The sequence below is a fragment of the Anabaena sp. CCY 9613 genome (assembly GCF_963920895.1).
GTDB lineage: Bacteria > Cyanobacteriota > Cyanobacteriia > Cyanobacteriales > Nostocaceae > Cyanocohniella.
On the sequence record NZ_CAWUDE010000006.1, the window covers coordinates 115,343 to 173,013 of the forward strand.

Here is a 57,671-nt window from a genome sequence, read left to right on the forward strand (position 1 = left end):
ATGAAATTGTTGACTTGGTTGTTCCTTATGCGATTGGGCAGATTTTAAATGTTCTGTCTAATCAACCATTGGATAGACCACTGCAAAGTGCGATCGCTAGCATAGGAGAATTGATCAATTACCCAGTAAATCAAACTTTATCTTTAGGTGTCTTACTGGGGTTAATTTTTTTGGTGACAGTAGTCAAAGCACCTACACAACCCTGGTTAACCAGTTGGTTCCATTGGGATATTTCCTTACGGGCGCGTCGGGAGAAGACTCAAACAACCATAGCCAAGGTTCTCACACTACCACTAGAATTTTATGATGAAAATAACCCCGGACGCATTTCTGGGCGAGTAGCCAGAGGTCTTGCTAACCATACTTGGACATATCCCGAAATTGCCGGACAGTTGATTCCTAAATTGGTGCGTGTGCTAGGAATTTTCGTGTTTATCCTGTTAATTGAGTGGCGGATTGCGATTTTATATTTGATTTCCTTTGTAGTTATCCTCAGCTTTACATTGAAGACTTTGCGACGGATCATTTGGCACGAAAGTCGCTTAGATAAATACATGGAAAACACCGAAAGTCGGACTTCGGAATTGATTACAAATATCAAAACAGTCAAAGCATTTGCCACTGAAGCCAATGAACTAAAACGCCAACAGCAAAGATTGGATCGTGAGTTCACAGTGGTAGATTATCGTATCCACAAAGGTTATGTAAAACTCCTGACATGGCAAAAGGCTGTAATTCAGTTTTGTGTATTCACAATTTTGGGTTTAACTTTAGCAGCAACAGTAGACGGGAGGATTACTCTAGGTCACTTTGTCATGACCTTAACACTTTCTAGCATGGCTTATGCCGAACTAGAACCTATTAGTAACCTGGCAGAAGTTTTTGCCCGACGCTATTCTTCGATGTTGCGGTTTCACGAATTTTTGCAAGAACCAATTGGCACTGATTCAGTTGGTCTATTAGCAGCAGAAAATCAAACTGCATCACCTTATAAATTCACTGGCAAAATTGAGTTATCCCACGTCAGTTTTGGATATGATGACAGTCGTCAAGTTTTGCAAGATATCAACTTGTTGATTGAACCATATCAAACAGTGGCATTAGTTGGGCGTTCTGGTTCTGGTAAGTCTACCTTGGTGAAACTGCTGCTGCGGTATTTTGCACCTCAAGAGGGCGAGATTTTGATTGATGGTCAAAATATTCGCACTTTGGATGTAGGTAAGTATAGACGGAGACTAGCGATCGTTCACCAAGAAGTAGATGTGTTTAACGGTACTGTATTGGATAACCTCACCTACGGTAGACCAAACGCCACTCTAGAACAAGTCAAGGAAGCCTGTAGAATTGCCCGAGTTGATGAAGTCATGGAACACCTCCCCCAAGGTTATTACACCGTTGTCGGGGAACGTGGCGTCAGGTTATCTGGCGGACAAAGACAGCGTTTGGGAATTGCTAGGGCGTTGTTAGTTGAACCAGACGTACTAATTTTTGACGAAGCTACCTCCAGCTTAGATTACGAATCTGAACGGGCAATTCAATTGGCCATGCGATCAATTCAGGGAACTTGCACCACTATCGTCATTGCCCACCGTTTAAGTACAATCCGGGAAGCTGATAAAATTGTGGTTCTCGATCAAGGAAGAATTGCCGAAGTGGGTAGTCATGATGAACTGTTGCGTCATCAAGGGATTTACCGTCGCTTGCACTCCCTGCAAGAAACCGGGGAATTACTGAATTAGTCCGTAAAAACCGGGTTTTTCCATAAACCTGGTTTCCTGAAATTAAATATTTGTTAAACGCTTGCCAATTCTAAAACCTGGTGCTACTATTGATAATCGTGAGACAAATGGGTCGGTGTCCGAGTGGTTAATGGAGACGGACTGTAAATCCGTTGGCTAGCGCCTACGCTGGTTCAAATCCAGCCCGGCCCACCACTTCTAAGGTAGTGAGCTATAATTGCTAAGTGACTGGTGAGTTCACAGCTTTATAGCTCATCACTTCAAAATCAGGTTTCTTTTTTGCCCGTGTGGCTCAGTGGTAGAGCACACCCTTGGTAAGGGTGAGGTCACGAGTTCAATCCTCGTCACGGGCTTGTTTATACTTTAATAATTCTGCATAGTATCCGAATTTTGTGGTTCTAGCTTTTTTTAGGTGATAAACCTTGTTTACTTTGATATCTGTAGTTTGCGGTCAAGATTGTGAAATTGCTTCCTGACGTTGCAATAACAAAAACTCCACCTTTCAGGATGGACAAGGTTTAATTAGATCATTTATTCTGAATTATTGAAAGACAATTTATATATTATTTTAAACCCAAAGGTACGCGGAGTTTTTTGAGGGATGGATTTTTAGTTTTAGGTTTGATTGTATTGATATTCAAACGAGCGCGGCAGGGTTCGAACCTGCGACCAACGGATTAGAAATCCGTGGCTCTATCCACTGAGCTACGCGCCCAAACCAATATTCTGGCTCCCGAAGAAGTCATCGAATTGATTATATCGTTATATCTTACCAAGAAGCAAACAAAAAATTGCAGATTGACCACTACCAAGGCTATGATTCAAGTCGCTGGTTACGTAGATTTACACTAAAAATGCAGCAAATGGGCTATTGATTAGCTATATTGTGTGGTCGATAGGTTATTTGCGTGTTGATGTCAGGGTAGCTTCAGGCGATCGCGAGGCTCAACCCAATGGCACGCTAGGTAATCGCACTCTTGGCGATGTTACCAAAACACGACTATAGATCGCATATCCATAAAGCCCCTGTGAGGAGTTATTTGCGAGTGCCATGTTTATTCTCAAACGGCAGGATGTTGAAATATCGAGTATTCAGCACCCAAAACGGGATCAGCAAGTGCCGATTCTTACTTATCAGGGGCAAACCTTTCGCTTGATTAGCATCTTCAAAGCTAGCCAAGAAGAAGAAGCTAGAGCCTTGTGGCGAGAATTGACTGATAATCGAGGCAAAGCCTGTGTCTTGTTGGAAGAACCGGATCGCTTTAGTGTCTGGGGAAAAGTCCGCTTAGATCAAATAGGTAGTGACACGGGTGGTCATAGCAAGCAAGGAATTTACATTCAAGCCAGTATTTTTTTGCTGCAAGCAGTTTATCTGGACATTGAAGAGTTTTTAGGTGGTCGCCAAGCGACACTATTTGAGAAAGATCTGGCAGAATTTTTGCGCCAGCAACAATTTCCTCAAACATCGTCCCTAGAAGCCGTCAAGCACTTGGTATCAATAAATCCCCTAGAAATAGCTAATCTTCCTCCTTGGCAAGAAAACCACGTAATTAGTTTCTTGCAAACACTGCATCAACTCGGAAAAAGTTATTTTGGTAATGCGAACTTTGCTAATCAAGTAAATGATCGGTTACAAGATATGCCAGAAGCCGAGCGATCGCTCTTTATCAGTTGGCTAAATCAAACTTCACTGAGTAAACTGTGGCAATAGCATGGAAAGTGTGGGAAAAACTGCGGCTACAGGCAGTTGCTTTTGGCCTCCATTGGTGCATCGCTGGATAGATAAACCGCTTCCTACACAGTCCTGCACACCAAAATCAGGCCGAGTGCATTTACACAGTCAATTCCTATGAGCAGTTCATACAAAAATTCCTACCGTTCTCAATCCATCTTCACCAATCGCAACATAATTTTAGCTAGCATCGCCTGGGCTGTGCTGGCACTGTTATACTTTTTGTTGTTTAGTGCCAAAATCCCCGGAGCAGATGGTGTAGAAAGCCGTGCTGACTGGTACGTGATTGGTACAAATATTTTTGAAGCCTTGGCTTACTTGGGTGCAGGTATCTTATGCTTAAGGAACTGGCGTAGCCCGCAAATTGTCAGTAGCAGAAATGTTTGGCTGGCGATCGCTATCGGTATGCTTTCTTATTTCCTGGGAGGGATCATCTTCGGTTACACAGAAATAATTTTAGACGAAGAACCAGATGTGTCTATTGGCGATATATTTTTTGTACTGAGTTATCTTTCCCTGGGCGTAGGCATGATTTTAGCTGTGGCTTCTAGACGAATCAATTTAGAAAAATGGCAATGGCTAATTGTGGTGGCAATAGGAGTCTTTGGCAGTTTGTTAGCATGGTGGATTTCTATGCAACAAGCAGTACCCTCAGAGCCGCTAGTCGCTATTTTGAATTGGTTTTACGTAGTTAGCGACGTGGTTTTGCTAATTATTGCTACCACTTTATTACTGGCATTTTGGGGAGGCAGAGTTGCCCAGTCTTGGAGAATGATTGCGGCGGCCGCGTTTTCGCTCTACATTGCAGATATGTGGTTTAAATATGCTCAAGGGGCAAACTATCAAAGTGGGGAGATTCTAGAAGTGTTTTGGGTATTTAGTGGAGTTTTATTTGGTATGGGCGCTGTCTTAGAACATGACGCATCGTTGAGCAGAACTCGACGAGAGCGTGGGCGCAAACGAGCTTAGAAAATTTGGTGTCTACCGTGAGAAAACTAACAGATCCTGACAAGAAAGAAATTCTGAAGTTATATCGAGAAACTGCCGAAACAACCTCAACTTTGGCAGAACATTATGGCGTGAGTAACTCGACAATTAGTCGGCTACTTAAAAGCACCTTGCCAGAAGACGAGTACGAATATCTCGTTTCTCTCAAACGTGCTGCTAGGACTCCTGAAGGCAGGGCACAGGTAAATTATGAACAATTACCTTTGTTAAGTCAGGCAGAGCCAGAGTTAAAGCCAGAGCCAGAGCCAGAGCCAGAGTTAAAGCCAGCGCAGCCACCAAGCCAGGAAACAAAAACTCCTCGCCTGAAGTTGCCAGATATTGAGCCAAAAGAAGCAGTTATCGAAGGCGAACAATTAGAGGAGGAAGACGAATTCACCACCTCCATGAGGCGAGTCCGTCGGCGTCCCTCAGCAGAGGAAAAACCAAAGCTACGCTCAACAAAACGATTAGAAGTTGTTGAACCCAAGCCGCCGGAAATCACCAGCATCCCCACCCCCATCTTAAAAGACGAAAATCCTGAAGCAACCGTCATTGCCCACATGTTGGGAGAAGACTTGCTAGATGAGTCGGAGGATTTGGATGATTTAGAGGACGATTTAGAGGATGATTTAGACGACGAAGATTACGACGAAGATTACGACGAAGAGGAAGAAGACTTAGACGAACCAAGACCATTAGTTACTAGACGTAGAGCCAATGAAGCACCAGTGCAAGTGTTGCCATTATCAGCAGCACAATTGCCCAAAACTTGTTATTTGGTAATTGACCGTTCCTCGGAGTTAATTACCCGACCACTCAAGGACTTTGGTGACTTAGGACAAATTCCTAACTTGGAAACCCTGCAAAAAACATTGCCAGTGTTTGATAACCATCGAGTAGCAAAGCGCTTCTCTACCAAGCGCGATCGCGTGATCAAAGTTCCCGATAGTAAAATGCTCCATAAGGCTAGTACTCATCTACAAGCCAAGGGAATCACGCGACTGTTGATTGATGGCCAGGTATACTCTTTGTCGATGGTCTAAAAGTTATGGAGATACCTGCTGATTATGGTGTAGTCTTTGTCACAACTGCCAGCAAGCAGGAGGCGGAAACAATTGCACATGCCCTTGTAGAAGCTAAACTTGCTGCTTGTGTAAGTATGTTGCCCATCCATTCAATTTACACATGGCAGGGAGAAATATACAAAGAGTCCGAGTGGCAGTTGTTAATTAAAACCGACTTGGCACAATTTTCCATTTTGGAAGCCAAAATTCGGGAACTGCACTCTTACGAAGTATCAGAAATCATTGCCCTACCGATAATTGCAGGTTCGCAAGCCTACTTGCAATGGATTTCTGAACAGGTTAAACGTTAAAAGTGAGGAGTTAGAATTAGGAGTCATGAAACTCCCCATTTCTAACTCCTAATTTTCAGGGTAAACGGCCGCTGCAAAACGCTCTGCCAAATTTATAATGTCTTGTTTACGGGCCAGTTTATTCATCCATTCTGGGGGAATGTTTTCCACACCGTAGTAAATGCCTGCTAACCCTCCAGTGACTGCGGCGGTGGTATCTGTATCTCCACCTAAGTTGACAGCTTTGAGTACGGCTTCCGAGTAAGACGAAGTATTTAACAAACACCACAGGGATGATTCTAGAGTATCAATGACATAACCCCCAGAATTAATTTCCTCCACGGGCAGTTTGGCTATTTCGCCACTAAATATCCTGCCAAAATGCCTCCTCTCCAAAAGATATTCTCGTTCAGCATAAATAGACTGGATTTTTTCTAACCCTTGTAAATAAGCTGTTTGGAGACTAGCCCCTGCCAATAAGGCTACTGCAATACTAATATAAATGCCACAGGCCATTTGCGATCGCACATGAGCATGAGTAATAGCTGATACATCATGCACCCGCGCCATCAATTCTGGAAAAGTTACGGTTTTATGACAATAAGCCATCGGCAAAATTCGCATTAAAGAACCATTGCCATTACTATCTTCCACCTTACCTCCTGCCTGATGTGGTACAACTCCTTGTTTCAGGCGCATAATTGCTGCATGGGTAGTGGGGCCAATATCAAACAAATCGCCACGGGGAGTCCAATAAGCTTGCTTGTACCAGCGCCAAAAGGAATTGGCTATGGTGTCTAAGGAATATCCTCTACAAAGGCTTTCTGCCAAGCAAAAAGTCAGAGAACTATCATCAGACCAAGTTCCCGGCGGTTGATTCCATGTGCCATAACCTAGCATTGTTGTCACCGGAGACTTAACTCTTTCAGCGCGGCTAGTAAACTCAACTGGCACACCCAACGCATCACCGACACATAAACCCATCAAACCAGATAACGTTTTTGCAGCGGTTAGCATTATTCAATCTCCACAAAGATGATCAAAAATTCACTTTATCGATTCCCTTTGTAGCTTGTTGCTATAGCTGATACAGCCCATTGTTTCATCCTCTGTGAATCGAGGATATAATTCCCAATATACTCTAGAAGTCATAGGCATTATTAGTAATATCTGAGGGAGGCTTATTGTGAAGTCAGCTACAACAACCCCTTTAGACGAGTTTCTCTCTCAACCCAACATTGAGGCTTCCCCAGCATGGGAGTTAATTCAAGGGAAAGTGCGACAAAAACCAATGCCAACCCTTTTTCATTCGCGACTACAGCGTAATTTAGTAAATTACGTGAATCTTCATACAGAGCAGTTTGAAGCTATACAAGAATTACGTTGTATTGTACCTCCCTATTCTCCAGTTCCCGATATTTCTATTGTTGCAGGCGATCGCCTGCAAGATGAAGATGGGCCCTTAGAAGGAGCGCCGGATTGGTTAATTGAAATTCGCTCTCCTGACCAAAGTACCCTAGATTTGCAGAATAAAATTCTCCACTGTTTAAGTAACGGAACCCAACTAGCTTGGTTAATAGATATAACTCGTCAACAAATTTGGGTATGGCTGGGAGATGATTTACCGGTTGTTTTGTCCGCAGAAGATATTTTACCGACTTTGGGTAATTTACCAGAACTGACGGTTAACGCAGTCATGACTATGACTCGGAGGTAATTCCAGTATATTTTAACTCCTGATTCATTTTGGGCATACTAAGCACAAATTCCTGACCAATACGTTATCAAGGCAGGAATGATGTTTCAACTAAACATTTGCCCGAATTAGGAAAATAAAATGATTATTCGAGTTTATTGGCCACAATGCAATTATCGTAACTTGCAATTTGGGAATGAATCAATGGATTCATTTTGGGTAGAAGCAACTTATGAAGAAGCGAAAACAGCAATTTTCCCTTTCCTCACAACTGAAGCGATCGCCAAATCTAAAACTTATGCACAAGATGGGGAAATTCTAGCATGGCAGATAGGCAACCAATCACGCCCTTACTGTTTTTTAGTAGCTCAAGATTTAAGTATGATTGAGCCACTTGATATGCATTATCCATTTCATCAGATGTGGAATGGTTATTCCCCATTTAAGAATATTACAGAGTTTCATATCAATACACTCCAAGAATTAAAAATCAAAACCTTGAGTGAACCTATAAAGTTTTATCACCTGAATCAACCTTATGGCTTTTTTTCCAACTTTGCGATTTATGCAATTTATCTAAAGGGTAAAATCTGGCCAACCTCAGAACACTATGGAAACTAGCGAACGTATCTGTGGAGATCTGAGATAATTGATTGTGACAGTTGATAAACTGACTATTTTGAGAAAATTTCCGGATATGAAAATTCTTGTATGAAGTCATAGAATTTGCCAAAACTTCCACAAGAAAAGATACCTTGATATTTAGATGCTTTACGCATATACGAATACAGCGCAATCAATAGACAGAGCAGCAGCCAGAAAGTCTCATTTCTCTACTCATTCAAGAAGTCAGGGAGATTATGTTAATTGATTTATGGCAAATTATACCTTACTAGCCTTAAAGTCTTATGCATCAATAACAACAGTCATTAAACAAATTAGAAAAATTATCTGGAACCTTTTTATACTATTTTCGACTTTTAATATATAAAGCAAAACACACAAAGTTTTTTCCAGATTATGAAAAATATACTCAAGTCTTTGATGACAATCTCTGCATTGTCTTCCTTAGTAGTAGCTCCTATTCTTCTTAGTGCCGGTCAAGCTTCAGCCCAACCAACTAGAGGTACCGATGCTAGTTATATTGGTGCTGGTGTCGCAGCTGGCGTGACTAATGGTGGACAAGACGGTGATGCGGCTACCTTGGGTGGTAACCTTACAGGCCGGGTGAAATTAGGCAATACACCATTTTCTGCACGTGGTAATGTCCTTTGGGGTAATGAGACTACAGCTATCATCCCAGAAGTTTCCGTAGACGTACCCATTGCTAATCGCACCAACGCTTATATTACTGGTGGTTATTCTTTCGTAGAGAAAAATGGTGCGCCCACTCCTTTGGGTAACAGAGAGTCTGTAGTAGTCGGTGCTGGCGTGGAATCAGAAGTTGCTAATAACTTCCTCGTTTACACCAATGCTAAAGTCGGACTTCGTGCCTACGAAAATAGCCCGGCTTCTGCTATCAGCATTAATGGTGGTTTAGGTTATCGGTTTAGATAGAGGCTAGAGGTTAGAGGCTAGGAGCTAAATAAAAATCTCCCCCACTCCCTACACAAGTCGGTTTTGTTAAGTGTTTAAACACGTACGAAGCCGGCTTTTTGCCGTGTTAAAATTAAAGTATTCCTCATATTTCCGACCGAATTACCGGGGATCACTCAGCCGAAAATAAACTTCGGCGTTGACCGATGCCTTATTGAGAATACTATACAACTGTGATGGTTAAATCTGCTCCTGCCCCAATTGCTAATCGTAATAAGCCTTCCAAAGTGGAAGGTATCAAGGAAAAAAGTAATTTTTTACGTGAACCTGTAGCTACGCAAATCCTTGAGGATACTACCCATTTTACCGAAGAAGCGGTACAACTTCTCAAGTTTCATGGTTCTTACCAGCAAGATAACCGTGATAATCGTGTAAAGGGACAGGAAAAAGATTACCAGTTTATGCTGCGGACGAGAAATCCTGGTGGGTTTGTACCGCCGCAGTTATATCTGGCTTTAGATAATTTGTCCGATGAATTTGGCAACCACACGTTGCGCGTCACTACCCGACAAGGGTTTCAATTGCACGGGATTTTAAAAAAGAATCTGAAAGCTGCGATCGCTACTATAGTGCAAAATATGGGTTCAACTTTGGGTGCTTGCGGTGACCTCAACCGTAACGTCATGGCACCACCCGCGCCCTTTAAGAATCGCCCAGAGTACCAGTATGCTTGGGAATATGCTAATAATGTCGCTGACTTACTGACACCGCAAACAGGGGCATATTACGAAATTTGGTTAGATGGCGAAAAGGTAATTAGTGCAGAAGAAAGCCCAGAGGTGAAAGCCGCGCGTCAGCGCAATGGCACTGGCACAATTATCCATGATGGTGAGGAACCGATTTATGGTACTCACTATATGCCCCGCAAGTTCAAAGTTTGCGTGACTGTACCTGGTGATAATTCCGTTGATTTATATACCCAAGACCTGACTTTGGTAGTAATTACCAATCAACAGGGAGAACTATCAGGATTTAATGTTTTTGCTGGTGGCGGTTTAGGTAGAACCCACAATAAAGATGAAACCTTTGCCAGATTAGCCGATGAAATTTGCTATGTGGACAAAGATGATGTCTACAACTTAGTCAAAGCCATTGTTGCTACTCAGAGAGATTATGGCGATCGCACTGACCGTCGTCATGCCAGATTAAAATATTTAATCAACGATTGGGGTGTAGATAAATTCCGCTCCCAGGTTGAGGAATATTTCGGCAAATCAGTGGCACCGTTTCAACCACTACCAGAGTTTAAATATCAAGACTTCCTCGGTTGGCAAGAACAAGGCGACGGCCAGCTATTTTTAGGCATTTCCGTTGATAATGGTCGAGTCAAGGATGAAGGTGCATTTCAACTGAAAACCGCCTTACGGGAAATTGTCGAGCAATTTAACTTACCAATGCGCTTGACACCCCACCACAACATCATTTTTTACGACATTGCGCCAGATATTCAGCCAGCCATTCAACAAATTCTCAACCGTTGTGGTGTCGTTTCTGACCCCAACACCATCGAACCTTTAGTACGTTATGCAATGGCTTGTCCGGCTTTGCCTACCTGCGGTTTGGCTATCACCGAATCAGAACGGGCAATACCGGGGATTTTACAAAGAATCCGCACCCTGTTAGATAAACTGGGTTTACAAGATGAACATTTTGTGGTAAGGATGACAGGCTGTCCTAATGGTTGCGCTCGTCCCTACATGGCAGAATTGGGTTTTGTGGGTAGTGGCCCCGAATCTTACCAAGTGTGGCTGGGAGGTTCGCCAGATCAGACACGCTTGGCGCAACCTTATACTGAGCGGTTACACGATAATGACATAGAGAGCTTCCTAGAGCCGATTTTTGTTTATTTTGATAAATCGCGGAATTCTGAGGAAAGCTTTGGTGATTTTTGCGATCGCCTGGGTTTTGATGCTCTGCGTGAATTTGCTAACAATTACGAGCCAGGAAGCTTTTCTAATCAAGCTACTCAGCCTAAGCGTTCTCCTAGTAGATCCCGCCATCGCATCAGCCTTCACGATGACATTTACGAGAAGTTAAAGGCTGCTGCTACTAGTCAAGGCCAGCCCATGACTAATCTAGTGAATCAGGCTCTAGAAGAATATTTGCAAAAGCTGTCATAAAAGTTATCTCCATATACCCCTCATCAATACTGGTGAGGGGTTATGGAAATTTTCAGGTAGCTGAGAATTTATATTCCGTATACATCTCACTAAAAAACCTGCCCATCTTTGATACAAGACTAGCAGGTAGGGTCTTTTGTTAATCGGAGCGGCGGGATTCGAACCCACGACCTCCACTACCCCAAAGTGGCGCGCTACCAAGCTGCGCTACGCCCCGGTCAGAATTACTATCATACTGCAAAGCCACAAGATAATCAAGGGGAAAATTTAAAAAACTTTTAGCATCCCAGCTGCTTGCAGTAAACCCTCTACAGCGCTGGCATTCCATGCACCTTCTACACACCGTCCGGTATTGAGGATCAAGCGCAGACTATAGGCTTGAGGATAGCCTTCTACTTCCATCCACAATAAATCACTTTCAGCTTCACAGGCGATTTTCTCGTCGTCCATTAATTCGGTGGCGACTTGTTTAATGGTGTCAGCTAGCTGTGTAAGTAGTCGGCAAAAATCATTCAACTCGGATTCTGTTAACTCTATTGCCCAATCATCTGTACCTACTAAACCTTTAAATTCTGGTGCGTTGGGGTTCCAGCCAATCCGCCAGCCAGTACCACTTTTAAGTACACGTTCCATAAATTGATTTTTTAAACACAAAGGGAGCGCGGTGAACCCGAAGGAAGGTTTTTTACCTGAGAAGTTCAGCACCACCTTGTTGGGGTGGCTGTGGGGTGGATGTGTTGGGGCTGGGTGTTTTATCGGGGTTGGGTGTTTGGGTATTTTGAGGATTGGGGATAAAGAGATTGGCTAAAACTTGTACTAGAGCATTCCTTTGTTGACGATTAAGTTTAGCTATGGCCGCGCGATCGCCTTCTAAGGGATTTTGCCGCAATATATCATTACCAGGATAGGAATGATCGTACATAATTTCGTTAGCGTCTAGGTAGTCGGCTAATGTTAGCTTCCAATCTAGGCGGTAACTGGGGGCGCGCCCTTTTGTATATAAATGATAGCGAATCAGGCGACTGGCTAAGGTGCTGTTTTCGGCAACCTGTCCAGTTTCTTTACTGATATACTGATTTTCTTTGGGGAAGTCTGGTAGTTGCTTATATACTTGCTGCCAAATATCTCCAGGACTGATTCTCTGGGCCATGGCAGGTTGAATACCCAGTAAGTTTATAGGTATGAATTTATTTGCCCCTGAACTCGCAACAAGTACACCCACCACCATAAAAGCAGTGAGTGTCTGCCAGAACTTGAGTCGGGGTTGAATGAACGATAATTTTTTGCTCATCCTCACCTTTGCCAAAGTCTTATTTTATAATTCGCCAATGATTTCTGGCTGAGTCAGTTCGTCGGACATTTCGATAATGGCTCTGAGTACTGGCTTCATCATCACATCTTCCGATGGGCTGTCAAAGTCTTCGTAACGACGACGCTTGGCACGGTTTGCCACCTGAACTGTAATGCGGTAGCGATTTGAGGCTGCACTAATCAGATCTTCCGCACGGTGCATGATTTGAGACTGGGTGGTCTCGAACTTAGAACGCTTTAGCATAGTCAGTGGTTTTTGGGGTCACTCTCCAGTTTAGCAGTACTCATCAGTCTACTGTTGGGTATTGGGAGTGTATTCAATTACCTGCAACCTTTCTGTCGATAGAGGTTATCAGTTTTCTTGGGCTGTAAGATTTATCAGTTTATGATCCAGCAATACTACTAAAGATTATGGCTGATATTGTCGAAACTGCCGCTAATGCCGGAAATTTCAATACTCTAATTCAAGCAGTTAAAACTGCAAAACTTGTAGAAACTCTCAAAAGTCCTGGTTCTTTTACTATCTTTGCACCCACTGACGAGGCTTTTGCTAAATTACCAGCAGGTACGTTAGATGCACTACTGCAAGATATCCCCAAGCTGCAAAAAATATTGATGTATCATGTGGCTTCTGGGGATGTCAGATCTGATGATTTGGTACAAATTGACGAAGCTACAACTTTAGAAGGCTCAGTGGTGGCCATTGAGGCAGATAATGGGGTTTTGAAGGTCAATGATGCAAGTATCCTAAAAACCGATATTCTTGCCGATAATGGCGTTATTCACGTGATTGATGCGGTGTTAATGCCAGCAATGGTTGCGGGAAGGTAGGGGCACATATGTCGTGCCCTTACGGTGGATATGATCTAAGCTATGCCTAAAATACAGCCACTACGGGGTGGGAGGGTTACAGAAAGTTGCTGATCGCGCCACTCAGATTCTGCATTGCCATATAACAGCTTGTGGGGTTGAGTATGCAAACTAGCCGCATCTAACTTTGCTGTTGTTTGTGCTGTCCCAGCGTTAACAGCAATAATTAATGCTTCTGTTTCTAAAGTGCGGGCAAAGATGTACAACGCCCCCTGAGCAAAAAGAACTTGGTAATCGCCTATACGCAAAGCTGGGTATTGATGGCGCAAGTGAATTAATTGGCGATGCTGCTTGAGGATTTCTTGATTCCAGTTAGCTTCTAAAGGAAAGCCACGGCGTGAGTCTGGATCTATGGCACCAGGTAGCCCAACTTCATCACCATAGTAGATACTGGGGGCACCAGGAAAGGTAAGTAACAGTAAAGTTGCTAATTCCGCACTGGCTTGATCATTGTTAGCAATGGTAACTAATCTCGCTGTGTCGTGACTTGCTAGTAAATTCAGTTGAGTTAGTTGAATTTCCCAAGGGTAAAATTGCAACAGTTCTTGGATTTTAGCGGCGTATTCAGTAGCAAATAAAGGTGGATAAGGTTGATAATCCCGGCTTTGTACCTGTTCTAAGACTACGCGATCGCCTGCGGCAAAGGCGATAGTTGGCCCGGCAAATAAATAATTCATTACCCCATCAAATTGCTTACCATCCAGCCATTCCCGGGAATCTCCCCACACTTCGCCCACAATATACGCTTCGGGATTAATGGCTTTGACGCGATCGCGAAATTCCTGCCAAAATCCCGGAGTCTTAATTTCAAATGGTACATCCAATCGCCAACCGTCAATGCCGAATTTAATCCAATATTCGGCAATTTCCATAATGTATTCCCGCACTTCGGGATTGTCATGATTAAACACTGGTAAAGCCCGATTTCCTCCCCAGCCTTCGTAATTGGCGGGTAATTCCCCTGTGTAGGGTGCCAGAGGCCAATCTGTAATTTTGAACCAATTCACCCAAGGGGAATGAGGGCCATTTTCTAAAATATCGTGAAAAAAGAAAAATCCCCGACTGGCGTGATTAAATACTCCATCCAGCACCACTTTGATATTCCGTTCATGGGCGGCATCTAGTAGTTCCCGAAATGCCTCGTTGCCCCCCAGTAAGGGATCAACCTGATAATAATCATGGGTGTGATAGCGGTGATTACTAGCCGATTGAAAGATGGGTGTGAAGTAAATCGCGTTAATTCCTAAATTTTGGATATAGTCTAAGCCCTCAATAATGCCCCATAAATCGCCGCCTTTGTAACCTTGGAGTGTAGGCATAGCTTCCCAATCTTCCCAACGGGCTTCGTGTAACAGCCGCTTGTGGGGCTGCTTACTTCTAGCAAAACGATCTGGAAAAATTTGATAAAAAACAGCGTGCTTAACCCAGTCTGGTGTTTGAATTTGCATACATGACTTTTTTGACCTTCAGAAGTGATTGTGGCAAATACTCGCTGATTTGCCTCTCTCACCGATGATAGAAAATATCTCATGAGGGGGCTGGGATCAGGAAATTTACGTAACAGAAATACTGTGTATAAATATTATTGTTTTATTACGGTAAGGCATGGAATTTATAAGTATGATTTAATGCTTATCTATTTTACGCACTTATAGCTTAATATTTCTTTATTTTTCTAGATTTAAATTTTTCCGTAATCACTCAGATAGATACTGTATTACTCAAAAGTATTGGTTAACAAATCATTGAATATAAGTGAAATTGATTAACAAATCCAGACTTGATAAGTCTCTACCGTATTTACTCGTAGAGATTTAGCCAGTTAAAGAAACTTATCTTTAGGTAGAGATCAATTGAGAAAAATGAGTTATGAATTAGCAAGCCCAAATTAAAATTTATGGGTTATTTTCAGGCTCCTAACTTGGTTCGATGCTATCTATGGAAAAAATAGATAACTATAGTCGCACTCAGAAATGAAGGCTAAAAAAGTTACTTAGCCTGCATTAGTGATAGAGCGACAAATCCTGCAAAATCCAGTACCTGCTTGTATAAATTAACTAAACCGAGGTTACCATGAGACACGAAAAGCTTTCTCCTGGACTGCTATTGGCATATGAAGACTATCAACATGAAGGCGTAACAGCTTTAACCACCCACAAGCGATCGCTTGGTATAGTAGCTCCCACAAATCCTGTTAAACAAACCAAGACTATTGTTTTTATATATTGTGATTCTGATGCAGACTTGAGTCATTTGTCACAATACGGTATTGAAATCAACCAAAACTCAGGTAGTGTCCGCACAGCTTTCGTACCCCTAGACAGTTTAGATATCTTATCTGAAGAACCCAATATCCAGCTCATCAAGCCATCACGGAAAATGAAACTGCGGATGGACGCTGCGCCGGGAGGCGTACAATTACCAGCGTTTCAAAAGAAAACCGGACTCACTGGTAAAGGAGTAATTATAGGCGTTCTTGACACAGGTATTGATGCCAAACACCCTGCCTTTGCTGGCAGAATCTTAAGCGTTTGGGATCAAACACTGCCAGGCCCAGGAGTCACAGAAGGTGCCTATGGAGCTGAATTTACCGGGGCGCAAATGACTATCTCTCAAGATACTAACGGTCATGGCACTCACGTAGCTGGCATTGCGGCTGGTGTTGATAGCATCTATAACGGTGTAGCACCAGAAGCAGATTTGGTAATTATCAAATCCGACTTACAGGATGCCCACATTGCCGATGGTGTGCGCTATGTTTTCCGCGTTGCTAGAGAATTAGGTCGCCCAGTTGTATTAAATCTCAGCTTGGGTGGACACGCTGATGCTCACGACGGTAGCGATTCCCTCTCGAAAATCATTGATGCCGAATCTGGCCCAGGCAGAATTGTCTGCTGTGCTGCGGGTAATGAAGGCAACGATAATATTCATGGTCAAGCAACTATTAGCTGCCAAAGTACTCACGGTATGCGCTTTAATGTACCTCACCATCAAGTAGGTATAGCCTGGTTAAACGCTTGGTATTCTGGTAATAGTCAATTAGAAGTGTCGGTACGCAGTCCTAACGGTTTTGTCACTCCTTTCCAAAAAGTGATTACCAACGGTAATCCTGCCCAAAATTATCAATTGCCAGATGGACATATAGAAATTGTCACACCAGGCCCCGACTCCAGCAACGGCGACTACAATTTCTTTGTGCAAATTCGTGGTCAAGGTAACGCCAGAGTCGCAGGAGGTATTTGGCAGTTACAGGTACGCAACACTTCTGCTGCGGAAACCAGATTAGATGTCTGGACACTAGATGATGCCTCATCAGTATTTTTCACAGGTGACAGCACAGAAGACTCGGTGAAAATTGGATCTCCAGGCTCTGCCAGCAGTGCAATTACAGTTGCTTCCTATACAACTAAAAACAAGTTTACAGATATTGATGGCCAGGCGCGAGAGATGGGCTTAGGATTGAATACCATTTCGGAATTTAGTAGTGAAGGGCCACTACGAAATAATGCCGCCAAACCAGATGTAGCCGCACCGGGAGCGATGATTGTCGCTGCACTCTCCGCTCATGCCAATATGGATCGCTCAATGATGATTAATTCTAAATTTGTGGCGATGGCTGGTACAAGTATGGCGACACCGTTTGTCACTGGGTTAGTAGCACTGCTATTACAGCGCGACCCCAAGCTTGATCCTGAGACAGTAAAAGACTTGCTCCGCGCCAATAGTTCCATCCCCGGCAAACCCTCTGGAACCTTTGATAACAAGTGGGGGTTTGGATTGATTGATGTAGCTAGTTTGTAATTGGCTGCTGGGGAACTCGAGGCCATCTCTGAGGATCTGACTTTTCAGCACTTATATGTACACAGTAGGGGGGGAATACGTTGGGTAGCACAATCATTCTCCCCATCCTCCTACTCCCTTATCTATGTATAAAGATAGGTAAAGATAAGGGAGAAATTTGATAGTTTGGTTGTGGGGTAGGCCTTTTTAGCCTACCTTTTTTACCAAGGATTTGCTGGTCAATATGAATTACCAAAAGCTAGATGCTCCGCTATCTTTAGCCCTCAATGAGGCTCAAAACTCAGAAGAACAGAGTTTAGAGATTTTCATTCACACTGAACCCGTGGTTGATGCTGATGCGATCGCTGTTTTAGAGAGTTTGGGGGTCAAAGATGTTACTTGTGGAAAAGATGTATTTACGGCGACACTTTTGCCTACTGCTATTTCCCAGTTGTCGGAGCAACCTTGGGTGAAGTCTTTGAGGCTGTCCCAAAAATTGCATTTGGTGAATCAGCTAAAGGGTATGGGTAGTTTCCGAATTTGAAAATATTTAAGGACTCTGAGAATTCCTGGGTACAGTATTGGTGAAATGTCTCCAAAGTTACTAGTAGGTCATTCCAGTAAATTAAGGCGTGAGTATGTACTGAAATCATGACAGTATGGTCAGCCTTAATACTAAATTAGTAACATTTGATACAAATTTTTGGGATAAGTGATTGATCACCAACACTATTCTGTAAACTTGACTAATTATTAATCTGTGATCCCCCCTTACCAGCAGTCTCAGACAGTCCTAAACTGAAGGTGAGAGTTGAAAGGCAGTCGGGAGAAATTTTGTGAAAAAAGTATTAGCAATCATTCTCGGTGGTGGTGCGGGCACTCGCCTTTATCCACTAACCAAATTACGTGCTAAACCAGCAGTACCAGTGGCAGGGAAGTACCGTTTAATAGATATTCCTGTCAGTAATTGCATCAATTCAGAGATATACAAAATCTATGTCCTGACACAATTTAACTCAGCATCCCTGAATCGCCATATAGCGCGTACCTATAATTTTACTGGTTTCAACGAAGGGTTTGTGGAAGTGTTAGCGGCACAGCAAACGCCAGAGAACCCCAATTGGTTCCAAGGTACAGCCGATGCTGTGCGTCAATATTTATGGCTATTGGAAGAATGGGATGCGGAGGAGTATTTGATTCTCTCAGGAGATCATCTTTATCGCATGGATTACCGCCAGTTTATCCAGCGTCATAGAGAAACGAATGCTGATATTACTCTCTCGGTTATCCCCATTGATCAACGCCGCGCTTCGGACTTTGGTTTAATGAAAATTGACCAGTCTGGGAGGGTAATTGATTTTAGCGAAAAACCCAAAGGCGAAGCATTAGAGCAGATGCGGGTTGATACTAGTGTACTAGGATTGACACCAGAACAGGCTCAATTACAGCCCTACATTGCTTCGATGGGGATTTATGTATTTAAAAAAGAAGTTTTGTTCAAGTTGTTGAAGGAATCTTTAGACAGCACTGATTTTGGCAAAGAAATTATTCCTGATGCGGGCAAAGATTACAATGTCCAAGCCTACTTGTTTGATGATTACTGGGAAGACATCGGAACAATCGAAGCATTTTATCAAGCCAATTTAGCATTAACTAAACAACCTTTACCGCCCTTTAGCTTCTACGATGAAAAAGCACCAATTTATACTCGCGCTCGTTACTTACCACCGAGTAAACTGTTGAGTTGCCATGTCACAGAATCCATGATTGGCGAGGGCTGTATTTTAAAAAATTGCCGCATTCAGCATTCAGTTTTGGGCGTGCGATCGCGCGTCGAATCTGGCTGCGTCATTGAAGAATCTCTGTTGATGGGAGCAGACTTTTATCAACCTTTTGTTGAACGCCAATGTACCTTAGAAAAAGGTGACGTTCCTGTAGGCATTGGGATGGATACAATTATTCGGGGAGCGATCGTTGATAAAAATGCCCGCATTGGCAACAATGTCAAAATTATCAATAAAGATAATGTGCAAGAAGCAGAACGCGAAAGTCAAGGCTTCTACATCCGTAGTGGAATTGTTGTAGTTCTCAAAGGTGCCTTAATCCCTGATGGAACGGTAATTTAGTCATTAGTCATTAGTTAGTGATCAATACTAATTAATCACTGGCAAAGGACGCAGGAAAAGTGACTAAACTATTTTTACTAATTGGTCTTCCTGGTAGCGGTAAGTCAACTTTGGCAAAACAATTAGTCACACAATGCCCCCAAATGCAACTGATTTCTACGGATGCGATTCGGGGGCAGCTTTTTGGTTCAGAAGCAACTCAAGGGCCGTGGCTACTGATTTGGCGAGAAATAGAACGGCAATTTCAAAAAGCTGTGACCACAGATAAAACAACAATTTTTGATGCCACCAATGCCCAAAGACGCCAACGACGGGAAATTATCGCCTTAGCTCGTGAGGTCGGTTTTACTCACATTACAGGGATGTGGGTGAGGACTCCCGTTTGGCTGTGTTTAGCACGCAATCAAAGGCGTCAGCGCCAAGTTCCCCCAAATGTTATCTGGCGAATGTACCGTCAACTCCGGGATGCTCCCCCCAGTTTAGAAGAAGGAATAGACCAACTGATTTGGTTTCCCGAAAGGTGGGAGTACGGAAATTGCGCTGGTGTGGAGAGCGGGAACCACACTTGATTTTCTTTAATTTCTGTTAATTTAAAATCAGAGTTTTTTATCCTGGGGAATATACCCAGCAAATCAAAAATCTCACCTTTTACGAAAAAAAATAACGAAAATTTTTATAGGAGGCTGGTAGATGGCTGCAACCGACTTTAAAGACTATTACGCAATTTTAGGAATCAGTAAAACTGCCAGTCCAGAAGAAATTAAACAAGCTTTTCGCAAACTAGCTCGTAAGTACCACCCTGATGTCAACCCAGGTAACACCCAGGCGGAGTCCAAGTTTAAAGAAGTTAGCGAAGCCTACGAAGTTTTATCAGATACTGATAAACGCAAAAAATACGACCAATTCGGTCAATACTGGAAACAAGTCGGCGAAGGCTTCCCATCTGGTGGTGCAGGTGTGGATATGGGCGGCTTTGACTTTAGTCAATATGGCAGTTTTGATGAGTTTGTCAATGAGTTATTAGGGCGCTTTGGTGGCCCTGGCCCGCGTCCTGGACGACAAAGTTACTCTTCTTATCGCACCTCCACAGGTAGACCTAGTGGTTATGGCGGTTTTAATGATTTTGGTTTTCAAGATGTAGGTACTGGTGCTGGTGCTGGCCAACAAGATACAGAAGCAGCGATCGCCTTGACTTTTGCAGAAGCCTTTGCTGGTGCCCAAAAGCACTACACTTTAGGCAACGAAACAATAGAAGTTCGCATCCCGTCTGGGGCGAAAACTGGTACTCGCCTGCGGTTGCGTGGTAAGGGCCAATTCAACCCCATGACTCAACAGCGGGGTGATTTATATTTAAAAGTTGAACTTCAGCCACATTCATTCTTTCAATTTGAAGGTGACAATCTTGTTTGCGAAGTGCCCATCACTCCCGATGAAGCTACTTTGGGTGCATCCATTGATGTCCCTACACCCGATGGATCAGTAAATGTGAAGTTACCTGCGGGAGTGCGTTCTGGGCAATCCCTACGGTTGCGGGGTAAAGGCTGGCCTTCAACTAAAGGTGGACGTAGCGATCAGTTAGTAAAAGTCGCCATCGTCCCTCCTAAGGACCTCACCCAACAAGAGCGGGAATATTATGAAAAAATTCGGGCTATACGTACCTATAATCCCCGCAGTCATTTACAACAGTTTAAACTTTAACTGAATGGTCACGGAAATGTTGTTCCAGGTAACGGGGATTACGTACTCCTATCTGTAAAATTAATGCTGTGACTAATGCACCCATAGCTGATACCAAAAAGGTAGTTTTATAGTCAATAGTGTCTGCGATCCATCCACCTAATATGGGAGCAAGAATGGTAGCAGGGGCAACAAGGGTATTGCCAAGACCAATATAGGCTGGTCGTTCACCCTGGTTACCAAACTCTAAGGTCATAACCGCAGCAATATTTTGCAGGGCGATCGCACCTATTCCCGCTCCGACAAAGACTAAGTAAAACCAGTTGGCATTTGTTGCTAGGTAAGCTAAAACCGAACTGATTGCACAAGCAATAGAACCAATCTGTAAGACTAACTTATGTCCTTGGCGATCGCCTACCCAACCCAGAACCAATGCAGCAATAGTTTGAGTGACCATCAGCACCAAAGTAATTAACCCCACAGATGCTTCTTTCATTCCATGCTGGTGTACGGCGTATAGTGTATAAAAAGGAAGTGGCATCAATGCTAACTGTGATACCAGACGTGCCATCAGAAAACAGCGAAAATTCTGATCACGTCTGAGAATTACACTCAAACTATGCCAAAATTCATGCCTAGTTGCCATCGCAGGCACTTGGTTACTGAGCGGTTCCCGCGTCCTCGACATAAAAAACCAGGATATAGCCATGGCGACGCTAGCACACAAAAAACAAAGAGCAAAGTTCAATGGTCGGGCAACTTCCTTCAGCAGTAAGCCAGCGATCATCGCACCACAAATCCCCATCAAATTATTAGCCGCCGCTTGGGAACCGTAGAAAATACCCAGTCTCCCAGAAGGCACAATTTTAGCAACCATGCTTTGCCAAGCAGTAGCACTAAAGCCGCTACCTAGTCCCTGCCAAATTAGTAAGGCAAATGTCAATTGCAACACAGTTTGGCTATTGAGTTGTGGCTGAAATAAAGCAACTAATGCTAACCCCAAAAAAGGCAACTTTTGGTGAATTGTCAATGACATCACCGTTGGCTTATAACACTGCAAACGAGCTACTTTATCAGCTATTAGTAACTGAGGAAGTTGCCAGCCTAAGCGGGGAATAGCGGGAATCAGTCCAATAAGCAATGCAGAGTTAGTAAATCCGCTAACAAACAACGGAATAATAGTGATAAACGAAGCAAAACCAGCTCCCAAACCAAAAAATGCACTGTCAACAATATTTACGGTAAAGTTATGGCGGAAGTCTTTTTGAGTCTCAGGATTAAACATTTTTATAAATATCGCCAGTGTAAATTGATGATTTTTGGCAAACAAACAATGCGGCTTCAAAAAGCGGCATTTCGATAAATTGAATTTTGAAAAAAATGATTTTAGCTGGTAATTAATCCCTCAGCCTGATAGACGATGAACGCCTCTATTATTTGTCGCTCTTCTTAGTCATATTCCTTTTGGAAAGAGCGTTTTAAGTAGGATGATGGATGTAAAAACTCTAATTGAGCAATAACTTGGCACAGCAAATAACGTCTATAACCACACCCATTGAATTGGGTGATTCTGATATAGCATTGGTCACACACCTGAGAAAATTTTCAGGAGCAAAAAACCTATATAAATATTGTTAAATTTTACTGGAATTACATTTGACAAAACCCCAATAATCCTAGTGTTGTTAATGGCAATGGCAGCAAAACTCAATTTTTTCCCAATAATAATTACCCACAATATTGAGCAGCATGAGCCTGGGGATGATAATATTTCCTGTGATGTGTTTAGATACTCAATTAGTTAGACTCAAGAAGTAGCACAATCATTAACACTGATAATAATAAAGCTATTTTTTTTACTCCCTGGTGATTTATTACTACTGGGTAAACTGGTCAAGCATTTCACACAGGTTGGTGTTCCTTTTTAGGACTAACAAAAACCTGATTTCCATAAATTATTCCCAGATGCTTTACTTAAATCACCATTGGAAAATATTTTTTTAAACCACTTAAACTTAAACTAAGACAACCTGAGTTCGGGATAATCTGAAACCTCGATTCTGTCTTGATTCTGGCCTACCGTGTACACACAAGTCGGAAAATCTAACTCCCACTTTTTTGTTAGCGATCGCTTGACTTTTAAAACAGTCGCTATTTACAAATCTATAAATCTAGGTGTAAGTACAAATATTTTGATTTTTCCAGAGTCATAAAAAATCGGCAAGCTAGAAACCTCTCGGTCATAACTAACGTCCTCATGACAGTGTAGTGTCAGAGAAAACCATGAAAAGCGCAGTTATTACTAAAATTCTTATTGCATCGCTGGGTTTGTTCGCTATTTTTGCTCCTAGTCAAGCATCTGCTCAATTATTGCCACAACCTTGGGTTTCTGTGGGTGGTCAAGATGGTGAAGTCACCTATGCTGTAGGAGCTAGAGCTTTAGATTTTGGGGTTGAAGTCGGTAGAGGCCCCGATGGCGCTACTGGAGTAGATGTTTTAAAATTTGTGAGTTTGCCAATTATTTCACCTTATGTGGGAGTTGGTTTGTATTCAGAAGATAAAGGTGTCGCTTTTTCAGGTGGCGTTCAAGTAGGCGCTACTGATAACGTTTTTGTAGGTGCTGGTTACAATTCTGTGCGCGGATTTAACGGTCAATTGGGAATTAGATTTTAATTTTTATTGTAAATCTGATATGAGTCTCAGTAATACAGTTAAATTCTCTGATAATAGATTAAAAATCTCACTCTATTGCTAATTTGAGTGCTAGTTAGGTTTTTTGTTACTTTCTCTAGCCCACTATTCACGAATCTTACCCCGAAATTCCTTCCTTGCTAGAGAGGGAATTTTTTTTACAAATTCTGATGATTATGAGTTACCTACTATAGAGAATAAACCCTTAGATAATCAAAAATTTTATTTTCGGTAAATAAATCCTAATTATCCGAAAAAATTACAAAAATTAGCTCTAATTAATTTGTGGAGTTAAATATTCTAATACTTTAATAGATAATTTTTATACCTTTGATTAATTATCATCTCTCAATTATTAGGGATTTTTTAGACAATATGTTTCCTGCAAGTAGTAGTATGATCATTGTCTACTAATTAATGACAAGTTTTTATCTATCTTTGCCGCATACTGTTAATGTTATTGATGTCATAGGAATCTTTTTATGGAGCCAGGGTTAAGATTACTCATTCAACTCGTAATCGAGTTTGCGCCTGTGCTTGTAAATTTTATCCAAAAAAGGACAGAATCAGGTATTGCTATAACTGATTACCAGTTGCCTACATTACTTCAAGACGCAAATATTACACCCCAGACAAACAGTTATCAACCAGGATTAACACAAGAAAAACTTCTGCAACAGCAATTAGCAGTTTATCAGCGGGAAACTCAATTACAGGTAATTAAGCAAGAAAGAGAAACTAAACTACAATTGCCAGAAGTTTCCAAAATATTGGATAACTGGCCTTTGCGGTTATATCCTTCGCAAATTTTAGAGTCTCATACTAATCATCAATGTCCGCCACTCAAAATTTTTCTGGCTCCTCCACAAGTTAAGTTTGACCAATTTGACTTAAAAAATGAGGAAAATTTAAAATTAGAGCTAATGTTAGCGGAAGGTTTACGAGAGTTTATTCATCAACATTACTCTCTGCATCATCCCATTAGACCTACGGAATTATTAGCAGGAGCATGGGATAGTAAACGTTTTCATAGTGAATCTAGTATTAAAGCTTTGTTTGGCATGTTGAAAACAGAGCCGATGTTAATTCTAGAGTCAGAACAAGAGGGAGATTATTTGAATTTCCGGATTGCTTATTGGGGATTGGGACAGCAACAGTATTACTACAAAACTATTTTTCGGTTACCGTATAAAGAGATTCTGTATGAGTCTGCTAAAGGTCGTGCTTTGCAGTGGAAAAAACTTAGAGATGAACTATTGTTATTAGGGGAGGATTTAGTTGAAATTAATCTTCTCGGTAAAGATAATGTATTTAATTTAGCACTTTTAGAAAAAGCTGAAAAATGGCAAGAAAAGGGTATTGATATTAGTCAATTAGCCTTAGAGTACCAAGTGAATCATCAAGACTGGGAAAAGCTTGGTCAAGTATTAATTACCTGTCACTGTTTGGTTGCTGCTTGGGTAGCGGATGCTTATCATTTAGTTCACCATGACGCGCCTCCCTTGCTTCCAGAGTTACTACCTAGTTTGCTACAAGATACGATTAATTTACCAGCTGTACAAGAACAATTGCAGGTATACGCTACAGGCTATGAGCAAGTTTACCAAGCTCTAGAAAATGAGCGCCGTTACTGGATTCCCGAATTGGCTTTGCAATTAGCTCAAAGTTTATCTCATTTACCCGATCGCACTTGGTCACAAAAGCAAATTGATTACTCTATTATCACATGGTTGCAATTACGTCAAGTATCCCTACAGGAATTTGCTAATCCTTTGGAGGCCATGCAATCGGCCGTAAAGATGGAAGATGCAGAATATCTGCAAAATTTAAAAGAATATTTTACAGCCGTAGATGATTGCCAAAGTATTCTGGATGTAGAGAAATTGTTAGAGGCGATCGCACACCTCAAACACAAAATTACCCTAGCGTCTCCCCGTCTGGGCCACACCCTCACTGGACATACAGGTAAAGTTGCATCTGTAGCCATTAGTTCTGACGCAGAAGTATTAGTCAGTGGGTGTGCAGACAAAACCATCAATATTTGGCAACTTAACACAGGCAAAAAAATTCGCACCCTTTCAGGGAATTTAGGAGAAGTATCATCTGTGGCCATTAGTCCTGACGGGAATTTTTTGGCGATGGGTAGTTGTGAACATCCCAAAGGTAATGTCAAAGTTTGGTATTTAAAAACCGGGAAACTCATCCACACACTCTTGGGACATCAAAAACCAGTAAACGTGGTAGCAATTAGTCCAGATGGGCAGATTCTCGCTAGTGGTAGTAATAAAATTAAAATCTGGAATTTGCACACAGGCGATCGCATTTGTACTCTTTGGCATTCCTATGCTGTTCATGCTGTAGCTATCAGCCGCGATGGTACAATCCTCGCCAGTGGTAGTGCTGATCATAAAATCAGACTATGGAACCCACGCACGGGTGATCCTTTACGCACTCTTATTGGTCACTCAGATGAAGTGAAATCAATTGCCATTAGTCCTGTTAGTATAGCGTCCCCGGAGGGGTTTGGTGAACTCCTTTTCAGTGGTAGTGCTGATACCACCATCAAAATTTGGCATTTAATTTCCGGGAAACTCCTGTATACATTGAGTGGTCACTCGGATGAGGTAAACTCATTGGCGGTTAGTCCTGATGGAAAATTCTTATTTAGCGGTAGTGCTGATACAACTATCAAAATGTGGTGTCTGGCTACAGGTAAAGTGCTGCAAACCCTGACTGGACACTCAAGAACTGTAAATGCAATTTCTCTAAGTCAAGATGGTAAGTTACTCGCCAGTGGAAGTGCTGACAAAACTATCAAAATTTGGCAGATAGCTGTTAATTAAATAGGACTTACGCACTCGCTACGAAAATCAAGGTTTTGAGATTGCTTTCCTACGGTCGCAATGACGAAAATACGTGGTTAGTTACGTAAGTCCTGTTAAACTTAGAATTCCACTCTGTTACTAACCCTTTTTGCACTTCGATAACAGCAAACATGCTAGCCCCATGACTACCAAGGAAATTGAAGAACTTGCTTCTGGGACAGACTGAGGAGTTTGAACAGACTGATAAACACTGATTGATGCTAAAAACTGCTCAACATCACCAGATATATCACCGTTATTAGCACCAGCACTTTGAGCAAGAATGAGCCGATTAAAGGTCTGGGTTTCAGATTCTCCTAAACCTCCTGTCAATACCAGAAAATCTTGACCTATTCTACCGATAAGGGAGTTAATCAGGTTGTCAGCACCAGCCCTGAACTCTGGCGGAAATAATTCTAAACTGGTGTCATTATTGCCAACACCAATCATCGTATTATCACTATCTATTAACCAGTTACCGTTCCCCACGACTGTATTGTCATTGGTGAATATCCAGTTACCATTCCCCAGGATTGTGTTGTTATTACCAAAATCCCAGTTACCATTGCCTACAGTTGCATTATTACCACCAAAGTGCCAATTACCATTACCTAAAGTTCTGTTGTTGCTACCATCTTCCAAATACCAGTTGCCATTTCCGACAGTTGTATTATTACTGCCGAATTGCCAATTACCATTACCAATAGTTGTGTTATTATTGCCGTCATCCCAATACCAATTACCATTACCTAGAGTTGTATTGTTACCACCAAAATACCAATTACCATTACCTAGGGTTGTGTTATCGGTTGCTAACAGCCAATTGCCGTTACCAATAGTTGCGTTGTTATTATTAAAATTCCAGTTGCCATTGCCAATGGTTGCATTATCATTACCATAGTCTGAGTTGAAATTACCAATGGTTGCATTATCGCTACCAAAGTTTCTGTTACCATTACCAATTGGTGCATTCCCCTCATTAAAAGTTAGACCACCTGAATTAGACATGTTACCGCTAAAGGGTATATTCTCACCAGAGATAATCCTCAAGGGATCAAAAGGCAATTGCTGTGGTGAACTTTCGCCCATTGGAAACGGATTGTTATTAGCACCATTGGTAAATGGGTTGTTATCGCCGTTGAAGAAGTCGTTACCCAGAACTAATTGCAAGCGGTTAAAGATTAATTCTTGCAGCTGACTGCCAGCATCGCCTGCAAACGGGTTGATGGCACCCCCAGGAATGGTATTAGTATTAGGGTTGTTACCACCAATAACCAAGGGATTATCAGCACCAAAGGTGTTCTCTCCACTCTGAGTTGGGTTGACAGCATAAGCTTCCATCGGTATTCATTCTCCTGTTTTAGTTGAAAATTTTTACAGAATAAATGGAGAATAAAAGACGAATTTAAGCCAGTTGAATAATTTATGTTTTAATTTGTTTATTAAACTTTGTCTACTTTGAAAATAGCGGTTTGTGGTCAAGATTATGAGATTGCTTCCTGGTGTCGCAATGACAGAAACTCCACTTTTTATGATGGGTGAGGTTTAAGTAAATTTAAGATTATTGGTAAACAAATTGATCTGGGAATTTTCTAATTAAAACTAATAAAAAATTTAATTTTAATTAAAACAAGATTTTGTGTTTTTAGTTATACATATTGTTATAAAATTTATGTACCACTTGCAATGAACAATCTTTTGATTGCCATATCATTTCTTTTGTTTTTTGTGTGGGGATTGAAAGGATGTTTAAAAAGTCCTATTGTCGGTAGCAAAACATTTTATAGCAATCCTAAATCCACGCCACTTGCTATTGGAAAGTCTTATTCCCGTTTTTTTAAACTGGTATCTTAACGCACCAGAAAACAAATATTGATGGTGCGTTGCGCTGCGCGACAACACACCCTACTTGTGAATGATGTGGGGTGTTTTAGATCATTTATGTGTACACCGTAGTCTTTTTCAGGAGGGCTAGAGGGGATCACTAAGTGCTGAAAATCACAGCAGATCCCTTTTAAAACAACCTCTAAAACTGGCAATTGCGTGGAATGTACCAGAGGCGATCGCTACATGGAAAGCAGATATTTATAGCCGCATGATGCTAAAAACCCATCGCTTTAGCTACTGCCCCTAATTCAGCATCAATCCCTTGTTTAAATTGGCTGTGGCTGTGTTTAATGGCTGTATCTGGGTCTTTTAAACCATTACCTGTGAGAACACAAACTACTGTAGCCCCGGTGGGTACTTGGTCCTTGACTTGCAATAATCCAGCTACAGATGCCGCACTAGCAGGTTCACAGAAAATACCTTCAGATGATGCCAACAGTCTGTAGGCATCTAAAATCTCTTCATCAGTAACAGCTTTAAAGCAGCCTTGACTGGCAGATTGAGCCGCCATCGCTTTATCCCAACTAGCAGGGTTACCGATGCGGATGGCTGTAGCGATGGTTTCGGGATGGGAAACTGACTTGCCATTTACCAGAGGCGCTGCACCTGCGGCTTGGAATCCCATCATTTTAGGCAGGCGATCGCACTTACCAGCTTGATGATATTGACAAAATCCCATCCAATATGCTGTGATATTTCCGGCGTTACCCACGGGGATACACAACCAGTCTGGGGCGTTCCCCAAGGCATCCACTACTTCAAATGCTCCGGTTTTTTGCCCTTCTAAACGGTAGGGATTGACGGAATTAACTAATGTCACAGGATAGCTTTCTGCCATTTCCCGCACAATTTCTAGGGCGCGGTCAAAGTTGCCTTTAATGGCTAAAACTTCTGCACCATACAATAATGCTTGGGCTAATTTACCTAAAGCCACATAACCATCGGGTATCAACACAAAGGGTTTCATCCCTCCACGTCTAGCATAAGCGGCGGCGGCGGCTGAGGTGTTGCCTGTGCTAGCACAAATCACTGCTTTGGCCCCGGCTTCTTTGGCTTTGGTGATTGCCATAGTCATCCCCCTATCTTTGAAGCTACCAGTGGGGTTTAAACCGTCGTATTTGACAAACACTTTGACTTGTCTGCCGATGCGTTCTGCGATCGCTGGCACCGGAATCAAGGGCGTATTACCCTCTAATAAAGTCACAACAGGCGTTTCTTCGCTTACAGGCAAGTACTGGCGATAGGCTTCTATCAGTCCGGGCCAAGGTTGGCGATAAGATTTAGCGGCAGACAAACTCACAGTCACGGGTTTTAAAAGTTTTAACTAAGGATTGAGGAAAAAAGCATGGGGAAGAGAAAAACTCCAATTCTCATTCTCCCAGAAGAATTATCTTTTTGCGTGGCAGCGTCTCACGGATGATTTTTATTTTATGTGAAACGTCAATTTATCATAACTGCCAATGGGTACAACTGCTCCATGTAGCGATAATTGACCTACGGAACATAGGTCGCACAATCGCAGTCACTTATGAAAACACCAGCTACCTATCAGATCAAATGATAGAAAGTATACAATCATTTAACAAACCTTAAACTTACATTATTATAATATTTACTAAATGGTGTGAGTCGAGTTGTGGATTTTATTTAACAATGCCTACTTATTCATCCAGTGTTTCCGAACGTCCCACCCAGACCCTCTGGGTTAGCGATTTAACAAAATCTCATTATCAAGATGATCAACAAGCAAAACTTCAACACCTGCAAGCAGAGGTAGATTCTCTGTTACAGCAATTACAAAACCTGAAAGAACAACGTTCAACAGATAACAACCAAGAAGCATAAATTTATCTTTAGGCGATCGCCAGTAGCTCATAATTTTATAACTAGTCAAGGGCTGCTACTCAAAGCGTTGATTCTTGTCTGACCAACGTTTTAGACTGTAGTTATGGGCATTCTCTACTAATAGAGCGAGAGATTTACCATGAGACAGCTTGGCGATCGCTGTCAACACTTGTTGAGAGTTTTTTGGAAAATCTGTATAAATAACCTTACCATTATCTGACAAGATGAGGGTACGAGGACGGTCTGACTTTGATGCCAATTCCTGGGGTTCCCCTGTACGATCCTGCAAAGAGGCGATGGCATCTGTGGAGATAGTCAGCACCGTTTCTGGCTTGGTATTATTTGTTAAATCAATCATTTGTAGAGGCCAATCACCCAATTGTGCTTGAATATCTAGAAACTTAGGTACAGCACCTCCAGGAATTTGGCCAGATTGTTGTAAAGAATGCCACATAATCGGCAACATAGAATTAACTGCTAGAGGATTTTGTTGATACAGTTGTGTGAAAGTAATTGGTGATGGTTGTAGCCATTCCAGTGTGGCTGCCGTCAAGGCTAAAGGTTTGGGTTGCTGAGATTCATACTTACCCGGAATTGCTTGTCCTGTGGCTAATAGCTGCAAAGCCCTATTATGCCAGCGTACCCCTTTGATAGTGGCAGAGGTGATTTCTTGTTCTCCATTGGGTAGCCACATAATAATTTGGATCACTGGGTTGTGATGAAGTCCCAAAGTTGTCCAAAAAAACTGGGCTGGAGAAGTTTTTGGCGGTTGCAAATTTTTAAAAGGAGAACTCAACCAGGTTTTACCGTCATGAAAAGTGCTGACATCTACCCGATACCAAATTTGCTGATCTATTAGTTGCAAGTCTGCATTGTTATTGGGCTGCAACCAATCGGAGGACTTGACTTGCGAGATGGGTTTTACCACACCCACAATCTGACTAGGATGATGAGCCACAATTTTTGGCTTTGCGACATCACCATTGAGGTGTGTGAACAAACCTTGTACATAAGTAAGATTGGCTGAGGTAATTTGCGGTTGAGACTGTAACCAAGAATTAGCCCGTCCTTCTCCTTGCTGCGCGGCTAAAATCAACGCTGCCCAAGATTGTACATCTTGTCTGTTGGGATTAACCTTTAGCGCCGCCACTGTCCGATTCCACAACCGCCCGGTATCTGCTTTGAGGAGGGTAGCGATTTCTTGGGCATTTTGCTGTGATGCGGTAAACACCTGTAAAGCTTTGGCCCAGCGTCCATCAATTAACTCTGCTAATACTTGTTGACTAGGACTCGCCCAACTTGTCTGGGCTTGAGCTTTAGTCATTTGGGAGTGCAAGCGAATCAAATCAACCTGGGCTTGGGCTGTGGCTGGGAAACCTCCAGGGCGCTGTTTTTGGATGAATTGCAACCATTCAGTGGCGGGTGACCATAAGCCATTACGCGCAATAAATAAGGCATCTTGGTAAGCAGAATCTTTAATGGCTGGTGATTTGAGGGAAATTTCCGCTAGTTGAACAGGGTTGAGGAAAAAATTAGTGGATTGGACTTGGTAAATGCTTAACTGGGGTTCTAAACCTACTGTTTGGTCGATAACTAGCTCTTTGGCACCGCCGCCAGTCACTTGTTGCCATTGGGGTAATTGTCCGTTGGGATTTTGCCAAGATAATAATTGTTGGAGGTTGGTACGCTGGGCATTGTAGTACACAATGTAACCGTAGGCGATCGCCTGAGTTTTTTGTTGACGCTGACCCCACAAAGCTAACCAAATCCCTGGTGATGGGGCGCTATCATCAAAACGTTGAATTTTAGTTAAGGGTAAAAGAGTGTTGCCTTCTTGGTGTTCTAATGTGGCATCAATTAAAGATTCTTCTGGTGCAATAATGGGTAGTTGAGTCGTTAGATGATAGTAACGTTCTGGCAGCGATTGGAACTCTGACTTTTCTGAACGCTGGTAAACTCTCAGTTCAACGATTTCTAGACAATCAGACTGACAATTGGCACGTTGTTGCAAAATTGGTAATAAAAAAGAGCCTTCCTGATCATCTAGCGCTAGAGTTTCCCCAGCTATTTGTTGTTGACTGAGGTTTTCTTGAATTTGGTTAAGGGTTTGAGGAGGTTCACTTTGATTCAAAGGAATGTGCAATGATTCAGGCAGAAATTCATTCAGCCACCCCACCTGTTCGGGATTGAAAATGAAAAGAATACTAATCCAGAGAAAAGCCATGACTAAGGCAGCACTGGTCAACAACAGAGCAAATGCTAGGATTGACCCCAGCCATCCCTTAGATGGAGACTTTTGCTGAGATTTTGAAGAAGCGCGTTTGCTAGGACGAGCATGAGATTGATTTCGTTGAGAAGATTGTGGCTTCAGCTTGCGCGAGCGATGTGCCATTTTGGTTTTTAGGTAAGTCAAAGAACAGGTTTGTATCGTTCTTTTATACTCCTGCTTTGATGATGTTGCCTAGAAGTGCGAGATCTAGTAGCGCTGCAAAGAAGTCCAAAGGAGCCTGGTTTTGATGACTGCAAGCAATTGGTAGGAAGAATCATTACACCGTTACCGATGGAACCACATCAACCCTAATGCTACGACTATCAGTATGAGTGAAACGGCGTGTCTAATTTGTTCCTGTTTGAGAGAAAAAGGAATTTTGCAGCCGTTGCTTGTGCGATCGCAGGGATAGAAGCTAACTTTTCACGGTATCTGGAAAACCTCTCTCTAAATCTCTCTCCTGTGAGGCGAGAGACTTTGAATTGCTGATTTGGAAGTTAGATTTTCCGTGGACTTTTCCACATACAGTTTTAATCGGCTGTTTTTGTTTTCAACACCTGATCTAGCAAATCTCTAGCAGGTTGTGCTTTAGTTAGGGCTGCTTGATGGTCACTATAAGCGCGAATCAGGCGAGAAAGACCACTCACACCTGATTTTAGTTGCTCAAGTTCTTCTCCGGCGACTATTTCTCCATCAAGCATTCTTCCTATTAAAGGTTTGATGTCGCCCACGTCCTGGCGGATTTTTTGGAGCTTTTCTACAGTGGATAGTAAAGTTTTGAGTGAGTTCAAAATGCTATCAATATCCTGGACATCCTCTACTGATTCAGGCTTTTCGGCAATTTCTTCTAGATCTTGAACATCTGATTCTGTAAGCAAGTCTTGTGCGGATGTTTCTGTTTTTACACCATTTTTCTGTGGCATTAATGCTTCCTCAAAGGATTTTTCCTAGTGTATCGTTTAACTCTACTCAGGAATGCGGTTTTAATCAAATACAGAACCTCTCAAGAAAGGCAGAGGCGAAGCCTGTTCTCTGCTCCCCTGCCTCTTTTGACGAAAGCAATGGGCTTCAGGTTGAGTGAGACTGTTCCTGAGAAAACTGCTTATGGATAGTTTGACTTTGTTGTCCATTGGCAGCAATTGCCGTCATCATATAGTCGATTAAGTCCTCAGAAAAAGGAATACGCAAGTGGAAAGTCCCATCTGATTTGAGTGTGATGGGGTTACCACCAATAGTTACTGTGGCACCTGGTTCTGTTGCGCCGTGGATAATTAATTCAGCATCGGCGACAAACCAAAAATCTGCTTGGGGACGACTGAAGACACGCACTCTTTTGGAACGGGCGATGGTTTCCCAATGTTCACCTGGTTTAATATAACCAATTTCGGTCATGTAATCGCGTTCGCTTGTGGGAATGGCTACGTAACGATCCGATGTGATGCCTTCACACTCATACTGCTGCAATAACTGGGGAGTCTGATAACTCAAGTCTATGTCTGTGACATCATACAGCCGTAAAGATAATTGAGAAATGCCTGCATCCCGCAGTACTTGTTTGTGGGTTTCGCTAATGTACCAAGTAGTATATGCCCATTTGGCAGTCCGGGATTTGAAGATAATATGACTCTCGTTATTTGTAGGGGACAATTCTACAAATGTTTCGTCTGCTGTGGGTGTAGTTTCATCTATGTTATTTGTGACTGGCAGATTAAAGATACGCACTCTTTGGGAACGAGTAATTGTCACCCAGCGTTCATCTTCTGTCAGATAACCGACTTCGGCCATATAATCGCGTTCGCTTTGAGGAATTTCTACTTCGTGTGCTTCTACACCAGGTTGCAGTTCATAATGCTGGATAAATTCTGGTGTTTGATAACTCAAGTCCAAATCAGTGACATCATATAGCCGTAATGCCAATTGAGTAACGCCACGAGATTGGATTGCTTGTTGGCAAGTTTCGCTAATAGACCAAGTTACATCAGCCCATTGGGCATTTCGGGGTTGGATGGTAATATTTCTTTCCCCGTCTACCTCTAGTGGCGGTTCATCTATGGTATCTGTAACTGACAAGCCAAAGACACGCGCCCTTGGGGAACGGGCAATTGTCACCCAGCGATCGCCTGATGTAATATATCCTATTTCGGCAATATAATCGCGTTCGCTTTGGGGAATTTCTACATAGATTTCTACTGCACCAGGTTCTAATTCATACTGCTTAATAGATTCTGGTGTCTGGTAACTCAAGTCTATATCTGTGACATCGTATAGCCGCAATGCCAATTCAGAGATACCTGATGCTTGCAATGCGTGCTGCCAGATTTCCGCAATGTACCAAGTTACATAAGCCCATTGGGCATTTCGGGGTTGGAGGATAATATTCCTTTCCCCCTCTACTTCTGGTAACGGTTCATCTGTAGCATCTGTGACTGATAAACCAAAGACACGAACCCTTGGGGAACGGGCAATTATCACCCAGCGATCGCCTGATGTCACATATCCTATTTCGGCAATATAATCGCGTTCGCTTTGGGGAATTTCTACATAGATTTCTACTGCACCAGGTTCTAATTCATACTGCTTAATAGATTCTGGTGTCTGGTAACTCAAGTCTATATCTGTGACATCGTATAGCCGCAATGCCAATTGAGAAATACCATGCGTTTGCAGTGCTTGTTGGCTGGCTTCACCAATGAACCAAGTAGCGTAAGCCCATTCTGGATTGCGGGGTTTCAGTTGTAGACTACTACCATCATTTACATCTGGTAGCAGTTCATCTGTGGTATCTGTCACTGGCAGATTAAAGACACGCACTCTTGGGGAACGGGTAATTGTCGCCCAGCGATCGCCTGATGTCATATATCCTATTTCGGCAATATAATCGCGTTCGCTTTGGGGAATTGCCACATAGATTTCTACTGCACCAGGTTCTAATTCGTAATGCTGGATAAATACTGGTGTTTGATAACTCAAGTCCAAATCGGTGACATCATATAGCCGCAGTGCCAGCTGAGAGATGCCATAAGATTGTAGTACTTGTTGACTGGCTTCACCAATGAACCAAGTAGCATAAGCCCATTCTGCATTGCGGGGTTTCAGTTGCAGACTACTTTCATCATTTACATTTAAGAAAAGTTCATCGGTAGTATCTGTTGGGGGTGTATCAAGGACGCGCACTCTTGGGGAACGGGTAATTGTCACCCAGCGCTCATCTGGTGTCACATATCCGACTTCGGCAATATAATCGCGTCCGCTTTGCGGAATTGCCACATAGATTTCTACTGCACCAGGTTCCAGTTCGTAATGTTGGATAAATACTGGTGTTTGATTACTCAAATCCAAATCGGTGACATCATATAACCGCAATGCTAATTGAGAAAAGCCACGCGTTTGTAATGATTGTTGGCAAGTTTCGCTAATATGCCAAGTTGCATATGCCCATTGGGCATTTCGGGGTTGGAGGGTAAGATTCCTTTCGCCATCTACCTCTAGTAAGGGTTCATTTACCACACCTGTTGCCAAATCTTCTGTTTCTTCTGGCATTTCCATAGGTTCCGCCTCATCGGCTACTACATTCAATTTATCTTCAGGAATATCTGAGAATGTAGGTAGTGAATTATTGTTCTCATTTATAGGCGGTTGTACTTCGGGAACTATTTCAGGAGAATTACTGGATTCTGTTGTATCATGACCATTTTCCATTTGTGATACAACGCTACCCCCTGCTGTGACACCTCCAGCTACAGCCGTTTCATTCAAAACTGACTGGTCTTGTTCTGGTGTCAAGTTACCAGGGACGGCGATATTCGGCTCTTCCGCAGGAACAGGAACATCTGGCTGAGGAGTAACTTTAGGCACATCTGACATTTGGGGATAAGAAGTATTTACCACAGCCGCTGGTGCTTCTATATCCCAGGGAGACTCGCTTAAATCATAGGAATCTATTTCAGTATAATTACTTGAGGTTATGTTTTCACTAATTACTTTATCATCTGTACTTGTATCAGTAACAGAAGCAGCGATCGCAGATCCGGTTCCTGCGCCGTTGTGGGATATTGTCTCTCCTATAGGTTTATTTACAGGAGGAGACACAATTGTATTATCAGTCACTATTGGTGCTTGGTTTTCCGGTAGTGCTTCTGGCTGATTGCTAGCCTCAGTTGCCCACAGACGTGATCGGAAAATCCATGCTAGTAATCCAGCGATGACAGCAGTCGGCAACAGTAACCACCATAGTGGTATTTGTTCTGTCGGAATGGGAGTAGTTTCCACAGGCTGTTGAGCAACAGGTTCCTCAACTGGTGTCGGATCAGCTAAGAATAATGCTTGTGATTCACCTTTAGCGATCGCTTCTGCTTCAGCCGTTCTACCTTCTGCTATGGCCGTTTGTCCTGGTGCTGCTAGGGTAAAACCAAGAAAGCTGGCTACCTGTGGAGTAGGATTTTGTCTGTAAGCGTAAACTAAAGGCTGTGAGAAAAGATACTTGGGATCATCTGGCAAAGTATTATTTAAGGGAATGACGCGCACACTGGGCTGTTGCGACACATGGTGAGCCATTGCATAGCTAATGCCGTCATTTCCCAGTTGGGCGACGATTTTTGCGGTATTATCTTCGTCGATTTGGGTAGCATTAGCACCTGTAGCAAAACGAGCAACCTTGAAATCTGGATAAGTACGAAGCGTATTGCGGGTATCACTTGTTTCGGGACGGTCAATAAACCGAATCGGGGCCGCAGGTGCGCCTAGTTGCGACCAATCTGTAATCCTTCCTCGGAAAATTCTAGCGAATTGCGTATCAGTCAAGCTGCCCTGAAAAGGATTCTCTGCACCCACAATAATGGCAATCTTTTCACGGTGAATCACCACTTGTTCTAGACCTTGGGCTTGTTCTTGTGGAGTCAAGCCACGGGCCATGGCCACTATATCAACTGATCCATCTAACAAACCTTGGAGGGCAACATCAGTGCCATTAGCGGCAACCTCTACATTTGTGCCAGAAAACTGATTTTCAAAACCTCGTCTTAAACTTTGGTTAATTGCAGCCAAGTTCATGGAACCATCAATCCGCACCGTAGTCCCTTCTGCTACTGTTTCTGGTAGTGGAAAAGCGGGAGAGTTAGTGGCAGATTGTGCCAGCACGGGTGTAGACACAAACAGCGGTGCTGCCATAGGAGTAGTAGCTAAGGCCAGCAATAATGCCAGACTGACTATCGCACTATCTTTTCTTTTGTTTTGCCACATAATACTCTTTATATCTTTATATCTAGGTACAGAAAGCTGGACGCTCTGAGACTTTATCTTTTGGTATAGCAGGAGACGCGCTAATTATACATCTGGTGTTAACTTTCTTCTAATTTTCTCTTGAAGAAGATTGTAAGGTAGCAAAAACACAGTAAAATTACCGTGTGGAATATGAAAAAAGTTATAAAAATTAATTATTAATTACGAAATTACCGCTAGTATAACTTTCGCGTAGCGTGTACGCAGCACCTACCGCAACTCGTTTCTCAATTAGCACCATTAAGATAGCAGTGGCAATCTGGTTTATCAATCAATGACTCGACAAGGGCATTCAGGGTAGTAGCAGCTAGCAAGCCACCACCTAAAGTTCCTTCAACAGTGATATAGGGGATATGTTGTTGCATAAGTCTGCGTTTAGCTGCGGGTGCATGACTAAAGCCAATGGGTAAGCCAATAATTAAGGCGGGTTGGATTTTTTGCTGTTGAATTGCGACACAGATTTCTAGCAACACTGAAGGCGCGTAACCAACTACTAATATGGAATCTTTGGTAATTTTTTGTACTGTTTTTTGCCATTGCTGATGTTGCCAAAATTCCTTTTCGGCTTCCGTGGCGGTGGTGATATGGGGGTTGTTAATTAAGGTGGTAACTTGACAGCCTAAATGAGCTAATCTGGTTTGATCTAAGGCGGTGGCCACAGTGGGGATATCTACGAAAATATCACAGCCTGATTTTAGGGCATGACGACTAGCGGCGATCGCACTTTGACTCAACTTGACAAAAGACACTAAACTAACATCACCACAAGCTAAGACTAACTGGGCAATCAGGTGTTGTTCGATTTCCGAACGGTGAGATAAGTCAGGGAGGATGCGTTGCAGTGATTCTTGAAAAGATTCTGCATGATTATGAACTTCTGCATCCAAGCCACTCCAAAGTTGATCTAGTTCTCCTAATCCCACTTGGGTTTCTACTTCTAGTAATTTGAGTTGGGAAAGTACCTCGGCTTGGACAATTTGACAATGGCGATCGCGTCCTAGTAAGTTTTCTAATGCTGATGCTGTTTGCCGCAGTTGGGATATTTGCTGCATCACCGCCCGATATTGCTGCTGGAGTTGTCCCATCAGATTTACGGTTGTGTCTGTTTCTGGTTCCACATCTAAAATGTGGCGAATATGGTTGAGTTGGAACCCTTGGTTTTTCAGAGCGACGATGCGCTGCAAACGAATGACATCTTTATCTGTGTACAGGCGGTAGTTACTAGGCGATCGCACTGGTTGTGGTAGTAGTCCTAATTCATGGTAATGTCTCACCATGCGCGGTGTTAAACTACCACCTACTGCATCGGTTAATTCTTTAATTGTTAAGCAACCAGTATTCATGAGTGCTTCTCTATTTTAGACTTTATCTACCCAATATAAATAATATCGTTCATCATTGATCCAAGCTTTCTTGAAATTTTTAATCGGCACAATATTTAAATCCTGGAGATTGACATTCAGTGGTTTATTTAAAACTAACAAAATTTTGTTTTCATTTGGTTGATTTTTTAACAGAAAATTAATCTGTCTTAATATTTCCTCCTGTTCTACCTCTTGACGACCCGATTTAAAAAGTGTGAAACTTCCCATTTGCTGCCGTTCTGGATAGTAAAGTTTGCGGTCAAGATAACCCGATAATGCAGCCATATTGGCATCTCTGCTGGCCACAATAAACTCATTATTTAACTGAGCTTGTTGAATGTAATTAGCTGTTTCTCGACTAGCTGAAAATGGTATAACTAAATCTTTAATAAAAACAGAAATTCCACCGAAAAAATGTACATAAAGGATGATCATGAAAGCAATATGATGCCATTTTTCACCCAATTTGATTATTTTTTGTTTGAGGGAAAATTTATTGATTAAAAACGCAGAATCTTGATAACAACTCCCCAACCATAGCCCTGCTATGAGAATTAAATACAAATGTCCAAAATGTCGAGGCATCCCGGCAAATCTCAAGTATGTAAATGCTAAGATTACAGAATTACCTATAATATAGAAAAATAAGGCAAAAGGCTTTTTAGATAACTTGATAACAGTTAAAGCTGCAATAAATAAAGCAATGAAAGCACACACAATTAAATCTAACCATCTTTTATGTGTGGGAATTATTAATAAATAACTACCAAATAATCTTCCTATACTTCTGAATAAATTACGCAAATCTAATTGATTCACCCAGCCACTATTTAAACCACCATGAAGATAACTATCCGCTGGAGGAGTAATAATATAAGCGGATAAAATAAAAGAAAATATGATAATTCCTGCACTTAAAAATAAATCATATTTCTGGCTTTGATTCAGATATTGATTACGGTGTTCAATATCAAAACAAAATTCTACTAGTAAGGTTAATGCCAAACAAAATGCTACTAATAAGGCATAAGCACTACTATTAGCCAGCAAACCTAATAAAATTGCTAAGTAAATATAAGTTTTTTTTCTGGATGAAAAAACTGCACAAAAACCCCAAATAAACAACATACTAAAAGCATAATTGCGAGAAATTAAAAGATATTCATAAAACGGAAAAAAGCCAAAAGAAAATAGAAATTTTTGTTGATAATTAAAGGGGCTATATAAGCAGAAAATAGTCACTGAGCTAATTGCGATCGCTAAATGAAAAATTTGCATAATCACGGGATTATCGGCAATTCTTCTCAGTAATGCCAGACAAAAATACCACAGCAGAGGATGTCCTTCATATTTAATATTGGCAATTAAATCGTCGAAAGATTCACTATCTCTGACAATCAGCCAAGGATTGAGTTCGTCTCGCCACATATCATGACTGAGAATACCTATTAAACCGAGTATAGAAAAAGCAATTATAATCAACCAAGAAACATTCAAGGATGACCTATTAATAGAATTAACTATTTTTTTGACTAGCATCATAAATTCAAAGTTTTTTAGTAAGTAAAATGGCTATGGTCTTAATAATCAAATAGTTTACAATAATTTATGTGATTGAGCGCAGCCCAATTTTACAAGCTGACACAAAAATCCTGTTAGGAATATAAATTAAATAACATGCAAGTCTAGTTTTTGAACTCACCCCGCCTTTGACTTGCGTCAAAGTCTCCCCTCTCCTTGGTAAGGGGGTTGGGGGTGAGGTTCTGTATTTTATTAAATCCACATGCCTTAAACCGTCATACTTTTATGTGATTTGTCTGGGTTTGTTAGGTCTGGTTAGCCTTGCTGAAAACTTTTCGCTACGTCTTGGCGGTTAATTTGGTTCATGCTGCTATTTAAACCTTGTCTACTTTAAGAAGTGTAGTTTACAGTCAAAAAATTTTTTCCCACTCCCCACTCCTTATCTACGCGAATATATATGGCTACGCCACGCCAGCTATATATATTTTGATGTTGATTATATTTTGACTGTGGGAATACTAAGCCTATTCGTTGAGGAAGTTGAGTTTGTCATTCAAGTTCCTATGTAAAAACAAGTTTATCCAGCAGTATTACAAATGAACCGATTAACGAATAAATATAATACCCCGAAAGTTAAAGCTTTCTCATTACAGTTTGTACTGATTGTTCCTTTTTTATTGCAAATTTTTAGCACAGTAAGTTTGGTTGGTTACCTATCTTTCAAAAATGGACAGAAAGCGGTGAACGATCTAGCTGCACAATTAATGGAGCGAACCCGCACTAAGGTAGCTCTGCACCTGGATTCTTATTTGTCTATTCCTCACAAAATTAACCAGCTAAATGCTGAGGCGATCGCAATGGGATTATTAGATGTGAGCGATCGCCAAACCATCAGCAAGTATTTCTGGAAACAAATGCAGGTATATGATTTGTCTTACATCGGCTTTGGACTGACTACTGGTGAAGGAGCAGGAGCCGCTCGCTATGATGGCAAAACTTTGACAATTGATGATTGGAGTACCCGTCCGCCGAATAATGGTCATACGTACGCTACAGATGAGCAAGGTATCCGCACTCATGTAACTGATATTTATGATTGGAATAATTTCCAAGAAAGCTGGTATACCGAACCAATGAAAGCAGGTAAACCCATCTGGTCAAGAATTTACACTTGGAATTCTGCTGATACTCCCTATATTACTGCCTCTGCTGGTCGTCCTATTTATGACACCCAAAATCGTTTACTGGGAATGGTTGGCGCAGATATTCATTTCTTAAAGTTGAGCGAGTTTTTACAGCGTTTGGATATAAGTTCTACTGGTAAAATTTTCATTTTAGAGCGTAATGGACTGCTGATTGCTAACTCTGGAACTGAAAAACCTTTTATTGTCGTTAAGGATGAAATTCAGAGGTTACAAGCTACAGACAGCACTGACGCTGCTATTCAAGGTATTGCCAAAAATATTCAGCATAGTTTTAATGATTTCCAGTCAATTACCGAACCGCAAAAACTGCAACTGAATTGGCAAGGAGAAACTCATTATGTAAATATCCTTCCTTGGCGTGACCAGTATGGACTTGATTGGTTAGTGGTAATTAGTCTGCCAGAACAAGTTTTCATGTCCCAAATCAATGCTAATACCCAGATGACAATTTTGCTGTGTCTAGGAGCATTAGCGATCGCCAGTATTATGGGTTACTTTACCACCCGTCGCATTGCTCGCCCAATTTTGCGAATTAACCAAGCCAGTCAGGCAATGGCATCTGGTAATTTAGACCAAACAGTAGAGTTAACTAAAATTTGGGAACTCAACATACTTGCTCTTTCTTTTAATTATATGGCAGAGCAATTGCGCGAATCTTTTGCCGCCTTAGAAAGCAGTAAGACAGAATTAGAAGACAGAGTAGAAGAACGCACTACTGAACTCAAAAAAGCCTTTGGGGAGTTGCAGCGTAGCCAAGCACAAGTAATTCAAAGTGAAAAGATGTCTAGCCTGGGCCAATTAGTTGCGGGTGTAGCTCACGAAATTAATAATCCTGTCAACTTTATCCACGGCAATATTACTCATCTGAGCGCATACACACAAGATTTACTGCGGATGATTCAACTTTATCAAGAACGTCATCCTAGTAATGACTTAGAAGTGCAAGAACTGGCAGCAGAAATTGATTTAGAATTTTTAATTGAAGATTTACAAAAAATGCTAACTTCCATGAAAATGGGGACAGATCGCATTCGTAATATTGTGCTATCATTGCGTAATTTTTCACGCATGGATGAAGCAGAGTTTAAAGCAGTTAATATTCATGAAGGAATTGAAAGTACGCTACTAATTTTGCAACATCGGTTAAAAGGCAAGTCAGAATCTCCGGCAATTCAAGTAATACGTGATTATGATAATTTGCCGGAAGTGGAATGCTATCCTGGGCAACTTAATCAAGTATTCATGAATATTTTAGTCAATGCAATAGATGCTTTAGACGAAGTTAATATTACAGAAAAATATTCCAGCTTAATTACTATTCGTACTTCCATGATCAATAATTCCCAATGGATAGAAATAGCGATCGCAGATAATGGAACGGGTATGCCAGACAAGGTGAAAAACCATATTTTCGATCCTTTCTTTACAACCAAACCTATAGGTAAGGGTACGGGGATGGGTATGGCAATTAGTTATCAAATTATCACTGAAAAACACGGCGGCAAGTTGGAGTGTGTTTCGATTTTGGGTAAAGGGACAGAGTTTGTGATTCAAGTCCCTATTAAGCAGCAGGTTGCAGGATGATTTTCAACGCAGAGATGCGATAGGCAAAGCCATACCTATCGCATCCCATTCAATTCGTCGAACTCGCGTTAAACAAGAATGTTTCCACCAGATAGTATCCGTTCAATGCTACTGACTGATAAGACATTCGCGCTAGCACTATTCATAATTTGGAACCAGCCATCAACATCGGGTGTACCAATAGTGTAGGTGCCACTACCGAGAACAGGCAGGATTAAGGTATCGAAGCCTTTACCACCATCCAACTTGGCAGTCCCAAATCCCACATCAAAGATGTCGTTTCCATTCCCTGCATTGATGAAGATATTGGCAATAGCTCCATCCTGATTGGCACTTTCAATGGGATTGTCTTGAGCGTCTAAACCGATAATGATTCTTGCTTTGAAATAATCGTTACCTGCTCCACCATCAATACCAACAAACTCTACCCCATTACCTTCTATACCTACAGTAGTACCGTAGCCGCTAATCTCGTCTTTGCCGGCACCTGCGTCGATGCGACCCGTATTGAAGATACCAAATCCACGTCCATCTGCGGCAGAATTACCCAAACCACCAAGACCAATTCCTTTGATGACATCATTACCATTGCCACCGTTGATGTCGGAACTGTTAGAAATACCTATACCATCACCACCAAGAACTCGATCATTTCTACCGTTACCTCCTTTGCCAATACCAAGAATTAAATCATCTCCATTTCCACCATTGATCATGCCCGCGTTAGAAATGCCAATGCCTTTGCCACCTACCTCAAGGTCATCGTTTTCCCTGTTGGTCCCCGCACCGCCTGTTCCCATGCCGATAATATGGTCTTTTCCTGCATCCCCATTGATTTGGACTGTATTAGAGATGCCGATGCCATCTCCTCCCATGCCATAGATGCTAAGATTGCCCTCACCTGTGCCGATGATAGAATCATTTCCTGCACCGCCATTGATAGTGCCACTATTTGAGATCCCAATGGCATCTCCTCCAGAGCCTTCTCCTATACCTATGCCTTTGATCTCGTCATTGCCTGCATCTGCGTTAATCTTGCCTTGATTGAAGATACCGATACCGTCGTCACCTCTACCTATACCAAGGATAGAATCATTTCCTGACCCAGCATTGAAGATGCCTGCGATACTGTTAAAGATGCCTGTTCCTTCCGTTGAGTTCCGGAAGATACTGGCGCCCTGACCTGTGCCTATGATGGTATCATTTCCCGATCCAGTATTGATGGTGCCGCTATTGGAGATACCAGTTCCGCCTGAATAATCACCATAACCTTCACCGTTAATACTGTCATTTCCCGCATCAGTATTGATGATGCCAATATTAGAGATACCAATTCCGGCTGCATAATTACCCCAACCTTTACCATTGAGGGCGTCATTTCCCGCATCAGTATTGATGATGCCAATATTGGAGATACCAATGCCCTGTGAATACAAACCCTGTCCCTCACCATTAATACTGTCATTTCCTGAACCAGTATTGATAATGCCGCTATTGGAGATACCAATTACATCTGCATAATTATCATAATCACCATAACCTTTCCCATTGAGAGTGTCATTTCCTGAACCAGTATTGATGATGACATTGGTTGCAACTTCAATGCCGATATTCATGTTCAATTCTTCAATTAATTCATCTTGATTATATTTTTTGAGGTTCTGAGAAGCGCCTTTCTGGTTACGCATAGAAATTCATCCTTATATTTTAGTAGTGTTCATTACTGAACGGCTTTTAAATAAAAACAAAGCGAGAAAAAATAGGGAAGTTAATCACAAATGGGCAAAAAATTCCTTTGTTCCATCAATAAGTTCGCCAAAATAACTCAATACATGAGTAGTGAGCTTAAAGAATTAGCCTTTTACCAAAATGTAGGGGTTTAAGTCCCCAGGTTCTATCAAGCTGCAAGTGTTGTGGCAGGGTCTAAATCCACGTTACAACACGTAATTGCGTACAGCCTAGCGGTATCCGTCGGCTCTATTGCGTTAGCGTAGCTCCTCTAAAAGAGGCATTGCGAATTGGTTTAAAAGTTTCTGCGGTTAGGTGTTAGATGCGCCTATATAAAGCTATCAATATACCCAACCGAATTTTAAACTTCATACTAACAGTATAGTAAGATTACGGTGGTAATTTTGTTTAAGTGTATATAAAGTTTTTAACAAGATTTTTACTGTTTTCTTATTGGTAGCGTAATGACAAGAAAGCTAAAATCTAAAATTGTTTGACATTGACATTAATGTCAAGGTTTAACCTGAGAAGGTCTGTGTTGATGTGATTCTCATGCTATACCCTCAGCGTTTTACCCAATTTACTCAAGAACATGCGGATACTGTAGCGGCTGCGCTATGTGGAATACTGTTGTTTTTGGGATGGTTAGCTTTACATATTGGTTGGTTGGGATGGGCGTTGTTGCTGTTACCCGCAGCTTATGTGATTGGTGGTTATGAAAGCGCCCGTGAGGGTTTGACTACTCTAATTAAGGAAAAAGAATTAGATGTAGATTTACTGATGATTGTGGCTGCCCTTGGTGCGGCTAGTCTGGGTTTATGGCGTCGGGAATATTATCTTTTGATTGATGGGGCAATTTTAATTCTCATCTTTGCCATTAGTGGAGCATTAGAAGGTTATGCCATGCGGCGGACTGAACGCAGTATCCGCAGTTTAATGAGTTTAACGCCAGATACGGCTAGGGTTTTATTTCAGGGTCAAGAAGAAATGCTACCCATTACTCAGCTAAAAATAGGGAATGAAATTGTCGTCAAACCTGGAGAGTTAATTCCTACTGATGGCATGATTATCTCTGGTTACAGCACTCTCAACCAAGCAGCAATTACAGGTGAGTCTTTACCCATAGAGAAAACCATCGGTGATGAGGTGTTTGCTGGGACGCTTAACGGTTATGGGGCTTTAAAACTAGAAGTACACAAGCCAGCATCCAGCAGTTTGATTCAGCGCGTGATTCGCTTGGTGGAACAAGCACAAACAGAAGCACCTCCTTCTCAACAGTTTATTGAGAGATTTGAACGCATATATGCGCGGGTAATTGTTATCGCCGGGGTATTGCTAGTATTTTTGCCGCCTATGATTTGGGGTTGGAGTTGGGAAGTGACGATTTACCGCGCCCTGACTTTTTTGGTGGTGGCTTCTCCTTGTGCGCTGATGGCGGCTATTATGCCTACACTATTGTCGGGAATTGCTAATGGTGCGAAACAAGGAATTTTATTTAAAAATGGGGCGCAGTTAGAAAAGATTGGTAAAGTCAGAGCGATCGCCTTTGATAAAACTGGGACTTTAACTACAGGAAAGGTACAAGTTGACCAAGTGATTGCTGCTAGTGAATATTCGCAATCTGAGGTATTAAAAGTAGCTGCTGCTCTAGAATCTTATTCAGAACATCCCATTGGTAAAGCCATTGTCCAAGCAGCTGGTGAAGACTGGGTACGTGGGGTTGATGTGCAAGCCATCCCCGGCCAGGGAATCCAGGGGATAGTCAATCATCAAAAAGTGATTGTGGGGAATACAGCTTTTGTCCAGCAATATGTTTCTCAGTTCCCAGAAACCTTGCAAGCTCTGGCGATATCTTTGGCAGCAGAGGGAAAAACCGTAGTCTGGATAGCAAAAGAACAGACACAGGAACAAGGAAAATTTGCTGTAATGGGTGCGATCGCCATTGCCGATCTACTCAGACCAGAAGCAGTAGCAATGATTACCCGGTTGCGGAAGTTGGGAGTTGAACAAATTGTGATGATTACTGGAGATAACCAGCGCACGGCTGACAGTGTAGCGCAAACAGTGGGCATTGATCGAGTATATGCAGAACTGTTACCTGAAGATAAGCTAGATGTGATTCGTCAACTCCAGCAAGAGTATCAAACAGTGGCAATGGTGGGGGACGGAATTAATGATGCGCCAGCCTTAGCTCAGGCTTCTGTAGGCATAGCTATGGGGGTGTCAGGTAGCGATGTCGCCTTAGAAACAGCAGATATAGTATTGATGGCAGATAAATTAGAAAAACTAGGTGCAGCCATAGAATTAGGCAGGCGATCGCAACGCATAGTCAAGCAAAATATAGTTATCGCTCTCAGTTTTATTGCTTTGCTATTAGTTGGTAACTTTTTAGGGAATATCAACCTACCCATTGGTGTAATTGGTCACGAAGGTTCTACAGTTTTAGTGACCCTCAGTGGTTTAAGATTACTCAGAAATTAGCCCAAATGCTTTGAGCAAGAATCCAAAAACTTAACCCAAGATTGGGTCTGAATCAAGTTCCCACTGATGCTTAAGCAATTCTTGGTACGTCGTTTCCTGAATCATCATCTGCTTATAGAGCATCAGCAAAAACTCTTGAGCTTGTTCACGTGACATCTGCTGCACTTGGTCAGAAAACGTTCTGAGACTAAATTCTTGTTCTAAAGATAGTGACATGGGTTGATTCATTGTCTGCTAAGTCGCCCAACTGGGCGAAAACTAAAAGGTCAAATCAATTCTCAAGTTTGCAGGAACTCTCCAAATGCTACATATTCGTTTCCAGATATCTTGCATCTGCTTGGGGTTCTCATAACGTTTATCCCAAGTTCCTGAAGAAAGTTGCCCAAAGGGTTCCTGAAACTCCTATAGCAATTAAAACGTTAGTGAAAAACTTACCTAGTTCAGTTTCTTGTCCTAGGCTGTTGTCCTGTTGACCCGCTGTGAAAAATAATGACCAAGCTTGGTTAGCATTAATCGTCTCGAAGTCATTAAAATCAGGGCGAAAAACAACGGGGCCAATTAAATCTTTTTTAGGGAAATCAAAATCAGTTTTCATGGGTTTAGGTTTATTTGCGTTTGCTTATGTAATTAAATATTATCTTATGTAAACAAATGTTGCAATGTATTTACAAAGTGCAAATGGCGGTAAACCGTACTCAGCAGGCTAGAAAGTTTCTGAGGATAAACCGCTAAAACCCAGAGAATCTTTGCTAAATTTTTACATTTATTTTCATTGATATGAACCACAATCATGTATGGTTAATCCCCAAACACATGAACTCTTCCCTGTAGGAGAGATTGGTGTGAGGAAAATTAAGTGTAGAAAAATCAGGTAATTTTATACTCAGGAGACATTACATGGGATTGAGTGATCATCTGTTAGACCCCAACAAAAAAGCTATGGTTGTAGACGATTGCTGTAATATGATTGACCAGCAATTAGCTGCCAAATCAGGCATTAGCGGCATAGCCTTGAAAACTGCCTTCGCAGCCCTCAAGGGAGTGAAACCAGGGTATATTCCCTATGTTGTCGAGCAGCTACTACCCCAGTTCTTGACAGCCCTTGATCCTTTGTGGAATGAGGGTGTAGAAAAGGGTGATCCAGCCGCTCATCTCGTCACTAGTCGCTCTGACACCGCAGATGCACTACTCGGTGTTACCGATGCTAGAGTCCAGTACACAAAACGCCAAATCGTTAAAGGAACGTACGACAAGTTTCGGGGGACAGCCAAAAAACATGTAGAGGAAGCAGTACCCGATTTGGCGAAAATAGTAGATAAATATACTCAGAAATAATTAAAAATAACATTGGGTATTGGTGTAATTGCTTATACCCATACCCACCAAGCAGAAAGATATATAATTCCACTTCCGGTTAGCATAGAAGGCCAAGATACGGCAAAATTTTGGTTGACTCATGCAAACAGATTTACCCAATATCCATCTGCTGACTCCATCGCCCAAATTGCCTTTATATGGCAAAAGAATTTTAGTCACAGCACCGAGAAATTATGCTTCTCGGTTCTCAGAACAAATTATTACACAAGGTGGCCTACCTGTACTTATGCCCACCGTCGAAACTTGCTATTTATCAAAGTACACAGAATTAGACGCTGCACTCAGTCGCCTAAATGAATTTAATTGGATTGCTTTTACCAGTAGAAACGGCATCATGGCGTTTTTTGAGCGTATGAATAATTTAAATATTGGCATATCTGCCCTTAAAGGTTGTCAATTATGTGCTTTAGGGAAAGATGCAGATATATTATTATCTTGTTTTGGCAAAGTTGATTTAATCCCATCAGAACCTAGCCCTAAGGGTATAGTGAACGAATTAGCCAAAATTCCGCAAATTCATCAGCAAAAAATCTTAGTACCTGTTCCTGAAGTTATTGGGATACCTGAGCCGAATATTGTACCTAACTTCATTTCAGAATTATATAAATTGGGATTAAAAGTAACTCGTGTCCCCGCATATATTACACAGTGCTTACATAAAGATATCTATGCAATTGAATTAAATTTGATTCAACAAGGATTGATAGATGTAATTGCCTTTAGCAGCACAGTAGAAATAGAAAGCTTTTTGACAATGGTTAACTCACACAGCGATTATGAAAATTGCGTGATTGCTTGTTTTGGCCCTTATACAGCGACCAATGCCCAAAAATTAGGTTTTAACGTAGCTATTGTATCAAAAAACTATAGTTCATTTGCCGGATTTACAGAAGCGATCGCCCAATTTCTGACTTGTACTAGCAGTTAAAAAACCCAACACACTAATCCATGTTGGGTTACTTTAAGAGAAGGCTAGCCTATACGGTTTTCAAATAAACTGATGTCTGATAATCTTTCCAAAGCTAGGAGTTTTGTTACTTCCCGCTTTGAAAACAACTAACGACACTGGCGATATTTGATGTGATAAATCAAACCACGGTGAGCGAGGTCAAAAGAGTCAACAGTCGCCATCCCTGAACCACTGGCGGTCATTGCAGCATTTACCCGCATATTCACGCTGTCACCACAACGTGACCAGACATCAGCCACAGTCACTAATTTATCTCGAACGTTGTAATCACTTTCACCTTTCAATGTCCTAGAAAAAACAGGGCCACGCTGACCAGCAAAAAAGTACTCGGCTCTTAGCCTTCCTGTTGTACGGGGAGCAATATAACCCCGATAATCAGCGTCGTAGAGGGAAATTTGAAAACCTTGAGGTACTTGAATTGGTATGCTCAAGTTACAGCTTTTACGGCTTTCTTCTGTCTTATTTCCTAGAGCTATAAACTGATCAAATAGAATACTTAGTTCTTGTCCATCGGGACTAACGCTCACACTCGCAGATCCACCAGGACAACCGTTACCACCATATTCTGCACCTAAAATTTCAACTTTATTAGCAAGAGCGGGACCAACAGATGCAGTAGTTATCAGTGTAGCTGCTGCCAGAAAAGCCTTTAAAAAGTTGATCGATGTTTTCTTAAAGTTTGGATTATTCATTACTCACCTTTTTGAGAAATTTGAATAGTATTAGCTCCAAACTTCATGAGAAGAATTTCGGAAATTAGCTCTTTAAGTTTTATATAGCAATCCGCAATCAATTATGCGTTTTTTTAGTATAAAATATAACTAACTTTTTTAAATAAAACTTTCTGCCCTCAGATAAGCGTACTTCTGCCTTTTTCAATAACTAGGGCTAGAAGAAACTAGCCCTGTATTTACTTAGCAATTCGCATTCTGAGAGAAAGCGATATTAGCCCGCTGACTGGAGATTAATCTTGACGACTTTGTTCTTTTCTTCTTCAGCTTTAGGCAGTGTCAAAGTCAAAATACCGTCTTTATATTCTGCGGTAACATTGGTATTTTGAATGCGAGTAGACAAAGGAATTACACGTTGAAACTTGCCATAACTGAATTCGCTTTTAATTACCCCTTTGTCTTCAGATTTATGTTCAGATTTACGTTCACCGCTAACATAAACAGCTTTTTCTGTCACCTGCACATCTAGGTCTTTAGAATCAATTCCCGGTAGTTCTAGCTTTAAATGAATTGCTTCTTCGGTTTCTTGTAACTCAGCAGCAGGAAATCTGTTTAAACTTCTTTCAACCAATGTTGAAGGTAGCATTTCTTCATCAAACAAATTATTGATTTGACGTTGCAAGGTATTGATTTCTTGCCAAGGATTCCAACGTACTACTGCCATATGTACACCTCTTCGTAATAAGTATTTATGACCGACAAACTTGAGTTTTATGCTTATATCCTAGGCAAAAACAAAATTAGTGTAAATTCGGCTTTTATCACTTCTTCATGATGATTACCGAACCTAAGTGTTTATCCAAGAAATGTACGGTAAACTACACTTGTTTGAGTTCGGAAAACCGAAAATAGTAGTTTTAGTGGGTAAACCCCACTCCTCTTTCATGAAAAATACCTCGCCCATAAGGATGAACGAGGTATGGATAGGAGTAAATCAACAAGGACTTATGATTCTATTTGTCCCTTTTGCGAGAAGAAGGGGTTCTGGAGATTACTACAAAAAAATAGTAGCAATCTTCAATTCATAGAGCACAATCCTCACGAACTAATGCAATTAGTTCTATAGTCCATGCTCTTGAAGTGTAGTAAACCCTGGACTATAAAGCCCACAAGTCTTTTACAATTAATAATCTAACAAAGATAATTTAATATATCTTGCCAATTTGGCGTTTTTTTGCAAATTTATTAGCTTATACAGGTAATATTAGCAGGTAAAACTTGCCGCAATTATGTATCATCTAATGAACTTTTTGGCTAACTCTAGGTATAATGCGGCTTAAAGCAACGGCAACTAACCTAGCAAGTAAATAAACCAGAAAACTTTAATAATTATCCGATAGGTATTAAGATAAACAGAATACTGGCAACTAAATTTTGAGGATTAACTGTTAGTTGTGTAATGTTAGTACAAACGCCCAATACCACAACTTACGGACGATGCAACCCCAGCAATGTAATTCTCCCTGACTGGGCAAAAAAATCAAATTTTAACTTAGATGGTCTTTAAGCTGTGCTTGAACTTGGGTTAGCGAAGACTACAGTGTGTAAAATAGTGTGTGTACGACAACTGCTGGCACAAAAATTGCCGGGGGTGTCAGAGATCATCAGGGTTTTTGGGTGGCGATCGCCTGCGGCAGTGCGCTCTGCGCTATCGCCTACGCCCCGTCGTAGATAATCGCACAAAGAGCGTTTACTATCAGCGATCCCCCGTCTTTAGGAGGCGATCGCATTGGGCCAATGGGTTTTATCAATGTTGATGATGCATATCTGGGATCGTCAGTTGACTAGTGGTATACCACTGAAAACGGCATAGTCTTTGGCTGACGTGCCGAAAATCTTCATTTAAAACAGCTAAATTACCTATTAACATTAAAATGTCTCCACTCGGTGTCGCTACCAGTCACTTAACGCATGTCCTCGAAATAGGAGAAGCACAACTCTGGCTGTTGTTGGTGGGAGTAAACCAATACCAAGATGAGAGATTACCCCCACTGCGCTACTCAGCTGTTGATTGTCAGGGTTTAGCCGCAGCCTTAGCAGACGCTACCCAAGAATTTCCCCATACAGAAAAACGGGTTCATCATGATTTGACTTCCCAGCCACCCACCCTGGCTACAGTGCGTGCTAGCTTAAACCAAATTACTACTGCTGCTCAACCACAAGATACGATTTTATTTTATTTTTCTGGACACGGGATGCTAGAGCCAAATTCCCAGCAAGCATTTTTGTGTCTCACAGATACTCAAACAAATGATTTAATTAACACAGGTTTAGGGTTACAAGAACTTTTACATCTATTAGAAAATAGCGGGGTACAAACTCAGCTAGTGTGGCTGGATGCTTGTCATAGTGGTGGACTGACATTCCGAGGTGCAAAAAGTGATACCCATAAACCATCTTTGTCTAACCCCACACAGCAGATGGTAGAATTATTGCGCCAACGAGCAAAGGAAAGTAAAGGATTTTATGCCTTGCTTTCTTGTGATACCAATCAACAATCATGGGAATTTCCCGAATTGGGACATGGTGTGTTCACTTATTACTTGATGCGGGGATTGCGAGGTGAAGCAGCTGATCCCCAAGGTTTGATTCATGCTGATGGACTTTATCAATATGTTTATCAGCAAACGCGGCAATATATAGAACAAACAAACCAGCAATTACGGTTAATTAACCAGCAAAATAAAACCAGAGGTGACACCAAAGTTTATTCTGAATATCCGCAGCAAACACCCAAGCGGATTGTCGAAGGAGTAGGGGACGTTATTCTGGGTTTAAAACCAGCAGTTGGAGAATTTGCATCTCCTAGAAAAGCATTAATATTAGAAGGATTAGCAAATCATCAAACTACCCTTGCTATTAGTAAATTCTTAGGATCTGTCGGTGGATTTGAATTAGAGTATTGGCGGCGCAGTCTCAACATTACTACTGAAGATTTACACACTACTATTCAAGCTTGTCTACAAAGTAATTCCCAAACTTTCGGCACAGTACTGTTATATTTACGTGGACGAATCGAGGAAACTGAAGCTGGTGAACCTGCCTTAGTTTTAGCAGAAGATATCCGCCTTAGTCGTTCTTGGTTACGACAAGAGTTAAGACGTTCCAATTATGCCCAACAAATTATTATCTTAGATTGTCCAGTAGGAGTAAATAATTATGCACACATCCAAGATTGGGTTGAAGATTTACAACTAGGATTTGAACAAGGACAATGTATAATTGCTGCTGCTTCCTTGAAAAATCATCCTGAACAATTTGCTCAGGCTTTACACTCTACCTTAGAAATAGCCCAACAACAACCTAGCTTGTCAGCAGCCGCTTGGATTACACAATTGCAATTGTCTTGTCACCACGAATTACCGCTGCATATTTGGTTATCTGGGACACAAGGTGTAATTGAAATTATACCTGCCAGCAAGAGCAGTAGAAGTATGCTCTCAACGGCAGCCATTGACTTAGGGATTTGTCCTTACCGGGGATTACAAGCTTTTACCGCAGAAGATGCTCAGTATTTTTACGGTCGAGAAATTGTGGTGCAGCAACTCATTAGCGACTTAAGGCAAAAGTCATTTATTGCTGTCGTGGGAGCATCGGGTAGTGGTAAATCTTCTGTAGTACAAGCCGGATTAGTGGCTCAATTACGACAAGGAAAACTTTTACCAGGTAGCCAAGATTGGTGGATTAGAAGCTTTCGCCCTGGAGCAAATCCCCTGCAAACATTATCACGTCGCCTGGTAGATAGTGGTACAGAGCGCGAAAAAGCTTACCAGCAAATGCAAATAGAAGGGATGTTGTATCAAGGGGTAGAAGGATTTAAAAATTGGGTAGGCGATCGCCCAGAACCAATGGTAATTTTGGTAGTAGATCAATTTGAAGAATTATTTACCCTCACCCCTAGTGAAGATAGGCAGCGTTTCTTAGAAATTGTCTTAGGGGCGCTGGAATATACACCAGACAAGTTTAAATTAATTATTACCTTGCGGGCAGACTTTATTGCCCCTTCCTTAGAAGTAGCGACATTAGCCAAGCTTTTACAGCAGTCGAGTGTGCTGTTACCCCCCTGCTTAACAGCAGAAGAATATCGCCGCACTATTATTAACCCCGCCGAACAAGTAGGTTTAACGGTCGAACCGGAATTGGTAGAGGTGCTGATACAGGAGTTAAATCAATCCCCCGGAGACTTACCACTATTAGAATTTGTGCTCGCACAGTTATGGGAATACCGCGAAAATGGAGTCATGACCTTACAAGCCTACCAGCAGCACTTAGGTGGGATTAAAGGGGCGCTGGAAAGTAAAGCACAAACAGTTTACGAAAGTTTAGATCCAGAAGCCCAAGAATGTGCGCGGTGGATTTTTTTATCACTGACTCAATTAGGTGAAGGTACAGAAGACACCAGACGACGGGTATTGAAATCTGAATTAATCGTCAGAAAATATCCAGTGGCTTTAGTTGAAAGAACATTGCAAGCATTAACTACCGCCAAGTTGGTAGTCATAAATTTAGAAGAAGATCCAAACGCTTTTAGAGGAATCAAAGGACAAGGAAAAACTTCCTCTCCATCTCCACATTTCCCCCCCACTCCAGAGGAGTCACTGAATCCTCCCATGTCCCCATCCCCAGCAGTAACCATAGAAGTAGCCCACGAAGTTCTAATTCGCTACTGGTCAACATTGCGCTGGTGGCTAGAGGAAAATCGGGCTAAGTTGCGATCGCATCGTCAAATTACCCAAGCAGCTGCTTTGTGGCGCCACAGCGATGAACAACCTGATTTCTTATTGCAAGGTGTTCGTCTCGCCGAAGCTGAAGAAATTTATGTCAATTATACAGATCAACTTTCTTTTGATGTCCAACGTTTTATTGAAGCTTGTTTAATAGAAAGACGACGCCAACAACAACAAGAAAAAAGTAGACTCAAGCAAGCGCAAAGAACTGCGGCAATTATCAGTATATTGGGATTGACTGCTTTTGGTTTAGCTATTTTAGCTTATCAACAAACCCAAAAAGCGCAGTTACGAGAGATACAAGCTTTAAATTCTTTGTCAGAAAACCTTCTCCTTTCCCATCAACAATTAGAAGCATTACTCACTAGCGTTCAAGTAGGGAGGGTAGTACAAAAAATAACTCCCGGTACCCCGGAAAATACTTTAAATCAAACTACAAATATTCTCCAACAAGCAGTCTATGGCACACAAGAACGTAACCGCTTGACTCATGATGCTTGGGTTACCAGCATCAGTTTTTCCCCGGATGGTCAAATTTTGGCCTCTGGTACTGCTGACAACCGCATTCAACTTTGGCATAGTGATGGCAGTCCACTGTCAACTCTTGCAGAGCATAGCGATAGTGTCAATAGTGTCAGTTTCTCACCTGATAGCCAGACATTAGCCTCTGCTAGTACTGACAAAACTGTGAAACTCTGGAGCCGTGACGGTAAATTACTCACAACTCTGACAGGACATCTGCATGGTGTAAATAGCGTCAGTTTTTCCCCAGATGGTAAAATGATTGCCACTGGTAGCAACGATAACACCGCTAGACTCTGGACTCGTGACGGCAATTTACTCGTAACCCTCGTAGGACATAGCCGCAGTATCAATAGCGTCAGTTTTTCCCCAGATGGTGATACAGTTGCTTCTGCTAGCGATGATGGCACAATTAAGCTTTGGAGTTTGGATGGCCAACTGTTAACAACCTTACCAGCACACACGCGAGAAGTTTTAGATGTCATATTTAGTCCCGATGGACAAACAATAGCCTCAGCTAGTGCTGACCAAACAATTAAACTCTGGAGTCGTGATGGTAAGTTACTGAGAATTATCGAAGGGCATGACGCTAGTGTCTGGGAAGTGAGATTTTCTCCCGATGGTAAAATGATTGCTTCAGCTAGTGCTGATAAAACTATTAAACTTTGGACTCGCGCAGGTAACTTGCTAGGTACTTTGCCAGGACATAACCATGAAGTTAATAGTTTAAGCTTTAGCCCAGACAGCACCAAACTAGCCTCAGCTAGTGATGACCATACTGTCCGACTGTGGAAAATAGAAACAACCCTACCACAAAGTTTTTATGGACATCAAGGTAGTGTCAATGATGTCAGCTTCGTTGCTAATGGTAAAACCATTGCCTCTACTAGTACCGACAACACTATGAAATTGTGGAATTTGCAGGGTCAGTTGCTAAAAACATTACCTTCACCCATTGATCATGTTACTAGCATCAGCTTTACTAGCGATCGCAATATAGTTGCTTTGGCCAGTGCAGACCAGACAATCCAACTTCGTCAGCGCGATGGCACTTTGCTGCAAACTCTCCAAGGCCACAAACACTGGGTAACAAGTATGGATTTTAGCCCTGATAATCAAATTCTCGCGTCAGGTAGTGCCGACAAAACCATCAAACTCTGGGGACGAGACGGTGGACTGCTGAGAACTCTCCCCAGTCATCATGGTTGGGTGACTAACGTTAAATTTAGCCCAGACGGCAAAACCATCGCCTCAGCCAGCGCCGACAAAACCATCAAACTCTGGGGACGAGACGGTCGCCTGCTAAGAACTCTCTCAGGACATAGTGCTAGTGTCTGGAGTATTAATTTTTCTCCCGATGGCAAAACCATTGTATCCGCTAGCCAGGACAGAACCGTGAAACTTTGGAGTGTGGACGGTTCCCTACTGAACACCTTTGAGGGGCATAATGATGTAGTTGTCAACGTGAATTTCTCCCCCGACGGCAAAATCATCGCCTCAGCTAGTGACGACGGTACCATTAAACTTTGGAGTGTCACCAGTGGTATTTTGCTAAAAACTTTCTCAGGACATAACGGCGGTGTCAGGAGTGTAAGTTTTAGTCCCGATGGCAAAATGCTGGTTTCTGGTGGTCAAGATGC

The 57,671-nt window shown here is 41.9% G+C and carries 43 protein-coding genes, 4 tRNA genes and 2 pseudogenes (2 of these 49 running past the window's edge); 28 read left to right on the plus strand and 21 right to left on the minus strand.

Annotated features, from left to right (window positions below; all coding sequences use genetic code 11):
- The 3 genes from ACM0OT_RS09205 to ACM0OT_RS09215 all read left to right on the plus strand — a co-directional run.
- On the plus strand, window positions 1-1,739 hold the 3' portion of the coding sequence (locus ACM0OT_RS09205; RefSeq protein ID WP_414564078.1) for an ABC transporter ATP-binding protein. Its footprint begins 82 nt before the window's first position; only the last 1,739 of its 1,821 coding nucleotides appear in the window; its start codon lies off the left edge, out of view; it ends in the stop codon at window positions 1,737-1,739.
- A gap of 109 nt (window positions 1,740-1,848) precedes the next feature.
- Window positions 1,849-1,934, plus strand: a tRNA-Tyr gene (locus ACM0OT_RS09210).
- Window positions 1,935-2,020: 86 nt separating this feature from the next.
- A tRNA-Thr gene (locus tag ACM0OT_RS09215) sits at window positions 2,021-2,092 on the plus strand.
- 289 nt (window positions 2,093-2,381) lie between these two features.
- Here the strand turns inward: ACM0OT_RS09215 and ACM0OT_RS09220 are convergent.
- A tRNA-Arg gene (locus ACM0OT_RS09220) sits at window positions 2,382-2,454 on the minus strand.
- Here ACM0OT_RS09220 and ACM0OT_RS09225 point away from each other — a divergent pair.
- The 6 genes from ACM0OT_RS09225 (at window position 2,427) to cutA (ending at window position 5,833) form a co-directional block, all read left to right on the plus strand.
- Window positions 2,427-2,591, plus strand: coding sequence for a hypothetical protein (locus ACM0OT_RS09225; protein WP_414564079.1), 165 nt, complete (start codon window positions 2,427-2,429; stop codon window positions 2,589-2,591). The genes ACM0OT_RS09220 and ACM0OT_RS09225 overlap by 28 nt on opposite strands.
- 19 nt (window positions 2,592-2,610) lie before the next feature.
- Complete coding sequence (locus ACM0OT_RS09230) at window positions 2,611-2,745, plus strand: hypothetical protein (RefSeq protein ID WP_414564080.1); 135 nt, start codon at window positions 2,611-2,613, stop codon at window positions 2,743-2,745.
- Between the two features lie 45 nt (window positions 2,746-2,790).
- Complete coding sequence (locus ACM0OT_RS09235) at window positions 2,791-3,450, plus strand: Npun_F0813 family protein (RefSeq protein WP_414564081.1); 660 nt, start codon at window positions 2,791-2,793, stop codon at window positions 3,448-3,450.
- Window positions 3,451-3,588: 138 nt separating this feature from the next.
- Entirely contained in the window at window positions 3,589-4,440 is an 852-nt protein-coding gene (locus tag ACM0OT_RS09240; protein WP_414564082.1) for a hypothetical protein, read from the plus strand.
- Window positions 4,441-4,457: 17 nt separating this feature from the next.
- Window positions 4,458-5,501: a transposase gene (locus tag ACM0OT_RS09245; RefSeq protein ID WP_414564083.1), complete on the plus strand. Its 1,044-nt coding sequence runs from the start codon at window positions 4,458-4,460 to the stop codon at window positions 5,499-5,501.
- A 5-nt stretch (window positions 5,502-5,506) separates the two neighbouring features.
- Window positions 5,507-5,833, plus strand: a complete 327-nt coding sequence (gene cutA / locus ACM0OT_RS09250; protein WP_414564084.1) for a divalent-cation tolerance protein CutA — start codon at window positions 5,507-5,509, stop codon at window positions 5,831-5,833.
- A 48-nt stretch (window positions 5,834-5,881) separates the two neighbouring features.
- Here the strand turns inward: cutA and ACM0OT_RS09255 are convergent, their stop codons facing one another.
- Complete coding sequence (locus ACM0OT_RS09255; protein WP_414564085.1) at window positions 5,882-6,829, minus strand: ADP-ribosylglycohydrolase family protein; 948 nt, start codon at window positions 6,827-6,829, stop codon at window positions 5,882-5,884.
- Window positions 6,830-6,998: 169 nt separating this feature from the next.
- Here ACM0OT_RS09255 and ACM0OT_RS09260 point away from each other — a divergent pair, with 169 nt between their 5' ends.
- The 4 genes from ACM0OT_RS09260 (at window position 6,999) to sir (ending at window position 11,224) form a co-directional block, all read left to right on the plus strand.
- A complete protein-coding gene (locus ACM0OT_RS09260) occupies window positions 6,999-7,529 on the plus strand; it encodes a Uma2 family endonuclease (protein WP_414564086.1) in 531 nt (176 codons plus the stop codon).
- Between the two features lie 183 nt (window positions 7,530-7,712).
- Window positions 7,713-8,129, plus strand: coding sequence for a hypothetical protein (locus tag ACM0OT_RS09265; protein WP_414564087.1), 417 nt, complete (start codon window positions 7,713-7,715; stop codon window positions 8,127-8,129).
- Window positions 8,130-8,528: 399 nt separating this feature from the next.
- Window positions 8,529-9,065 (plus strand): hypothetical protein, encoded by a 537-nt coding sequence (locus tag ACM0OT_RS09270; protein ID WP_414564088.1) that lies wholly within the window; start codon window positions 8,529-8,531, stop codon window positions 9,063-9,065.
- A gap of 215 nt (window positions 9,066-9,280) precedes the next feature.
- Window positions 9,281-11,224, plus strand: a complete 1,944-nt coding sequence (gene sir, locus ACM0OT_RS09275; protein WP_414564089.1) for a sulfite reductase, ferredoxin dependent — start codon at window positions 9,281-9,283, stop codon at window positions 11,222-11,224.
- Window positions 11,225-11,367: 143 nt separating this feature from the next.
- Here the strand turns inward: sir and ACM0OT_RS09280 are convergent.
- The 4 genes from ACM0OT_RS09280 to ACM0OT_RS09295 all read right to left on the minus strand — a co-directional run bounded on the left by ACM0OT_RS09280 (window position 11,368) and on the right by ACM0OT_RS09295 (window position 12,779).
- Window positions 11,368-11,441, minus strand: a tRNA-Pro gene (locus ACM0OT_RS09280).
- Window positions 11,442-11,491: 50 nt separating this feature from the next.
- Window positions 11,492-11,857, minus strand: coding sequence for a DUF1818 family protein (locus tag ACM0OT_RS09285; RefSeq protein ID WP_414543811.1), 366 nt, complete (start codon window positions 11,855-11,857; stop codon window positions 11,492-11,494).
- Window positions 11,858-11,909: 52 nt separating this feature from the next.
- Window positions 11,910-12,515, minus strand: a complete 606-nt coding sequence (locus tag ACM0OT_RS09290) for a hypothetical protein (RefSeq protein ID WP_414564090.1) — start codon at window positions 12,513-12,515, stop codon at window positions 11,910-11,912.
- Between the two features lie 24 nt (window positions 12,516-12,539).
- Window positions 12,540-12,779 carry a DNA-directed RNA polymerase subunit omega gene (locus ACM0OT_RS09295; RefSeq protein ID WP_414564091.1) on the minus strand — a complete coding sequence of 80 codons (240 nt, stop codon included), beginning with the start codon at window positions 12,777-12,779 and terminating at the stop codon, window positions 12,540-12,542.
- Between the two features lie 167 nt (window positions 12,780-12,946).
- Between ACM0OT_RS09295 and ACM0OT_RS09300 the strand changes: the two genes are divergently transcribed.
- Complete coding sequence (locus tag ACM0OT_RS09300) at window positions 12,947-13,366, plus strand: fasciclin domain-containing protein (protein WP_414564092.1); 420 nt, start codon at window positions 12,947-12,949, stop codon at window positions 13,364-13,366.
- Window positions 13,367-13,401: 35 nt separating this feature from the next.
- On the opposite strand, the gene ACM0OT_RS09305 is transcribed toward ACM0OT_RS09300, so the two are convergent.
- Complete coding sequence (locus ACM0OT_RS09305; RefSeq protein WP_414564093.1) at window positions 13,402-14,853, minus strand: glycoside hydrolase family 13 protein; 1,452 nt, start codon at window positions 14,851-14,853, stop codon at window positions 13,402-13,404.
- 943 nt (window positions 14,854-15,796) lie between these two features.
- Here ACM0OT_RS09305 and ACM0OT_RS09310 point away from each other — a divergent pair.
- Window positions 15,797-16,282 (plus strand): annotated as a pseudogene (locus tag ACM0OT_RS09310) (S8 family serine peptidase); the annotation flags it as partial.
- A gap of 158 nt (window positions 16,283-16,440) precedes the next feature.
- On the opposite strand, the gene ACM0OT_RS09315 reads toward ACM0OT_RS09310, so the two are convergent.
- Window positions 16,441-16,506, minus strand: a complete 66-nt coding sequence (locus tag ACM0OT_RS09315; protein ID WP_414543833.1) for a formate dehydrogenase N subunit beta transmembrane domain-containing protein — start codon at window positions 16,504-16,506, stop codon at window positions 16,441-16,443.
- A 220-nt stretch (window positions 16,507-16,726) separates the two neighbouring features.
- On the opposite strand from ACM0OT_RS09315, the pseudogene ACM0OT_RS09320 reads away from it, so the two are divergent.
- From ACM0OT_RS09320 to ACM0OT_RS09340, 5 genes and pseudogenes are all read left to right on the plus strand, one after another.
- Window positions 16,727-17,206, plus strand: a pseudogene (locus ACM0OT_RS09320) (S8 family serine peptidase); the annotation flags it as partial.
- Window positions 17,207-17,429: 223 nt separating this feature from the next.
- Entirely contained in the window at window positions 17,430-17,729 is a 300-nt protein-coding gene (locus ACM0OT_RS09325; RefSeq protein ID WP_414564094.1) for a hypothetical protein, read from the plus strand.
- Between the two features lie 292 nt (window positions 17,730-18,021).
- Window positions 18,022-19,311, plus strand: coding sequence for a glucose-1-phosphate adenylyltransferase (locus ACM0OT_RS09330; protein WP_414564095.1), 1,290 nt, complete (start codon window positions 18,022-18,024; stop codon window positions 19,309-19,311).
- A gap of 59 nt (window positions 19,312-19,370) precedes the next feature.
- Entirely contained in the window at window positions 19,371-19,880 is a 510-nt protein-coding gene (locus tag ACM0OT_RS09335; RefSeq protein ID WP_414564096.1) for an AAA family ATPase, read from the plus strand.
- Window positions 19,881-20,001: 121 nt separating this feature from the next.
- Window positions 20,002-21,009, plus strand: a complete 1,008-nt coding sequence (locus tag ACM0OT_RS09340; RefSeq protein ID WP_414564097.1) for a DnaJ C-terminal domain-containing protein — start codon at window positions 20,002-20,004, stop codon at window positions 21,007-21,009.
- Here the strand turns inward: ACM0OT_RS09340 and ACM0OT_RS09345 are convergent.
- On the minus strand, window positions 20,999-22,273 hold the full coding sequence (locus ACM0OT_RS09345) for an MFS transporter (RefSeq protein ID WP_414564098.1): 1,275 nt from the start codon (window positions 22,271-22,273) through the stop codon (window positions 20,999-21,001). The genes ACM0OT_RS09340 and ACM0OT_RS09345 overlap by 11 nt on opposite strands.
- 998 nt (window positions 22,274-23,271) lie before the next feature.
- Here ACM0OT_RS09345 and ACM0OT_RS09350 point away from each other — a divergent pair.
- A complete protein-coding gene (locus tag ACM0OT_RS09350) occupies window positions 23,272-23,661 on the plus strand; it encodes a hypothetical protein (RefSeq protein ID WP_414564099.1) in 390 nt (129 codons plus the stop codon).
- Window positions 23,662-24,161: 500 nt separating this feature from the next.
- Window positions 24,162-26,522, plus strand: a complete 2,361-nt coding sequence (locus tag ACM0OT_RS09355; RefSeq protein WP_414564100.1) for a WD40 repeat domain-containing protein — start codon at window positions 24,162-24,164, stop codon at window positions 26,520-26,522.
- A gap of 120 nt (window positions 26,523-26,642) precedes the next feature.
- Here ACM0OT_RS09355 and ACM0OT_RS09360 read toward each other — a convergent pair whose 3' ends face one another.
- Together ACM0OT_RS09360 and thrC are read right to left on the minus strand one after the other, a co-directional pair.
- Window positions 26,643-27,884, minus strand: coding sequence for a hypothetical protein (locus tag ACM0OT_RS09360; RefSeq protein WP_414564101.1), 1,242 nt, complete (start codon window positions 27,882-27,884; stop codon window positions 26,643-26,645).
- Window positions 27,885-28,644: 760 nt separating this feature from the next.
- Window positions 28,645-29,736 (minus strand): threonine synthase, encoded by a 1,092-nt coding sequence (thrC, locus tag ACM0OT_RS09365; RefSeq protein WP_414564102.1) that lies wholly within the window; start codon window positions 29,734-29,736, stop codon window positions 28,645-28,647.
- Window positions 29,737-30,083: 347 nt separating this feature from the next.
- Between thrC and ACM0OT_RS09370 the strand changes: the two genes are divergently transcribed.
- The gene (locus tag ACM0OT_RS09370) at window positions 30,084-30,275 is read left to right on the plus strand and encodes a hypothetical protein (RefSeq protein ID WP_414543825.1); all 192 of its coding nucleotides are present in this window, start codon (window positions 30,084-30,086) and stop codon (window positions 30,273-30,275) included.
- A gap of 55 nt (window positions 30,276-30,330) precedes the next feature.
- Here ACM0OT_RS09370 and ACM0OT_RS09375 read toward each other — a convergent pair whose 3' ends face one another.
- From ACM0OT_RS09375 to ACM0OT_RS09395, 5 genes are all read right to left on the minus strand, one after another.
- Window positions 30,331-32,667 carry a hypothetical protein gene (locus ACM0OT_RS09375; protein WP_414564103.1) on the minus strand — a complete coding sequence of 779 codons (2,337 nt, stop codon included), beginning with the start codon at window positions 32,665-32,667 and terminating at the stop codon, window positions 30,331-30,333.
- A gap of 407 nt (window positions 32,668-33,074) precedes the next feature.
- Window positions 33,075-33,467, minus strand: a complete 393-nt coding sequence (locus ACM0OT_RS09380; RefSeq protein WP_414564104.1) for a hypothetical protein — start codon at window positions 33,465-33,467, stop codon at window positions 33,075-33,077.
- A 145-nt stretch (window positions 33,468-33,612) separates the two neighbouring features.
- Window positions 33,613-37,782, minus strand: a complete 4,170-nt coding sequence (locus tag ACM0OT_RS09385; RefSeq protein ID WP_414564105.1) for a DUF4912 domain-containing protein — start codon at window positions 37,780-37,782, stop codon at window positions 33,613-33,615.
- A 266-nt stretch (window positions 37,783-38,048) separates the two neighbouring features.
- Entirely contained in the window at window positions 38,049-39,164 is a 1,116-nt protein-coding gene (locus tag ACM0OT_RS09390) for a precorrin-8X methylmutase (protein ID WP_414564106.1), read from the minus strand.
- Between the two features lie 15 nt (window positions 39,165-39,179).
- On the minus strand, window positions 39,180-40,727 hold the full coding sequence (locus tag ACM0OT_RS09395; protein ID WP_414564107.1) for a hypothetical protein: 1,548 nt from the start codon (window positions 40,725-40,727) through the stop codon (window positions 39,180-39,182).
- A gap of 575 nt (window positions 40,728-41,302) precedes the next feature.
- On the opposite strand from ACM0OT_RS09395, the gene ACM0OT_RS09400 reads away from it, so the two are divergent.
- Window positions 41,303-43,495, plus strand: coding sequence for a sensor histidine kinase (locus tag ACM0OT_RS09400; protein ID WP_414564108.1), 2,193 nt, complete (start codon window positions 41,303-41,305; stop codon window positions 43,493-43,495).
- 68 nt (window positions 43,496-43,563) lie between these two features.
- Here ACM0OT_RS09400 and ACM0OT_RS09405 read toward each other — a convergent pair whose 3' ends face one another.
- The gene (locus ACM0OT_RS09405) at window positions 43,564-45,183 is read right to left on the minus strand and encodes a beta strand repeat-containing protein (protein WP_414564109.1); all 1,620 of its coding nucleotides are present in this window, start codon (window positions 45,181-45,183) and stop codon (window positions 43,564-43,566) included.
- Window positions 45,184-45,775: 592 nt separating this feature from the next.
- On the opposite strand from ACM0OT_RS09405, the gene ACM0OT_RS09410 reads away from it, so the two are divergent.
- Window positions 45,776-47,704, plus strand: a complete 1,929-nt coding sequence (locus tag ACM0OT_RS09410; RefSeq protein ID WP_414564110.1) for a heavy metal translocating P-type ATPase — start codon at window positions 45,776-45,778, stop codon at window positions 47,702-47,704.
- Between the two features lie 30 nt (window positions 47,705-47,734).
- On the opposite strand, the gene ACM0OT_RS09415 is transcribed toward ACM0OT_RS09410, so the two are convergent.
- The gene (locus tag ACM0OT_RS09415; protein ID WP_414564111.1) at window positions 47,735-47,932 is read right to left on the minus strand and encodes an NblA/ycf18 family protein; all 198 of its coding nucleotides are present in this window, start codon (window positions 47,930-47,932) and stop codon (window positions 47,735-47,737) included.
- Window positions 47,933-48,059: 127 nt separating this feature from the next.
- Complete coding sequence (locus ACM0OT_RS09420; RefSeq protein ID WP_414564112.1) at window positions 48,060-48,299, minus strand: hypothetical protein; 240 nt, start codon at window positions 48,297-48,299, stop codon at window positions 48,060-48,062.
- Window positions 48,300-48,601: 302 nt separating this feature from the next.
- Between ACM0OT_RS09420 and ACM0OT_RS09425 the strand changes: the two genes are divergently transcribed.
- Window positions 48,602-49,039 (plus strand): DUF6918 family protein, encoded by a 438-nt coding sequence (locus ACM0OT_RS09425; protein WP_414564113.1) that lies wholly within the window; start codon window positions 48,602-48,604, stop codon window positions 49,037-49,039.
- Window positions 49,040-49,160: 121 nt separating this feature from the next.
- Entirely contained in the window at window positions 49,161-50,009 is an 849-nt protein-coding gene (locus ACM0OT_RS09430; protein ID WP_414564114.1) for a uroporphyrinogen-III synthase, read from the plus strand.
- Between the two features lie 128 nt (window positions 50,010-50,137).
- Here ACM0OT_RS09430 and ACM0OT_RS09435 read toward each other — a convergent pair whose 3' ends face one another.
- Together ACM0OT_RS09435 and ACM0OT_RS09440 are read right to left on the minus strand one after the other, a co-directional pair.
- Entirely contained in the window at window positions 50,138-50,743 is a 606-nt protein-coding gene (locus ACM0OT_RS09435; protein ID WP_414564115.1) for a DUF4360 domain-containing protein, read from the minus strand.
- Window positions 50,744-50,996: 253 nt separating this feature from the next.
- Window positions 50,997-51,446 carry an Hsp20/alpha crystallin family protein gene (locus ACM0OT_RS09440; RefSeq protein ID WP_414564116.1) on the minus strand — a complete coding sequence of 150 codons (450 nt, stop codon included), beginning with the start codon at window positions 51,444-51,446 and terminating at the stop codon, window positions 50,997-50,999.
- 1,210 nt (window positions 51,447-52,656) lie between these two features.
- Here ACM0OT_RS09440 and ACM0OT_RS09445 point away from each other — a divergent pair.
- Window positions 52,657-57,671: the 5' portion of a caspase family protein gene (locus ACM0OT_RS09445; protein WP_414564117.1), read on the plus strand. 145 nt of this gene lie beyond the right edge of the window; only the first 5,015 of its 5,160 coding nucleotides appear in the window; its start codon is at window positions 52,657-52,659; its stop codon lies beyond the right edge, outside the window.

What these genes read in the sequence shown, in the direction of transcription:
- ACM0OT_RS09290 (WP_414564090.1), bottom strand. Translation starts at nt 12,515, where the DNA reads ATGAGCAAAAAATTATCGTTCATTCAACCCCGACTCAAGTTCTGGCAG.
- ACM0OT_RS09240 (WP_414564082.1), top strand. Translation starts at nt 3,589, where the DNA reads ATGAGCAGTTCATACAAAAATTCCTACCGTTCTCAATCCATCTTCACC.
- ACM0OT_RS09430 (WP_414564114.1), top strand. Translation starts at nt 49,161, where the DNA reads ATGCAAACAGATTTACCCAATATCCATCTGCTGACTCCATCGCCCAAA.
- ACM0OT_RS09385 (WP_414564105.1), bottom strand. Translation starts at nt 37,782, where the DNA reads ATGTGGCAAAACAAAAGAAAAGATAGTGCGATAGTCAGTCTGGCATTA.
- ACM0OT_RS09370 (WP_414543825.1), top strand. Translation starts at nt 30,084, where the DNA reads ATGCCTACTTATTCATCCAGTGTTTCCGAACGTCCCACCCAGACCCTC.
- ACM0OT_RS09300 (WP_414564092.1), top strand. Translation starts at nt 12,947, where the DNA reads ATGGCTGATATTGTCGAAACTGCCGCTAATGCCGGAAATTTCAATACT.
- ACM0OT_RS09325 (WP_414564094.1), top strand. Translation starts at nt 17,430, where the DNA reads ATGAATTACCAAAAGCTAGATGCTCCGCTATCTTTAGCCCTCAATGAG.
- ACM0OT_RS09395 (WP_414564107.1), bottom strand. Translation starts at nt 40,727, where the DNA reads ATGATGCTAGTCAAAAAAATAGTTAATTCTATTAATAGGTCATCCTTG.
- ACM0OT_RS09285 (WP_414543811.1), bottom strand. Translation starts at nt 11,857, where the DNA reads ATGGAACGTGTACTTAAAAGTGGTACTGGCTGGCGGATTGGCTGGAAC.
- ACM0OT_RS09350 (WP_414564099.1), top strand. Translation starts at nt 23,272, where the DNA reads ATGAAAAGCGCAGTTATTACTAAAATTCTTATTGCATCGCTGGGTTTG.
- ACM0OT_RS09380 (WP_414564104.1), bottom strand. Translation starts at nt 33,467, where the DNA reads ATGCCACAGAAAAATGGTGTAAAAACAGAAACATCCGCACAAGACTTG.
- ACM0OT_RS09340 (WP_414564097.1), top strand. Translation starts at nt 20,002, where the DNA reads ATGGCTGCAACCGACTTTAAAGACTATTACGCAATTTTAGGAATCAGT.
- ACM0OT_RS09375 (WP_414564103.1), bottom strand. Translation starts at nt 32,667, where the DNA reads ATGGCACATCGCTCGCGCAAGCTGAAGCCACAATCTTCTCAACGAAAT.
- ACM0OT_RS09390 (WP_414564106.1), bottom strand. Translation starts at nt 39,164, where the DNA reads ATGAATACTGGTTGCTTAACAATTAAAGAATTAACCGATGCAGTAGGT.
- ACM0OT_RS09355 (WP_414564100.1), top strand. Translation starts at nt 24,162, where the DNA reads ATGGAGCCAGGGTTAAGATTACTCATTCAACTCGTAATCGAGTTTGCG.
- ACM0OT_RS09235 (WP_414564081.1), top strand. Translation starts at nt 2,791, where the DNA reads ATGTTTATTCTCAAACGGCAGGATGTTGAAATATCGAGTATTCAGCAC.
- ACM0OT_RS09255 (WP_414564085.1), bottom strand. Translation starts at nt 6,829, where the DNA reads ATGCTAACCGCTGCAAAAACGTTATCTGGTTTGATGGGTTTATGTGTC.
- ACM0OT_RS09440 (WP_414564116.1), bottom strand. Translation starts at nt 51,446, where the DNA reads ATGGCAGTAGTACGTTGGAATCCTTGGCAAGAAATCAATACCTTGCAA.
- ACM0OT_RS09415 (WP_414564111.1), bottom strand. Translation starts at nt 47,932, where the DNA reads ATGAATCAACCCATGTCACTATCTTTAGAACAAGAATTTAGTCTCAGA.
- ACM0OT_RS09360 (WP_414564101.1), bottom strand. Translation starts at nt 27,884, where the DNA reads ATGGAAGCTTATGCTGTCAACCCAACTCAGAGTGGAGAGAACACCTTT.
- ACM0OT_RS09410 (WP_414564110.1), top strand. Translation starts at nt 45,776, where the DNA reads ATGCTATACCCTCAGCGTTTTACCCAATTTACTCAAGAACATGCGGAT.
- ACM0OT_RS09295 (WP_414564091.1), bottom strand. Translation starts at nt 12,779, where the DNA reads ATGCTAAAGCGTTCTAAGTTCGAGACCACCCAGTCTCAAATCATGCAC.
- sir (WP_414564089.1), top strand. Translation starts at nt 9,281, where the DNA reads ATGGTTAAATCTGCTCCTGCCCCAATTGCTAATCGTAATAAGCCTTCC.
- ACM0OT_RS09425 (WP_414564113.1), top strand. Translation starts at nt 48,602, where the DNA reads ATGGGATTGAGTGATCATCTGTTAGACCCCAACAAAAAAGCTATGGTT.
- ACM0OT_RS09420 (WP_414564112.1), bottom strand. Translation starts at nt 48,299, where the DNA reads ATGAAAACTGATTTTGATTTCCCTAAAAAAGATTTAATTGGCCCCGTT.
- ACM0OT_RS09345 (WP_414564098.1), bottom strand. Translation starts at nt 22,273, where the DNA reads ATGTTTAATCCTGAGACTCAAAAAGACTTCCGCCATAACTTTACCGTA.
- ACM0OT_RS09265 (WP_414564087.1), top strand. Translation starts at nt 7,713, where the DNA reads ATGGATTCATTTTGGGTAGAAGCAACTTATGAAGAAGCGAAAACAGCA.
- cutA (WP_414564084.1), top strand. Translation starts at nt 5,507, where the DNA reads ATGGAGATACCTGCTGATTATGGTGTAGTCTTTGTCACAACTGCCAGC.
- ACM0OT_RS09435 (WP_414564115.1), bottom strand. Translation starts at nt 50,743, where the DNA reads ATGAATAATCCAAACTTTAAGAAAACATCGATCAACTTTTTAAAGGCT.
- ACM0OT_RS09305 (WP_414564093.1), bottom strand. Translation starts at nt 14,853, where the DNA reads ATGCAAATTCAAACACCAGACTGGGTTAAGCACGCTGTTTTTTATCAA.
- ACM0OT_RS09400 (WP_414564108.1), top strand. Translation starts at nt 41,303, where the DNA reads ATGAACCGATTAACGAATAAATATAATACCCCGAAAGTTAAAGCTTTC.
- ACM0OT_RS09405 (WP_414564109.1), bottom strand. Translation starts at nt 45,183, where the DNA reads ATGCGTAACCAGAAAGGCGCTTCTCAGAACCTCAAAAAATATAATCAA.
- ACM0OT_RS09270 (WP_414564088.1), top strand. Translation starts at nt 8,529, where the DNA reads ATGAAAAATATACTCAAGTCTTTGATGACAATCTCTGCATTGTCTTCC.